At 72.6% G+C, this 43,988-nt stretch carries 41 protein-coding genes, 2 rRNA genes and 1 pseudogene (1 of these 44 running past the window's edge); 34 read left to right on the top strand and 10 right to left on the bottom strand.

Annotated features, from left to right (window positions below; genetic code table 11):
* The 4 genes and pseudogenes from QC283_RS23210 to QC283_RS23195 form a co-directional block, all read left to right on the top strand.
* Positions 1–105, top strand: a 23S ribosomal RNA gene (locus tag QC283_RS23210); the annotation flags it as partial.
* Between the two features lie 107 nt (positions 106–212).
* A 5S ribosomal RNA gene (gene rrf, locus QC283_RS23205) occupies positions 213–329 on the top strand.
* A gap of 157 nt (positions 330–486) precedes the next feature.
* Positions 487–1,341: pseudogene (locus tag QC283_RS23200) on the top strand (tetratricopeptide repeat protein); the annotation flags it as partial.
* Positions 1,342–1,356: 15 nt separating this feature from the next.
* The gene (locus QC283_RS23195; protein WP_279563568.1) at positions 1,357–2,133 is read left to right on the top strand and encodes a tetratricopeptide repeat protein; all 777 of its coding nucleotides are present in this window, start codon (positions 1,357–1,359) and stop codon (positions 2,131–2,133) included.
* 74 nt (positions 2,134–2,207) lie between these two features.
* On the opposite strand, the gene QC283_RS23190 is transcribed toward QC283_RS23195, so the two are convergent.
* Positions 2,208–3,500 carry a DUF1015 domain-containing protein gene (locus tag QC283_RS23190; RefSeq protein WP_279563551.1) on the bottom strand — a complete coding sequence of 431 codons (1,293 nt, stop codon included), beginning with the start codon at positions 3,498–3,500 and terminating at the stop codon, positions 2,208–2,210.
* A 72-nt stretch (positions 3,501–3,572) separates the two neighbouring features.
* Between QC283_RS23190 and QC283_RS23185 the strand changes: the two genes are divergently transcribed.
* From QC283_RS23185 to QC283_RS23170, 4 genes are all read left to right on the top strand, one after another.
* Positions 3,573–4,610: an HAD-IIA family hydrolase gene (locus QC283_RS23185; RefSeq protein WP_279563550.1), complete on the top strand. Its 1,038-nt coding sequence runs from the start codon at positions 3,573–3,575 to the stop codon at positions 4,608–4,610.
* Positions 4,611–4,751: 141 nt separating this feature from the next.
* Complete coding sequence (locus tag QC283_RS23180) at positions 4,752–5,798, top strand: FecCD family ABC transporter permease (protein ID WP_279563549.1); 1,047 nt, start codon at positions 4,752–4,754, stop codon at positions 5,796–5,798.
* Positions 5,799–5,830: 32 nt separating this feature from the next.
* A complete protein-coding gene (locus QC283_RS23175; RefSeq protein ID WP_279563567.1) occupies positions 5,831–6,886 on the top strand; it encodes a FecCD family ABC transporter permease in 1,056 nt (351 codons plus the stop codon).
* Complete coding sequence (locus QC283_RS23170; RefSeq protein WP_279563548.1) at positions 6,883–7,830, top strand: ABC transporter ATP-binding protein; 948 nt, start codon at positions 6,883–6,885, stop codon at positions 7,828–7,830. Before QC283_RS23175 ends, QC283_RS23170 begins: the two co-directional genes overlap by 4 nt.
* On the opposite strand, the gene QC283_RS23165 is transcribed toward QC283_RS23170, so the two are convergent.
* Entirely contained in the window at positions 7,814–8,161 is a 348-nt protein-coding gene (locus QC283_RS23165) for an SCP2 sterol-binding domain-containing protein (RefSeq protein ID WP_279563547.1), read from the bottom strand. The genes QC283_RS23170 and QC283_RS23165 overlap by 17 nt on opposite strands.
* Positions 8,162–8,203: 42 nt before the next feature.
* On the opposite strand from QC283_RS23165, the gene QC283_RS23160 reads away from it, so the two are divergent.
* The 6 genes from QC283_RS23160 (at position 8,204) to QC283_RS23135 (ending at position 14,584) form a co-directional block, all read left to right on the top strand.
* Positions 8,204–8,479, top strand: a complete 276-nt coding sequence (locus QC283_RS23160) for a hypothetical protein (RefSeq protein WP_279563546.1) — start codon at positions 8,204–8,206, stop codon at positions 8,477–8,479.
* A 7-nt stretch (positions 8,480–8,486) separates the two neighbouring features.
* Positions 8,487–9,302: a TlyA family RNA methyltransferase gene (locus QC283_RS23155; protein WP_279563545.1), complete on the top strand. Its 816-nt coding sequence runs from the start codon at positions 8,487–8,489 to the stop codon at positions 9,300–9,302.
* On the top strand, positions 9,299–10,204 hold the full coding sequence (locus tag QC283_RS23150) for an NAD kinase (RefSeq protein WP_279563544.1): 906 nt from the start codon (positions 9,299–9,301) through the stop codon (positions 10,202–10,204). Before QC283_RS23155 ends, QC283_RS23150 begins: the two co-directional genes overlap by 4 nt.
* A 186-nt stretch (positions 10,205–10,390) precedes the next feature.
* Positions 10,391–12,109, top strand: coding sequence for a DNA repair protein RecN (recN, locus tag QC283_RS23145; protein WP_279563566.1), 1,719 nt, complete (start codon positions 10,391–10,393; stop codon positions 12,107–12,109).
* A 381-nt stretch (positions 12,110–12,490) separates the two neighbouring features.
* Entirely contained in the window at positions 12,491–13,252 is a 762-nt protein-coding gene (locus QC283_RS23140; protein WP_279563543.1) for a hypothetical protein, read from the top strand.
* 186 nt (positions 13,253–13,438) lie between these two features.
* On the top strand, positions 13,439–14,584 hold the full coding sequence (locus QC283_RS23135; protein ID WP_279563542.1) for a glycosyltransferase family 4 protein: 1,146 nt from the start codon (positions 13,439–13,441) through the stop codon (positions 14,582–14,584).
* Positions 14,585–14,607: 23 nt separating this feature from the next.
* On the opposite strand, the gene QC283_RS23130 is transcribed toward QC283_RS23135, so the two are convergent.
* Together QC283_RS23130 and QC283_RS23125 are read right to left on the bottom strand one after the other, a co-directional pair.
* A complete protein-coding gene (locus QC283_RS23130) occupies positions 14,608–16,242 on the bottom strand; it encodes a PucR family transcriptional regulator (RefSeq protein ID WP_279563541.1) in 1,635 nt (544 codons plus the stop codon).
* A gap of 232 nt (positions 16,243–16,474) precedes the next feature.
* On the bottom strand, positions 16,475–18,277 hold the full coding sequence (locus tag QC283_RS23125) for a glycoside hydrolase family 15 protein (RefSeq protein WP_279563565.1): 1,803 nt from the start codon (positions 18,275–18,277) through the stop codon (positions 16,475–16,477).
* A 547-nt stretch (positions 18,278–18,824) separates the two neighbouring features.
* On the opposite strand from QC283_RS23125, the gene QC283_RS23120 reads away from it, so the two are divergent.
* The 12 genes from QC283_RS23120 (at position 18,825) to QC283_RS23065 (ending at position 32,659) form a co-directional block, all read left to right on the top strand.
* Positions 18,825–20,498 carry a CTP synthase gene (locus QC283_RS23120; RefSeq protein ID WP_279563564.1) on the top strand — a complete coding sequence of 558 codons (1,674 nt, stop codon included), beginning with the start codon at positions 18,825–18,827 and terminating at the stop codon, positions 20,496–20,498.
* Between the two features lie 86 nt (positions 20,499–20,584).
* Positions 20,585–21,220 carry an NUDIX hydrolase gene (locus tag QC283_RS23115; protein ID WP_279563540.1) on the top strand — a complete coding sequence of 212 codons (636 nt, stop codon included), beginning with the start codon at positions 20,585–20,587 and terminating at the stop codon, positions 21,218–21,220.
* Between the two features lie 163 nt (positions 21,221–21,383).
* Complete coding sequence (locus QC283_RS23110) at positions 21,384–23,411, top strand: tetratricopeptide repeat protein (protein WP_279563539.1); 2,028 nt, start codon at positions 21,384–21,386, stop codon at positions 23,409–23,411.
* A 132-nt stretch (positions 23,412–23,543) separates the two neighbouring features.
* Positions 23,544–24,668: an alanine dehydrogenase gene (ald, locus tag QC283_RS23105; RefSeq protein ID WP_279563538.1), complete on the top strand. Its 1,125-nt coding sequence runs from the start codon at positions 23,544–23,546 to the stop codon at positions 24,666–24,668.
* A gap of 459 nt (positions 24,669–25,127) precedes the next feature.
* Positions 25,128–26,255 (top strand): ParA family protein, encoded by a 1,128-nt coding sequence (locus tag QC283_RS23100; RefSeq protein WP_279563537.1) that lies wholly within the window; start codon positions 25,128–25,130, stop codon positions 26,253–26,255.
* On the top strand, positions 26,240–26,809 hold the full coding sequence (locus QC283_RS23095) for a hypothetical protein (RefSeq protein ID WP_279563536.1): 570 nt from the start codon (positions 26,240–26,242) through the stop codon (positions 26,807–26,809). The genes QC283_RS23100 and QC283_RS23095 overlap by 16 nt, the downstream gene beginning before the upstream one ends.
* Before the next feature lie 96 nt (positions 26,810–26,905).
* Complete coding sequence (locus tag QC283_RS23090; RefSeq protein WP_443032671.1) at positions 26,906–28,273, top strand: segregation/condensation protein A; 1,368 nt, start codon at positions 26,906–26,908, stop codon at positions 28,271–28,273.
* The gene (gene scpB, locus QC283_RS23085; protein ID WP_279563534.1) at positions 28,270–28,923 is read left to right on the top strand and encodes an SMC-Scp complex subunit ScpB; all 654 of its coding nucleotides are present in this window, start codon (positions 28,270–28,272) and stop codon (positions 28,921–28,923) included. The genes QC283_RS23090 and scpB overlap by 4 nt, the downstream gene beginning before the upstream one ends.
* The gene (locus tag QC283_RS23080) at positions 28,923–30,074 is read left to right on the top strand and encodes a pseudouridine synthase (RefSeq protein ID WP_279563533.1); all 1,152 of its coding nucleotides are present in this window, start codon (positions 28,923–28,925) and stop codon (positions 30,072–30,074) included. Before scpB ends, QC283_RS23080 begins: the two co-directional genes overlap by 1 nt.
* Before the next feature lie 80 nt (positions 30,075–30,154).
* Entirely contained in the window at positions 30,155–30,874 is a 720-nt protein-coding gene (locus tag QC283_RS23075) for an NUDIX hydrolase (protein WP_279563563.1), read from the top strand.
* Positions 30,871–31,893, top strand: coding sequence for an ADP-ribosylglycohydrolase family protein (locus QC283_RS23070; protein WP_279563532.1), 1,023 nt, complete (start codon positions 30,871–30,873; stop codon positions 31,891–31,893). Before QC283_RS23075 ends, QC283_RS23070 begins: the two co-directional genes overlap by 4 nt.
* A gap of 4 nt (positions 31,894–31,897) precedes the next feature.
* On the top strand, positions 31,898–32,659 hold the full coding sequence (locus QC283_RS23065; protein WP_279563531.1) for a nucleotidyltransferase domain-containing protein: 762 nt from the start codon (positions 31,898–31,900) through the stop codon (positions 32,657–32,659).
* Here QC283_RS23065 and QC283_RS23060 read toward each other — a convergent pair.
* On the bottom strand, positions 32,576–33,328 hold the full coding sequence (locus tag QC283_RS23060; RefSeq protein WP_279563530.1) for a nucleotidyltransferase domain-containing protein: 753 nt from the start codon (positions 33,326–33,328) through the stop codon (positions 32,576–32,578). The two genes, QC283_RS23065 and QC283_RS23060, sit on opposite strands and share 84 nt — an antisense overlap.
* Before the next feature lie 22 nt (positions 33,329–33,350).
* Positions 33,351–33,749 carry a Rieske (2Fe-2S) protein gene (locus tag QC283_RS23055; protein ID WP_279563529.1) on the bottom strand — a complete coding sequence of 133 codons (399 nt, stop codon included), beginning with the start codon at positions 33,747–33,749 and terminating at the stop codon, positions 33,351–33,353.
* Between the two features lie 135 nt (positions 33,750–33,884).
* On the opposite strand from QC283_RS23055, the gene aroH reads away from it, so the two are divergent.
* The 5 genes from aroH (at position 33,885) to der (ending at position 38,362) form a co-directional block, all read left to right on the top strand.
* Complete coding sequence (gene aroH / locus QC283_RS23050; protein WP_279563528.1) at positions 33,885–34,247, top strand: chorismate mutase; 363 nt, start codon at positions 33,885–33,887, stop codon at positions 34,245–34,247.
* On the top strand, positions 34,244–35,329 hold the full coding sequence (locus tag QC283_RS23045) for a prephenate dehydrogenase (RefSeq protein ID WP_279563527.1): 1,086 nt from the start codon (positions 34,244–34,246) through the stop codon (positions 35,327–35,329). The genes aroH and QC283_RS23045 overlap by 4 nt, the downstream gene beginning before the upstream one ends.
* Before the next feature lie 133 nt (positions 35,330–35,462).
* On the top strand, positions 35,463–36,158 hold the full coding sequence (gene cmk, locus QC283_RS23040; RefSeq protein WP_279563526.1) for a (d)CMP kinase: 696 nt from the start codon (positions 35,463–35,465) through the stop codon (positions 36,156–36,158).
* A gap of 62 nt (positions 36,159–36,220) precedes the next feature.
* A complete protein-coding gene (locus QC283_RS23035; RefSeq protein WP_279563562.1) occupies positions 36,221–36,808 on the top strand; it encodes a lysophospholipid acyltransferase family protein in 588 nt (195 codons plus the stop codon).
* 75 nt (positions 36,809–36,883) lie between these two features.
* Positions 36,884–38,362 carry a ribosome biogenesis GTPase Der gene (der, locus tag QC283_RS23030; protein WP_279563525.1) on the top strand — a complete coding sequence of 493 codons (1,479 nt, stop codon included), beginning with the start codon at positions 36,884–36,886 and terminating at the stop codon, positions 38,360–38,362.
* 15 nt (positions 38,363–38,377) lie between these two features.
* On the opposite strand, the gene QC283_RS23025 is transcribed toward der, so the two are convergent.
* On the bottom strand, positions 38,378–38,668 hold the full coding sequence (locus QC283_RS23025; protein WP_279563524.1) for a hypothetical protein: 291 nt from the start codon (positions 38,666–38,668) through the stop codon (positions 38,378–38,380).
* Positions 38,669–38,742: 74 nt separating this feature from the next.
* Positions 38,743–39,534: a hypothetical protein gene (locus QC283_RS23020; protein ID WP_279563523.1), complete on the bottom strand. Its 792-nt coding sequence runs from the start codon at positions 39,532–39,534 to the stop codon at positions 38,743–38,745.
* A gap of 453 nt (positions 39,535–39,987) precedes the next feature.
* On the opposite strand from QC283_RS23020, the gene QC283_RS23015 reads away from it, so the two are divergent.
* The 3 genes from QC283_RS23015 to QC283_RS23005 all read left to right on the top strand — a co-directional run bounded on the left by QC283_RS23015 (position 39,988) and on the right by QC283_RS23005 (position 42,492).
* Positions 39,988–40,806 carry a hypothetical protein gene (locus QC283_RS23015; RefSeq protein ID WP_279563522.1) on the top strand — a complete coding sequence of 273 codons (819 nt, stop codon included), beginning with the start codon at positions 39,988–39,990 and terminating at the stop codon, positions 40,804–40,806.
* 141 nt (positions 40,807–40,947) lie between these two features.
* Positions 40,948–41,943 (top strand): helix-turn-helix transcriptional regulator, encoded by a 996-nt coding sequence (locus QC283_RS23010; RefSeq protein ID WP_279563521.1) that lies wholly within the window; start codon positions 40,948–40,950, stop codon positions 41,941–41,943.
* A gap of 333 nt (positions 41,944–42,276) precedes the next feature.
* Positions 42,277–42,492 carry an I78 family peptidase inhibitor gene (locus QC283_RS23005; RefSeq protein WP_279563520.1) on the top strand — a complete coding sequence of 72 codons (216 nt, stop codon included), beginning with the start codon at positions 42,277–42,279 and terminating at the stop codon, positions 42,490–42,492.
* 51 nt (positions 42,493–42,543) lie between these two features.
* Here QC283_RS23005 and QC283_RS23000 read toward each other — a convergent pair whose 3' ends face one another.
* Positions 42,544–43,560 (bottom strand): phosphatase PAP2 family protein, encoded by a 1,017-nt coding sequence (locus tag QC283_RS23000; RefSeq protein WP_279563519.1) that lies wholly within the window; start codon positions 43,558–43,560, stop codon positions 42,544–42,546.
* Between the two features lie 237 nt (positions 43,561–43,797).
* Positions 43,798–43,988, bottom strand: the 3' portion of a protein-coding gene (locus QC283_RS22995; protein WP_279563518.1) for a mannosyltransferase family protein. It continues 1,045 nt past the right edge of the window; the window shows 191 of its 1,236 coding nt (coding positions 1,046–1,236); its start codon lies beyond the right edge, outside the window; the stop codon is at positions 43,798–43,800.

Genomic DNA, 43,988 nt, shown 5'->3' with positions numbered 1-43,988 from the left:
TTGAGGGGTTAAGGCTCCCAGTAGACGACTGGGTTGATAGGCCGGATCTGGAAGCACCGCAAGGTGTGGAGGTGACCGGTACTAATAGGCCGAGGGCTTGTCCTCAGTTGCTCGCGTCCACTGTGTTAGTTCTGAGACAACGAACAGTTGTCGGCTTTCGAGCTGGAACAGACAATTAAAGAGTGTGCTTGTTCGCTCGAAACCATTAGGGTTTCGGTGGTCATAGCGTAGGGGAAACGCCCGGTTACATTTCGAACCCGGAAGCTAAGCCTTACAGCGCCGATGGTACTGCAGGGGGGACCCTGTGGGAGAGTAGGACGCCGCCGAACAATCTTTGGAAAGGACCCCTGGTCCCCAGCGTTCAGCTGGGGACCAGGGGTCCTTTCGTTTTTCCAGGACGCACCGGGTACCCGGCTGCGTGAGAATGACTTGCAGTACCGAAGACAGGAGTCACCGATGCCCACCAACTCTCCCGACGACCGACCGGAGCGCGACCAGCGGCGACGGGACAGTGGTGACCGTGGTGACCGGAGCGGTCAGCGCGGTGACCGAGGTGGGTTCCGCCGTGACAGCCGTGACAGCCGCGACAACCGTGGAGATGACCGCGGTGGGCAGCGCGGTGGCTTCCGCCGTGACGACCGGCGGGATGACCGTCGTGACGAGCGCCGCGACGACAACCGTGGTGGTGGCGGGTACGGGCGTCGTGATGACCGTGACCGCGGGCCGCGTCGTGACGACCGTGACCGTGGCGGCGACCGTGGATTCCGTCGCGATGACCGGGGTGGTGACCGTCCCGCCTTCCGTCGCGATGACCGTGGTGACCGTCCGGGTGACCGGGGTGACCGTCCCTCGTTCCGTCGCGACGACCGGGGTGGTGACCGTCCCGCCTTCCGTCGCGATGACCGGGGTGACCGTCCCTCGTTCCGTCGCGACGACCGGGGTGGTGACCGTCCCGCCTTCCGTCGCGATGACCGTGGTGACCGTCCGGGTGACCGGGGTGACCGTCCCTCGTTCCGTCGCGACGACCGGAGTGGCGACCGTCCCCCCTTCCGCCGCGACGACCGCCGCGACGAGCGGAGTGGTGACCGTCCGTCGTTCCGGCGTGACGACCGTGGTGACCGCGGTGGCTTCCGCCGTGACGACAACCGTGGTGAGCGCGGCGGCTTCGGCCGGCGTGACGACAGTCGCGGTGGCGACCGCGGCGGGTTCCGTGGCCGGGACGACCGCGGGGGCCGTGGGCCCCGGCGCGACGACCGGGGCGGGCGGCCCGGTGGTTTCCACGGGCGTGACGACCGGCACGGCGGCGGTGGCCGATTCCGCGAGGAGCGGGACCGGGACCGGGAGCCGATCAAGCGCCTGCCGATCCCCGAGGAGGTCACGGGCGACGAGATCGACAAGGACGTACGGCAGGAGCTGCAGAGCCTGCCCAAGACGCTGGCGGAGGACGTCGCCAGGAACCTGGTGATGGTCGCGCGGCTGCTCGACGAGGACCCGGAGGCGGCGTACGGCTACTCCAAGGTGGCCCTGCGTCTGGCGTCCCGCGTCGCAGCCGTACGGGAGGCGGGCGGGTTCGCCGCGTACGCCAACCAGAAGTACAGCGAGGCGCTGGCCGAGTTCCGGGCCGCACGGCGGATGACCGGCTCTGTCGAGCTGTGGCCGGTGATGGCCGACTGCGAGCGCGGGCTCGGCCGGCCGGAGAAGGCGCTGGACATGGCGGGTGCCCCCGAGGTGCACAAGCTGGACAAGGCCGGTCAGGTCGAGATGCGGCTCGTCGCGGCCGGCGCCCGGCGTGACATGGGGCAGCTGGACGCGGCCATCGTGACGCTGCAGAGCCCCGAGCTGGCCTCCAACTCCGTACAGCCCTGGACCCCCCGTCTGCGGTACGCCTACGCCGACGCCCTGCTGGCCGCCGGCCGGGAACGGGAGGCGCGTGAGTGGTTCGCCAAGGCCGTGGAGTCCGACCGGGACGGCAGCACGGACGCCTCCGACCGGCTCGCCGAGCTGGACGGCGTGGAGTTCATGGACGCCCTTGACGAGCGTGAGGGTGACAGCGACGTGGCGACCTCTTCCGCCGCCGCGGACGACGCCGACGACGCGGACGAGGACGCCGACGGCGAGGGCGAGAAGGACTGACGAGGACTGACGTCCATCGCATGACGACGAAGGGGCGGGACCGGCACACGGTCCCGCCCCTTCGTCGTGCCGTGTCAGAGGTCCAGTGCGCGCAGCACCAGGCCCGAGGCCGGCTTCGGTCCGAAGGACGTCGACTTGCGAGGCATCGTGACGCCCTGCCGGGCCAGCTCGCGGACGACCTCCTCGCGGACCGGGTGCATCAGTACGGCCGTACCGCCGTCGCGTTCCGCCTTCGCGACGGTGGCCGCCGTGTCGTGGATGTAGGAGACGTGGGCGGCGGAGTCGTCCGGGACGTGCCAGACGTGGGTGAGGAGCGTGGCGTGCAGGACCGTGGCGTCCAGAGCGCGCCAGGCCTCGGGCCGGTCGGTGGGGACCGTGCGGGCCAGCAGGCCGGGGTCCGGCCGGTCGACGAGGTGGAACGCGCCGTCACCGGCGAGCAGGAAGGCGTTGCCCGCCTCGGCCGTCCTCGCGAGCGCGTGCATGGACTCCGCCAGGGGTGTCTCGAGACGGCGGACGCGGAAGTGGCCGTCCAGGGCGGCTACGGCGTCGCGTACCGGGAGGTCGTGCAGCAGACGGTGGATGGCGCGGACGCGCAGTGGGTAGCGGACCGTGTCGACCAGGAGGACGAGGCCGTGGTCCCAGGGGCTCGGGGAGGGGTGCTCCGCGCGGAGTGTGCGGTAGGTCGCCCAGCGGTGGTGGCCGTCGGCGATGAGGGCCTGGTGCCGGGCCAGTTCGGACCGGACGCGGTCCAGTTCGGCGGGCTCGGTCACCGACCACAGGCGGTGGTGGAAGCCGTCCTCCGTGGTCGTCGCGAGAAGCGGCGGCTGCTCGGCGGTGCGTTCCACGAGAGAGGTCGTGGCCGTCGTGGCGCCGTCGCCGCGGTAGGTGAGGAGCAGGGGCTCGAGGTTCGCCGAGGTGGCCCGCATGAGCGCCGCGCGGTCGGCGACGACGTGCGGCATGACGTCCTCGTGCGGCAGGACGACCTGCTCCGAGGGGTCCGACACGCGCAGAGCGCCGATGATGCCGCGTTGCAGCATGCCCGCGCCGTCGCGTTGTTCGTAGACGTACAGACCCGGTTCGGGATCGGCGATCAGGACGCCCTCCGTCATCCAGCGCCGCAGAGTGCGGGCGGCCTGGTCGTTGCGCGCCTCGGGCGTGGCGGCCTGGGGAAGGATCAGGCGGACGATGTTGTGCGGGTCGGCCGACTCGAGGTGGAGCAGGCCGTCGGGGCGGACCACGACGTCGTAGGGCGGGGACGTCACGGCGGCCAGGCTGCCGACCCGGTCCGGGTCGTAGCGGAGGCCTCGGAACGGGGTGAGTTCCAGGCCCCGGCGCGCCGTTGCTTCCGGGTGACCTGCAGTGTTCATCCCGGCATCGTACGTGTGTCAGTGGCATGGGGGATGATCGGGGGAAAGCCGTCGAACGAGGAGCGATGCCACATGAGCCGGAGCGTCAGGACGAGGCCCGAGGGCAGTGGGCGGGGCCTGAGCGAGGCGTACGACACGGCGCTGCTCGACCTGGACGGCGTGGTGTACGCCGGGGGGAAGGCGATCGCTCACGCGGTCGACTCGCTCACCACGGCCCACGCGGGCGGCATGCGTCTGGCGTACGTCACGAACAACGCGCTCCGGACCCCCGACGCGGTCGCCGAGCATCTGACCGAGCTGGGCATACCGACGGGTGCCGACGACGTCATCACGTCGGCGCAGGCGGTGGCCCGGCTGATCGCCGAGCAGGTGCCGTCGGGTGCGCGCGTACTGGTGATCGGCGGCGACGGGCTGCGGGTGGCGCTGCGCGAGCGCGGCCTGGAACCGGTGGAGTCGGCGGAGGACGATCCGGCGGCGGTGGTGCAGGGGTTCGGCGGGCCGGAGCTGCCGTGGGGGCGGTTCGCGGAGGCCTGCTACGCGATCTCGCGCGGCGTGCCCTGGTACGCCTCCAACACCGACCTGACGATCCCGGGCGCCCGGGGCATCGCACCGGGCAACGGGGCGGCGGTGGAGGTCGTACGGATCGCGACCGGTGCCGATCCGCAGGTCGCGGGGAAGCCGTTGCCTCCCATGCACCGCGAGACGATCCTGCGGACCGGCGCGCAGCGGCCGTTGGTGGTGGGCGACCGGCTGGACACGGACATCGAGGGCGCGTTCAACGGGGAGGTCGACTCGCTGCTCGTCCTGACCGGGGTGACCGACGGGGCGCGGCTGCTGGCGGCGCAGCCGCGGCACCGGCCGACGTATGTCGACGCCGATCTGCGCGGGTTGCTCACCGGGCAGCCGGAGGTCACGGGTGAGGGAGACGGCAGCGGTGGGTTCCGCTGCGGCGGCTGGAAGGCCACGGCCGGCGAGGAGCGGCTGGAGCTGGAGGGCGACGGCGCGGCGCTCGACGGCTTGCGTGCGTTGTGCGCGGCGGCCTGGACGGCGGGCGGGGAGGCGGGGTGCGAGCTGGACTCCGGGAAGGCGTTGGCACGACTGGGGTTGTGAGCCGTCGTACGGGGAAGGCGCCCGGCGGCGGAGCGAGTGATGCCCCCCCAGGACGTCCCCGGAAGGCCCCCGGGACATCCCTCGGGACTGGGAAGATCCTCGGGATCGTGATCGATTGGCAGGGTAGGCTAACCTAACCGGGTGTTGGTCGACAGTCCCCCCGAACAGCGCGCGGAGACCGCCCCCGCGCCGCCCCCGAAGCGCCGCGTCCTACGTGCCGTCGGGCTGCCCGTCGCCGCGGCGGTCCTGGTGCTCATCGCGTTGACGAGCATCGCGATCGGCGCGAAGGACCTGTCCCTGGCGCAGGTCTGGCACGGCCTGTTCCACGACTCGGGCACGTACGGCGACGTAGTGGTGGGCGAGCGGCTGTCGCGGACCGTGCTCGGTCTGCTCGCCGGTGCCGCGCTCGGCCTCGCGGGAGCCGTGCTGCAGGCGCTCACCCGCAATCCGCTGGCCGATCCCGGCCTGCTCGGCATCAACGCGGGCGCCTCGGCGGCGGTCGTCACGGCCATCAGCTTCTTCGGCGTCACCTCGCTGACCGGGTACGTGTGGTTCGCCTTCGCCGGCGCGGCGGGGGTCGGGGCGCTGGTCTGGTTCCTGGGCGGCAGCCGGGGAGCCACGCCGGTACGGCTGGTGCTGGCTGGCACCGCGATCAGCGCCGCGCTCTTCGGCTACCTCCAGGCCGTGATGATCATGGACGACGCGGCGCTGGGCAGGATGCGTTTCTGGACGGTGGGTTCGCTCTCGTCGGCGACGAACGGCACCATCAAGGAGGTGCTCCCGTTCTTCGTGGCGGGCACCGTCCTGGCCCTCGCGCTCTCCCGGCCGCTCAACGCCATGGAGATGGGCGACGACACCGCCAGAGCGCTCGGTGCCCACCTGAACCGCACCCGGGCGCTGTCCATGCTCGCCGCGACCGTACTGTGCGGGGCCGCGACCGCCGCCTGCGGGCCGATCGTGTTCGTCGGGCTGATGGTGCCGCACATCGTCCGCTCCTTCACCGGACCCGACATGCGCTGGATCCTGCCGTACGCCGCGATCCTGTCGCCCGTGCTGCTGCTGGGCGCGGACATCCTCGGCCGGATCGTCGCACGGCCCTCCGAGCTCCAGGTCGGCATCGTCACCGCCGTCCTGGGCGGGCCGGTCTTCATCTATCTCGTACGACGGCGGAGGACGGCCCAGCTGTGAAGAACGGGAAGACCGGGAAGGCCGGGAAGGCCATGAAGACCACCCGAGCCGTGAAGACCACCCGAGCCGTGCGGAGCCCGGGCGGGCTCTCGTTCCGCCTCGATGTCCGGACCGTGGCCGTCGTCGTCCTGCTGCTGGGCGTCGCGCTCGCCGCGAGCGTGGTGCTGATCGGCACCGGCGACTTCCCGATACCGGCAGGCGACGTGCTGAAGACCCTGGTCGGCGAGGGCAACGCGGGTCAGGAGTTCATCGTCAACGAACTGCGGCTGCCGCGGGTCCTGGTCGGACTGCTGGTCGGCGCCGCCCTCGGGGTGGGCGGGGCGCTGTTCCAGGCCATCTCGCGCAACCCGCTCGGCAGTCCGGACGTGCTCGGCCTCGGGCAGGGTGCGACGGCCGGAGCCCTCACGATGATCGTCCTGTTCTCCGGCAGCTCGGCCCAGGTCACCGTCGGCGCCCTCGTGGGCGGCCTGGTGACCGGACTCGCCATCTACCTGCTCGCCTGGAAGCGGGGCGTGCACGGTTACCGGCTGGTCCTGGTCGGTATCGGCATGTCCGCGATCGTCACGGCGGTCAACGGCTATCTGCTCACCCGGGCCGACATCGTCGACGCCTCCCGCGCCGTGGTCTGGATGACCGGCTCCCTCAACGGCCGCGACTGGGACCACGTCTGGCCTCTGCTCGCGCTGTGCGCCGTGCTCGTTCCGCTGGTGCTCACCAACGGACGGGCACTGCGGATGATGGAGATGGGCGACGACATCTCGTACGCCCTCGGCGTGCGTGTCGAGCGCGTGCGGGCGCTGCTCATGGTGGCCGCCGTGCTGCTCACCGCCGCCGCCACCGCCGCCGCGGGACCGGTCAGCTTCGTCGCGCTCACCGCGCCGCAGCTCGCCCGGCGCCTGACCCGTTCGCCGGGTCCCAACCTGCTGCCGTCCCTCTGCATGGGTGCCGCCCTGCTGGTCAGCGCCGACTGGATCTCGCAGCGGGCCTTCGGCGCCGACCAGCTGCCCGTCGGTGTGGTCACCGGCGTGCTCGGCGGCGTCTACCTGCTGTGGCTGCTGGTCACCGAGCGGAAGGCGGGCCGAGTATGAGCGCCGGAACCGGTGTCCGCAGCGGGCTGAACAACCAAAGGAGCAACGTGAACCGCCTGACCGCCGAGAACGTCACCCTCGCCTACGACCAGCGTGTCATCGCGGAGAAGCTGTCGGTGGAGATACCCGACAACTCCTTCACCGTGATCGTCGGCCCGAACGCGTGCGGCAAGTCCACCCTGCTGCGGGCCCTGTCGCGGATGCTCAAGCCCACCCAGGGCCGGGTGCTGCTGGACGGGTCGGTCATCCAGTCGATGCCCGCCAAGCATGTCGCGCGGACCCTGGGCCTGCTGCCGCAGTCGTCCATCGCGCCCGACGGGATCACTGTCGGCGACCTCGTCGGCCGGGGCCGCTACCCGCACCAGGGGATCCTGCGCCAGTGGTCGACCGAGGACGAGCGGGTCGTCCAGGAGTCGATGGCCCAGACCGGCATCTTGGACCTCGCCGAGCGCTACGTCGACGAACTCTCCGGCGGCCAGCGTCAGCGTGTGTGGATCGCCATGGCGCTCGCCCAGCAGACCCCGCTGCTGCTGCTCGACGAGCCGACGACGTACCTGGACATCCAGCACCAGATCGACGTCCTCGACCTGTGCGCGGAACTCCACGAGGAGCAGGGCCGCACACTCGTGGCCGTCCTGCACGACCTCAACCACGCCGCCCGGTACGCCACCCACCTCATCGCCCTGCGCGACGGCGAGATCATCGCCGAGGGCGCGCCGAAGGACATCGTCACGGCCGGACTCGTCGAGCGGGTCTTCGGGCTGCGCTGCCAGGTCATCGACGACCCGGAGACGGGCACGCCGCTGGTGGTGCCGGCCGCGCGCAAGGCACGGGGCGCGGGTGACGCCCGGCTCGAGAAGACGAGCGGGAAGGCGGGCGAGAAGACGAGCGAGAAGACGAGCGGGAAGGCGGGCGAGAAGGTGGCGGCTACAGAAGCTTCCTGAGGCGGAAAAGGTCACGCAGACCCGCCTCCAGCCTCACCCGGCCCGAACCCCAGGCCTTGGCGAAGTTCAGCTCGCCGTCGACCAGGGCCACCAGGTCGTCGCCGGTCATCGCCAGCCGGATCTCGGCCTTCTCGCGCGGCGGCCCCTCAAGGGTCTCGCGCACGTCGACGCGGCCGTCCGCCATGCGTCCGGTGAAGGTGACGTCCAGGTCGGTGATGTGACAGCTCACCGAGCGGTCCAGCTCGGTGGCCGACCGCACGTCCCCTTCGGCGCCCCGCATGTCGTCCGAGAGCTTTTCGAGTGCGGCGCGGCACTCCTCAGTCGTCGCCATCGGGACCGACCGTACCCCAGCCGCACGCGGTAGCGTCAGGGCATGAGCGACGCAGTACCGGAGCCGCAGGAGGCGGAGGAGGCGCACCCCGCGTACGAGCCCGCCGCGCCCGCCCCCCTGGACGTCCCCCGCGCCCCCACCGGAAACGCCGAGGTGGACGCCCGGCTGGCGCGACTGGCCGACGCCGACCACCTGGCCACGGACGGACATGTCGAGGTGTACGAGGATGTACACCGGGGGCTGCGCGACGCGCTCACCGCGCTCGACGCCCGCCCGGGACCTCCGGGGCCCCCACCACCTCACGAAAACAGGAGCTGAACCGAACGTGGCAGGAGTCGCACGCCGCCGTCTCGACGCGGAGCTGGTCCGCCGCAAGCTGGCGCGCTCGCGTGAGCACGCCAGCCAGCTGATCGCCGCCGGGCGGGTCGCCGTCGGCAAGACCGTCGCGACCAAGCCCGCCACGCAGGTGGAGACCGCCGCCGCGATCGTCGTGACCACCGACGACAGCGACCCCGACTACGTCTCGCGCGGCGGCCACAAGCTGGCCGGCGCCCTGTCGGCGTTCGTCCCGCGGGGGCTCGTCGTCGAGGGGCGCCGGGCGCTGGACGCCGGAGCCTCCACCGGAGGCTTCACCGACGTACTGCTGCGGTCGGGCGCCGCGCACGTCGTGGCCGTCGACGTCGGATACGGACAGCTCGCCTGGTCTCTCCAGCAGGATGAACGCGTCACCGTCAAGGACCGTACGAATGTACGCGAACTGACGCCGGAGGCGATCGGTGGGGAGCCCGTGGACCTTGTCGTGGGGGACCTGTCCTTCATCCCGCTCGGACTGGTACTGCCCGCGCTGGTGCGGTGCGCACGGCCGGACGCCGACCTGGTGATGATGGTGAAGCCGCAGTTCGAGGTGGGGAAGGAGCGGCTGGGCAGCGGGGGAGTGGTACGCAGCGCGCAGCTGCGGGCCGAGGCCGTGCGGACGGTCGCCCAGAAGGCCGGGGAGCTGGGACTCGGAGTGGAGGGGGTCACCGCCAGTCCGCTGCCCGGTCCCTCCGGGAACGTCGAGTATTTTCTGTGGCTGCGGGCCGGGGCCGACGCACTGGACCCGGCCGACGTTGACCGTGCAGTGGCGGAGGGGCCGAGTTGACACAGAACCGAGCGCGTACTGTTTTCCTGCTCGCCCACACCGGGCGTCCCGCGGCCATCCGCAGTGCGGAGCTCGTGGTCAAGGGGCTGCTGCTCGCCGGGATCGGCGTGCGCGTCCTGGAGGACGAGGCGCGTGATCTGCCGCTGCCGGACGAGGTGGAACTGGTCGGCGAGGCCACCACGCAGTGCCTCGACGGGTGCGAGCTGCTCATCGTGCTCGGCGGTGACGGCACGCTGCTGCGCGGCGCGGAGTTCGCCCGCGCCTCCGGGGTCCCGATGCTCGGCGTCAACCTCGGCCGGGTCGGCTTCCTCGCGGAGGCCGAGCGCGACGACCTCGACAAGGTCGTCGACCGGGTGGTGAACCGGGCGTACGAGGTCGAGGAGCGGATGACCGTCGACGTCGTCGTGCACCGAAACGGCGACATCGTGCACACCGACTGGGCGCTGAACGAGGCCGCCGTGCAGAAGGCCGGTGCCGAGAAGCTGCTCGAGGTCGTGCTGGAGATCGACGGCCGGCCGGTGACGGGCTTCGGCTGCGACGGCATCGTGCTGTCGACGCCGACCGGGTCGACGGCGTACGCCTTCTCGGCCGGGGGGCCGGTGGTGTGGCCCGAGGTCGAGGCGCTGCTGATGGTGCCGATCAGCGCGCACGCGCTGTTCGCGAAGCCGCTGGTGACCTCGCCGGACTCGGTGCTCGTGGTGGAGGTGCTGCCGCACATTCCGCCGGGGGTGCTGTGGTGCGACGGGCGGCGGACGGTGGACCTGCCGCCGGGGGCGCGGGTGGAGGTACGGCGGGGGGCGGTCCCGGTGCGGCTGGCCCGGCTGCATCACGCGTCGTTCACCGACCGGCTGGTGGCGAAGTTCGCGTTGCCGGTGTCCGGGTGGCGGGGCGCTCCGCACTAGCGGACTCGATGGGGTGGTTCGTCACCTCGCGGGCCGCGGGTGCGTCGTGGCTGGTCGCGCCCCGCGGCGCAGCCGCCATCAGCGCGGTCCCGCGTCCCTGAGGGCATGCACTTCCCGGGGTGACACAGGCGGCCTGTGTGCGCTTGCCCGCTCGGACCTCGTAAGGTCGGGTGCGTGCTTGAGGAGATGCGGATACGGTCGCTCGGAGTCATCGACGACGCCGTGGTCGAGCTGTCGCCCGGGTTCACCGCTGTCACCGGTGAGACGGGTGCCGGCAAGACCATGGTGGTCACCAGCCTGGGCCTGCTGCTGGGTGGACGCGCGGACGCGGCGCTCGTGCGGATCGGCGCGAGGAGCGCGGTCGTCGAGGGGCGGATCGCCGTGCCCGCGGACGCCGCGGTCGCCGTCCGGGCCGAGGAGGCCGGGGCCGAGCTGGACGACGGGGCGCTGCTGATCAGCCGTACCGTGTCCGCCGAAGGGCGGTCGCGCGCGCACCTCGGCGGGCGGTCGGTGCCCGTGGGGATGCTCGCCGAGCTGGCCGACGAACTGGTGGCCGTGCACGGGCAGACCGACCAGCAGGGACTGCTCAAACTGTCCCGGCAGCGGCAGGCGCTGGACCGGTACGCGGGTGACGCGGTCGCCGGACCGCTCGCCAAGTACGCCGGGGCCTACCGCCGGCTGCGGGCCGTCGCCACGGAGCTGGACGAGATCACCACCCGCGCGCGTGAGCGCGCCCAGGAGGCCGATCTGCTGCGCTACGGCCTCGACGAGGTCTCGGCCGTCGAGCCGCGCCCGGGTGAGGACGCCGAGCTGGCGGAGGAGGCGGAGCGGCTGGGCCACGCCGAGGCGCTCGCGTCGGCGGCCACGGCCGCTCACGCCGCCCTGGCGGGCAATCCGGAGGACCCCGAGGGAGTGGACGCGGCGACGCTCGTCGCGGGCGCTCAGCGGGCCCTGGAGGCCGTACGGTCGCACGACCCGGCGCTGGCCGCGCTCGCCGAGCGGATCGGCGAGGTCGGGATCCTGCTGCGCGACGTGGCCGGGGAGCTGGCGGGGTACGCCGACGACCTGGACGCCGACCCGCTGCGGCTGGCGGCGGTCGAGGAGCGCCGGGCCGCGCTCACCGCGCTGACCCGGAAGTACGGCGAGGACGTCGGCGCCGTGCTGACCTGGGCCGAGCGGAGCGCCGCGCGGGTGACCGAGCTGGACGGCGACGACGAGCGGATCGGTGAGCTGACCGCCGAGCGGGACGCGCTCAGGGCGGAGCTGGGCGGGCTGGCGCAGGCACTGACGGACGCGCGGACGGAGGCGGCGGAGCGGTTCGCCGCCGCGGTGACCGCCGAGCTGGCCTCGCTCGCGATGCCCCACGCGCGCGTGTCGTTCGCGATCCGGCAGGCCGAGGATCCGGAGGGCGTGGAGGTCGGTGGACGCACGGTCGCCTACGGGCCGTCGGGCGCCGACGAGGTCGAGCTGCTGCTCGCCCCGCATCCGGGCACGCCGGCGCGACCGATCGCCAAGGGCGCGTCCGGCGGTGAGCTGTCGCGCGTGATGCTGGCCGTGGAGGTCGTGTTCGCGGGTACGGACCCGGTGCCGACGTACCTCTTCGACGAGGTCGACGCCGGTGTCGGCGGCAAGGCGGCGGTGGAGATCGGGCGGCGCCTGGCGCGGCTCGCGAAGAGCGCGCAGGTCGTGGTCGTCACGCATCTTCCGCAGGTGGCCGCGTTCGCCGACCGGCAGCTGCTGGTGGAGAAGACGAGCGACGGATCGGTGACCCGGTCCGGCGTGAAGGTGCTGGAGGGCGAGGAACGGATCCGGGAGCTGTCCCGGATGCTGGCCGGCCAGGAGGACTCGGAGACGGCCCGGGCCCACGCGGAGGAACTGCTCGAGACGGCCAGGGCGGACGCGTAGAGGCCCGGCCCGGTCACGAACCGGTGCCCGGTGCGGAACCGGCCGGCCCACCGGAACCGCAGCCCGGGTGGGCGCGACGTCCGGTGCCGCCCCAGGTGCTCCGTGCGGGCCAGGTGCTTCGTGCGGGCCGGGCGCTCCGGGCGGGCCAGGTGCTCCGGGCGTGCCTTCGGCGCCGACGAGGACCGGCAGGATCCCATGCCGCCTGCGCGTCCTGGCGGCACGGCACTCCGGCGGCGGGACGCGACCGCGGTGGGTTCAGCGGGTGCTTCGCCGGCGCGGTGCCCGTGCGGGCGTTCGGTGCGGTGCCGTGAAGCCGTCCGGCGCGGCGCCGTGCCGGCGTTCGGGAGAGGCCACTCGCCGGGGGTCCCGTAGGGTGGCCCGATGATCGAGCGCGCCCGCCGGACCGGCACCTCCTTCGCCCTCGCCGCCGCCCTCGCGCGGACCGGCCTGACCGCGCTGCGCGCCACTGCGCCGGGCCGCCGGGAACGCTGGGAGCGCGAGAACCACGCCGGACGGACCGTGGACCTCTACGCCGGACCCGCGTGCGCCGTGGCGGCGGCGGTGGGGACGGCACGGGTACGGCCCGCCGCCGGGTTCGCCGTGCTCGCCGCCGGTGTCTGCGGGGCCTACGACGACGCGGTGGGCGCCGAGGATCCCCGGCGCGGGTTCCGGGCGCACCTGTCGGCGCTGCGGAACGGCGAGGTCACCAGCGGGGCGGTGAAGCTGCTCGGCATCTCCGCGGCCGGGCTCGTCGCCGGCGCGGTGATGAAGGAACGGCCGCTGGACAAGGTGCTCGCGGGCGCCGTCATCGCCGGGGCCGCGCACTTCGTCAACCTCGTGGACGTACGCCCGGGCCGGGCGGGTGCGTCGGTCCTCGCGCTCGGGGCGCCGGGGCTGCTGCGCGGGGGCCCCGGAGCGGAGGCGGCCGCCGCCGCCATGGGGTCCGCGTCGGCCGTACTGCCCGACGACCTCGCCGAGCGCACGATGCTCGGTGACACGGGAGCACACGCGCTGGGCGCGGCCCTGGGCGTCGCGGTGGTGGCCGGGAACGGCCGGGCGGGGCTCGCCGCGCACACGGTGGCCCTCGTGGCCGCGGCGGCGTACGGGGAGAAGGTGAGCGAGGCGGCACGCTCACTCGTGTGAGTGAACTGGCCTTGTCCCGTTGCCCGACGGTCCCCTCTCGCGAGGGCCATCGTTCCCGGAACACCCGTACGGCCTGGCATCCTTGACGGAGCAGCACGCCGGAAACCGCGCGGCGCGCCCTCCCCGCACCATCCTTCTGTACGTTCTTCGTGACCGTCCCCCGCCGAACCAGGAGTCCCCGGCCACGTGACCCCCGTGAGCAGCCACTCGCCGCACGGCCAGTCGCCGCTGCGCACCGTGCAGGTGCTGGGCGGCGGCAACGCCGGCAGTAGCACGCATGTGCGCTCCCTGGCCGCGGGACTCGTCGCACGGGGCGTGAAAGTGACGGTGTGCGCCCCCTCCGATGCGGAACGCACCTACGACTTCACGGGTGCCGGAGCCGGCCACGTGCCCGTGCCGCGCAGCAGCGATCCCGTCTCCGTGGCAGCGCTGCGCGCGGTGTGCACGGACGCCGACCTGGTGCACGCGCATGGGCTGCACGCCTCCTTCCGCGCCGCGCTGGCCCTCGGCGGACGGCGGGTCCGCACTCCGCTCGTCGTCACCTGGCACGACCGGGTCCATGCCGAAGGAGCGCGCGCCCAACTGCTGCGCGTACTGGAGCGACGGGTGATGAAGGCCGCCACCGTGGTGCTCGGCGCCACCTCCGAACTGGTCGACCGGGCGCGGCGAACCGGCGCGCGGGACGCCCGGCTCGGCCCCGTCGCGCTCCCCGCCCGACCGTGCCGGCCGGCCGAGCCCGATGACCCGGACCTGAGGCGTGCCAAGATCCGGGCCGAACTCGGAGCCATCGCACGCCCGTTGCTGATCTCGGTCGGCTCCCTGGAGCGGCACCGGGGGTACGACGTCCTGCTCGACGCCGCGCGCACGTGGCGCCGCCTCGACCCGGCCCCCCTGGTCGTCGTCGCCGGGGAGGGCCCCCTGCGCGGCGAGTTGCAGCGGCGGATCGAGGACGAGGAGCTGCCGGTGGTGCTCATCGGCAGCCGCGACGACATCACCGACCTGCTGGGGGCGGCCGACCTCGCCCTGCTGCCCAGCCGTCGGGAGGCGCGCTCCGTCCTCGCCCAGGAGGCCCTCCACGCGCGTGTGCCGCTCGTCGCGAGCGATGTGGGCGGCATTCCCGAACTCGTCGGCGGCGCCGCCGAACTGGTCCCGCCCAGGGACGCGGAGGCGCTCGCCGACGCCGTCGTCCGGCTGCTCGACGACCCCGGACGACGCGAGGCGCTGCGGGACGAGGGCGTACGGCAGGCGGCCACCTGGCCGACCGAGGACGAGACCGTCGCCCAGGTCCTCAGTGTCTACGACGAGTTGACGCAGCCCACGCCGCTGCTCTGAGCGCGCCGCTCCGGCGTGCTGTCTCACGGCACGTGGCGGCGCGCCCGCAGGGCCAGGCTCAACGCCAGGACGGTCTGCGGATCGTCGAGGTCCGTGCCCAGCAACTCCCCGATCCTCGCCAGCCGGTTGTACAGCGTCTGCCGGTTGAGATGGAGTTCGCGCGCCGTCTCCGCCTTGCGGCCCGCGTGCGCCAGGTACGTCTGGAGGGTGGGCAGCAGAGAAGGCTTGGAGCGGTTGTCGTGGTCGCGCAGGGGGCCGATCGCCCGGTCCACGAAGGCCGCGAGATCCGGATGGTCGCGCAGCCGCCACAGCAGCAGGTCGATGTCGAGTCGCCGGGCGTCGTACCAGGGCCGGTCGGTGAGGCCCTGGGCCGCGGTCGCCGTCTCCGCCGCGTGTCTGAGGCCCGCCGACGCCGCCGCCCAGCCGCCGGCCACCCCGACGACCACGACGGGCGGCTGCGCCCCCGGCTGTCGCATGCCGGCCCGCTCCGCGCCCGCCCGCAGTGCCGCCGCGACCCGGTCCGCGACCGCGGCCCGCTCCGACTCCGAGCGCAGGCCCAGCAGGAGGGGCACCCGCCCCTCCACCGGCCGTACGCCCAGCAGGACGGGCACCCCGACCGACGCGAGCTCCTCGGCGACCGCGCGCGCCAGCACCGCCCAGCCGCCGCCGGCGGGGGACAGGGTGTCGCCGAGGCGCATCACCACGGGGAGAAGCGGGCTGCCGCCCGGCTTGAAGCCCAGGACGCGGGCCTGCGCCGGGGCGTCCTGCGCCGTGATCCGGCCCTCGGCGAGATCGGTGAGGAAGTCGCCGCGCCCGCGCGCCGCCAGTTCCTCCTCCTGACGTGCCTGCATCAGCACCACGGCGAGGATGCCGGCCGCCCGCTCCGCCGCCATCCGGTGCACCGGCGCCAGCGGGGACCGTACGGGCAGCAGGACGAGCCGGGCGCGTACCGACCCGGCGCCCGGGCCGCCGCCGGGCACGTCCACCAGGACCGAGCCCGCCGGAGGCGGGGCGTCCTTGTGCGGGCCGCGCAGCCCTTCCCACACCTGGAGCGGGTCCGCGCCCTCGGGGCCGGATCCGGCGGCGTACAGCAGGCGGCCGTCGGTGGTCTCCAGGAAGACCGGGTTGTCGCCGAAGTCGGCCAGGATGCCGAGCACCTGGGGCACCCCGCCGCCGCCGAGGAGAGCCTCCGTGCAGCGGCGGTGCACCTCCTCGGCCCGCTGGAGCAGCGCGTAGTGGCCGTTGACGATCTCGGTGTGGATCTCCTCGGTGACCGTCACGAACGGCACTTCGCGGTGCAGCTGGACCAGTGGCAGTCCGGCCGCGCGGGCCGTGTCCACGAGGGCCGCGGGAAGTCTCGCGAAACGCGGGCCGAGCTCCATGACGAGGGCCGCGATGCCGCGCTCGGCGAGGGTGCGGACGAACGCGCGCTGCTCGGCGGGGCGGGTGCCGAGGCCGTAGCCCGTGGTGAGGAGGAGTTCGCCGCCCTTGAGGAGGGAGGCGATGTTGGGGACCTCGCCGGCGTGCACCCAGCGCACGGTGCGGTGCAGGCGGTCGGCGCCGGCGAGGATCTCCGGCAGGCCGCTGCGGAGGCCGGGGAGCTCCAGGGCGCGCTGCACGGTGATCCCCGAGGGCGGGGGTGCGCTGGGGATGGTCATGCAGCGGACGGTACCCGCGGGGTGGGGGCGGGTACATCCGCGGTGCGCGGTGCGCGGTGCCTTTGGCGTGCCCGGCGTGGGGGCGGGGCGGGGGTGGGTCGCGCGGCCCGGCGCTCACGGGGTGCCGCCGCGCCCACCCGTGCCGCCCCAGCAGCACGACTGCCCGCAGCGGCGCGCGTGACGGCCCGCAGTCACGCGCACGACTGCCCGCAGCGGCGGCCGGCCGGCCGGCTCAGCCTCCGTACGCTCCGCTCGCCGTCAGGCGCAGGGCCGTGTCGATCAGCGGTACGTGGCTGAAGGCCTGGGGGAAGTTGCCGACCTGGCGTTGGAGGCGGGGGTCCCACTCCTCGGCCAGGAGGCCCAGGTCGTTGCGGAGGGAGAGGAGCTTCTCGAAGAGCCTGCGGGCCTCGTCCACGCGGCCGATCATCGCCAGGTCGTCGGCCATCCAGAACGAGCAGGCGAGGAAGGCGCCCTCGTCGCCGGGCAGGCCGTCGACGCCCTCGCTGCCGCCCTCCGTCGGGTAGCGCAGGATGAAGCCGTCCGAGGTGGACAGCTCGCGCTGGATGGCCTCGATGGTGCCGATGACCCGCTTGTCGTCCGGCGGCAGGAAGCCCATCTGCGGGATCAGCAGCAGCGAGGCGTCCAGCTCCTGGGAGCCGTAGGACTGCGTGAAGGTGTTGCGTTCCTTGTCGTAGCCCTTCTCGCACACGTCCCGGTGGATGTCGTCGCGCAGCTGCTTCCAGCGCTCCAGCGGGCCGTCGGCGTCGCCGGACTCGATCAGCTTGATGGTGCGGTCCACGGCGACCCAGGCCATCACCTTGGAGTGCACGAAGTGGCGGCGCGGGCCGCGCACCTCCCAGATGCCCTCGTCCGGCTCCTGCCAGTGGTCCTCCAGGTAGCGGATCAGCTTGAGCTGGAGCACCGAGGCGTAGTCGTTGCGGGACAGGCCCGTCATGTGGGCCAGGTGCAGGGCCTCGGTGACCTCGCCGTAGACGTCCAGCTGGAGCTGGTGCGCGGCGCCGTTGCCGACCCGGACCGGTGTGGAGCCCTCGTATCCGGGCAGCCAGTCCAGCTCCGCCTCGCCGAGCTCGCGCTCACCGGCGATGCCGTACATGATCTGCAGGTTTTCCGGGTCGCCGGCGACCGCGCGGAGCAGCCACTCGCGCCAGGCGCGGGCCTCCTCGCGGTAGCCGGTGCGCAGCAGCGAGGACAGGGTGATCGCCGCGTCGCGCAGCCAGGTGTAGCGGTAGTCCCAGTTGCGGACGCCGCCGATGTCCTCCGGCAGGGAGGTGGTGGGGGCGGCGACGATGCCGCCGGTGGGGGCGTACGTGAGGGCCTTCAGCGTGATCAGGGAGCGGACCACGGCCTCCCGGTAGGGCCCGTGGTACGTGCAGTGCTCGACCCAGTCGTGCCAGAAGTCCTCCGTCGCCTCCAGGGACTGCTCCGGCTCCGGCAGCGGCGGCGGCTCCTTGTGCGAGGGCTCCCAGGAGATGGTGAACGCGATCCGGTCACCCGGGGTGACCGTGAAGTCCGCGTACGTGGTGAGCGCCTTGCCGTAGGTCTCGGCCTCCGTGTCGAACCACACGGAGTCGGGGCCCGCGACGGCCACCGTACGGCCCTCGTGCTTGTGCACCCACGGGACCACACGGCCGTAGCTGAACCGCATCCGCAGCTCCGAGCGCATCGGCACCCGGCCGGAGACGCCCTCCACGATCCGGATCAGCTGCGGCGCGCCGTCGCGCGGCGGCATGAAATCGGTCACCCGGACCGTGCCGCGCGGGGTGTCCCACTCGGACTCCAGGATCAGTGAGTCGCCGCGGTAGGTCCGCCGGTTGGCGGTGGGCGGTTCGGCTCCGGGGGCGTAGGCGGGGCCCATCCGCCAGAAGCCGTGTTCCCCGGTGCCCAGCAGACCGGCGAAGATGGCATGCGAGTCGAAGCGGGGCAGGCACAGCCAGTCGACTGTGCCGTCCCGGCAGACCAGGGCGGCGGTCTGCATGTCTCCGATGAGTGCGTAGTCTTCGATGCGCCCGGCCACGTGCAACTCCAGTCGAACGGCCACGTCACCCCGCATGGGGGCGGTCGCTGGTGCGGTCAAGGGGTGGTGTCATGCGTCGTTGAGCCATGAAGCAAAGCAGCCGTCCGGCCGTGAAGCCAAACGCTGTGCCGCAAACGACAATTGTTGCTCAGCGAACTAGCGAACTAGCGAACTGACGAGCTCTCGTTGTTCCGGTGCTGACGGGCGAGGGGTGGTGCCATGTCGCCGGGTGGGCTCGGCAGCGAACGTCCGAGCAGGATACGACGCACGTAGATGATCTGTGTGCCGCTCCGGGCAACCCGGGTCCACCGAAAGGGTGACCACCGGGTGACGAAACGGTGAGCCGCGCGTCTGAGTGCCGGAGTGTGCGCGGAGGGTGGCCGGAAGCCGCCGCCCCGAGGCGCTGTTACGCTGGTAGCCCGTGGACCGGTGGGAGAGAAACCCCGGAACCGCAGCGACGGCGCCGCCGACGACAACCCGGGACGACCGGGCCGGACGACGAGCGCAGCGCACCCCAGACCGCGACCACGGGAGCCCCCTCTTGGCCATGCCGCCCGCTGCTTTTCGAAACAGCACAGCTTCGACGACCAAGCACATCTTCGTCACCGGGGGTGTCGCCTCCTCGCTCGGCAAGGGGCTGACCGCCTCCAGCCTCGGCATGCTGCTCAAGGCACGGGGTCTGCGCGTCGTGATGCAGAAGCTCGACCCGTACCTCAATGTCGACCCTGGCACGATGAACCCCTTCCAGCACGGTGAGGTCTTCGTCACCAACGACGGCGCCGAGACCGACCTGGACATCGGCCACTACGAGCGTTTCCTCGACCGCGACCTCGACGGCTCCGCCAACGTCACCACCGGCCAGGTGTACTCCACGGTGATCGCCAAGGAGCGGCGCGGCGAGTACCTGGGCGACACCGTGCAGGTCATCCCGCACATCACCAACGAGATCAAGCACCGCATCCGCCGCATGGCGACGGACGAGGTGGACGTCGTGATCACCGAGGTCGGCGGCACGGTCGGCGACATCGAGTCGCTGCCGTTCCTGGAGACCGTCCGCCAGGTGCGGCACGAGGTCGGCCGCGACAACGTCTTCGTCGTCCACATCTCGCTCCTGCCGTACATCGGCCCCTCCGGCGAGCTGAAGACGAAGCCGACCCAGCACTCGGTCGCGGCGCTGCGCAACATCGGTATCCAGCCGGACGCGATCGTGCTGCGCTGCGACCGCGAGGTGCCGACCGCGATCAAGCGCAAGATCTCCCTGATGTGCGACGTCGACGAGGCCGCCGTGGTGGCCTGTCCCGACGCCCGCTCGATCTACGACATCCCCAAGGTCATCCACACCGAGGGCCTGGACGCCTATGTCGTCCGCAAGATGGACCTGCCCTTCCGCGACGTGGACTGGACGACCTGGGACGACCTGCTCGACCGCGTCCACAACCCCGACCACGAGATCACGATGGCCCTGGTCGGCAAGTACATCGACCTGCCCGACGCCTACCTGTCGGTGACCGAGGCGCTGCGCGCGGGCGGCTTCGCCAACAAGGCCCGCGTGAAGATCAAGTGGGTCACGTCCGACGACTGCAAGACGGCGGCCGGTGCCAAGGCGCAGCTCGGTGACGTCGACGCCATCTGCATCCCGGGCGGCTTCGGCGAGCGCGGCGTGACCGGCAAGGTCGGCGCCATCAAGTACGCCCGCGAGAACAAGATCCCGCTGCTCGGCCTGTGCCTGGGCCTGCAGTGCATCGTGGTCGAGGCCGCGCGCAACCTGGCCGGCGTCTCGGACGCCAACTCCACCGAGTTCGACCCCGCCACCGCCCACCCGGTCGTCTCCACCATGGCCGAGCAGCTGGACATCGTGGCCGGTGAGGGCGACATGGGCGGCACCATGCGGCTCGGCATGTACCCGGCGAAGCTGGCCGAGGGCTCCATCGTGCGCGAGGTCTACGACGGCAAGGAGTACGTCGAGGAGCGGCACCGCCACCGCTACGAGGTGAACAACGCCTACCGCGCGGAGCTGGAGAAGAAGGCCGGCATCCTCTTCTCGGGCACCTCCCCGGACGGCAAGCTCGTCGAGTACGTCGAGTACCCCCGTGACGTCCACCCCTACCTGGTCGCCACGCAGGCCCACCCGGAGCTGCGCTCGCGCCCGACCCGCCCGCACCCGCTCTTCGCCGGGCTGGTCAAGGCCGCGGTCGAGCGGAAGACGGCGAAGTCGAAGTAGCACACCGGTTGTACGGTGGCCGGGGCGCGCGCATTCGACGGCGCGAGCCCCGGCTTTTCGCGTACGTCTGGAAGGGCAGGTCAGGCATGACGGGCAGCACGATCAAGGATGTCCCCGAGGAGTGGGAGGTCCGGGGTACCGAGACGCCCTTCCGGGGCAAGAAGACCTCCGTCCGCACGGACGACGTGGTCATGCCCGACGGTTCCGTGGCGACCCGCGACTACCAGGTCCACCCCGGCTCCGTGGCCGTCCTCGCCCTGGACGGCGACGGCCGGGCCCTGGTCCTGAGGCAGTACCGGCACCCCGTGCGGGAGAAGCTGTGGGAGATCCCGGCCGGTCTGCTCGACGTCCCCGGCGAGAACCCGCTGCACGCCGCGCAGCGCGAGCTGTACGAGGAGGCGCACGTCAAGGCCGAGGACTGGCGGGTGCTGACCGACGTCTACACCACCCCGGGCGGCTGTGACGAGGCCGTACGGATCTTCCTCGCCAGGGACCTGTCCGAGGTCGAGGGCGAGCGCTTCGAGGTCGAGGACGAAGAGGCCGACATGGAGCTGGCCCGGGTGCCCGTCGCGGACCTGGTCCGGGGCGTGCTCGCGGGCGAGCTGCACAACAACTGCCTGGTCGTGGGCGTGCTGTCACTGGTCGCGGCGGAGCAGGGCGACGGGCTCGACACCCTCCGCCCCGCTCAGGCGCCGTGGCCGGCGCGCCCGTTCGAGGCCTGACCCACTCCGGATCCCGGCACGGTGTGACCATAGGTTGATCCGATCGGGGGATGTACCCGCCGCGCTCCGCCGGGAACGTAGCAGAGCGTGAACTAGGCTCTGGAAACGCCCGAACCGGGGTTCCGGCGGGCGCCGGCGTGCGGTGGGATCGGGAGTGTGGCCCGTGACGGATCAGGCGGTGGACACGGACGGCGTACGGCTGTCGGGGGACCCTGCTGAGGAGAATCGGTTCCTGGGCCGCACCCGGGAGTTGAAGGAGCTGCGCGCCGACATCGAGCGCGCGGGTCTGGACACCCTTTCCGGCCGCAAGGCCCCCCGCGCGCGCGTGCTGCTCATCGCGGGCCGGCCCGGCTCCGGCCGCACCGCGCTCGCCGAGGAGCTGGTCGCGCAGGTCGCGGAGGGTTACCCCGACGGTGTGCTGCGCGCCCGGCTGAGCGAACCGGACGGCACGCGCGTGCCCGTCGGGCGGCTCGCCCGGGAACTGCTCACCGAGCTGAACGCCCAGGCCCCGCCCGGCGCCGGCGAGGACGACCTCACCGAGGCCCTGCGCACCGCCCTCGCCGACCGCAAGGTCCTGCTCCTGCTCGACGACGCCGCCGACGCCGAGCAGGTCGACGCCCTGCTGCCGGACACCCCGGACTGCCTGGCCGTCACCGTCGCCGGGGGCCCGCTGACCGGCATCGCCGACGTCCGCCCCTGCACGCTGGGGGGCCTGGACACCAAGTCGGCCGTGGAGCTGCTGTCCCGGCACACCGGCTCGGTCCGCATCACCGTCGACCCCCGGGCCGCCGAGCAGCTGGTCGAGGTCTGCCAGGCCCAGCCCGCCGCGCTGGCCCTGGCCGGCGGCTGGCTCGCCGCCCGCCCCCAGGCGGCCGTCGCCGACCTCGCCAAGCACGTGCACACGGAGGGTGACGAGGGCACCCCGCTCAGCCGCGTCTTCCGCCTCACCTACGCCTCGCTGCCCAGCACCGCCGCCCGGATGCTGCGGCTGCTCTCCCTCGCCCCCGCCGGAATGGTCGACCCGCACACCGCATCCGCGCTGGCCGGCTGCTCCGTGAACGGCGCCCGCACCACCCTGGACGACTTCGTCGCCCTCGGCATACTGCGGGCGGTCGACTCCCCGCTGCCCGAGTACCAGGTGCCCGGATGCCTGCACGGCCGGCTGGCGGCCCTCGCCGAGAGCCACGACCGGCCCGCCGAGCTCCAGCTCGCCCGCGCCCGCATGCTGGAGCGGACGGTACGGCTGCTCCAGTCCTGCCGGGCGGTCACCGAGACCGACAGTCCGCAGGCCCGCGAGAAGCTCCTCGAGATGCCGCGCGCCCTGCGCTTTCCGACCCCGAGGGCCGCCGCCGACTGGCTGCGGGTCCGCCGGCCGGCGCTGCTGGCGGCGGCCCGGCTCGCGGTCGCCGACGGGGAGCTGGACACCCTCGCCCGGAGACTGCTGTCCCAGCTGGTGCGGGCCATGGTCGCGCACTTCGGCACCCAGGCGGCGGCGCCCGACCTGTACGGCGTCCACCGCCTCGTCCTGGACGTGGCCGAGCGCCGCGAGCTGCCCCGGGAGAAGGCGGCGGCGCTGCTGAACCTGGCCGACCTGGACGCCCGCACCGGCCGTACCGCCGAGGCCCTGGTGCGCTACCGCGCCGCGCTGGACGCCGGACGCGAGGCGAACGACCCGTACGCGACCGGCCGCGCGATGGAATCCGTGGGCGGCGCCCACCTGGAGCTCGGCGACTACGACCGGGCCGCCGACTGGTTCGGCCGGGCCCTGGCCCAGCGGCTCGCCCGCAACGAGCGTGCCGACGCCGCCCGGGTCTACGGCCGCATCGCCACCGCCCACACCTACGCGGGCCGCTACGGCGAGGCGCTGCGGTGCTGGCGCGCCGCGGTCGCCGGGTACCGCAGGGCGGGCGACGTGGCCGCGCACGCGCGGGCGCTGAGTGAACTGGCCCGCGTCCAGGAGTACGCCGGACGGCCCGAGGAGTCGCTGCGCACCTGCCAGGAGGCCGTCGACTGGGCCCGCCGGGCCGACGACGTCCGGCTCCAGGCCGCGCTGCACCTGCGGCTGGCCGACACGCTCGACCGCCTCGGCGATCACACGGCGGCCGGCCTGCACCGGAGCACGGCGGAGCACATGCTGAAGGAAGATCCCGCCGAAGCCTGCGAAATCCGCAGCGCGTCGTCCGAAGATTGATGCTTTGAAAGGCTGGACAGAGAGAACACCTTCATTAGACTGGCTCTGCCGCACGTTCTTGCGGTCTCTCCCGTTGTGCCCACGCGTGCGCGGGTATGTGTACGTACAGCCCCATCCTCTGAGCCAAGGACCGTGATCGACGTGAAGGTCGGTATCCCCCGCGAGGTCAAGAACAACGAGTTCCGGGTGGCCATCACCCCCGCCGGCGTGCACGAGCTGGTGCGCCACGGTCACCAGGTCGTCATCGAGCGTGAGGCCGGCGTCGGCTCCTCGATCCCGGACGCCGAGTACGTCGCCGCCGGCGCGCGGATACTCGACACCGCCGACGAGGTCTGGGCCACCGCCGACCTGGTGCTGAAGGTCAAGGAGCCGGTCGCGGAGGAGTACCACCGCCTCCGCAAGGACCAGACGCTCTTCACCTACCTGCACCTGGCCGCCTCCAAGGAGTGCACGGACGCGCTCGTCGAGTCCGGCACCACCGCGATCGCCTACGAGACGGTCGAGCTGCCCAGCCGCGCGCTGCCGCTGCTGGCCCCGATGTCCGAGGTCGCGGGCCGGCTGGCCCCCCAGGTCGGCGCCTACCACCTGATGGCCGCCAACGGCGGCCGCGGTGTGCTGCCGGGCGGCGTCCCCGGCGTGCTGGCCGGCAAGGCCGTCGTCATCGGCGGCGGTGTCTCCGGCTGGAACGCGGCGCAGATCGCCATCGGCATGGGCTTCCACGTGACCCTGCTCGACAAGGACATCAACAAGCTCAAGGAAGCCGACAAGGTCTTCGGCACGAAGATCCAGACCGTCGTCTCCAACGCCTTCGAGCTGGAGAAGGCCTGCCTGGAGGCCGACCTGGTGATCGGCGCCGTGCTGATCCCGGGGGCCAAGGCCCCGAAGCTGGTCACCAACGAGCTGGTGTCCCGGATGAAGCCCGGGAGTGTGCTTGTCGACATCGCGATCGACCAGGGCGGCTGCTTCGAGGACTCCCACCCGACCACCCACGCCGAGCCGACCTTCCCGGTCCACAACTCGGTCTTCTACTGCGTCGCCAACATGCCCGGCGCGGTGCCGAACACCTCCACCTACGCGCTGACCAACGCCACGCTGCCCTACATCGTGGAGCTGGCGGACCGCGGCTGGGCCGAGGCGCTGCGCCGCGACCCCGCACTGGCCAAGGGTCTCAACACCCATGACGGCAAGGTCGTTTACAAGGAGGTCGCCCAGGCGCACGGCCTGGAGCACGTGGAGTTGGCCTCCCTGCTCGCCTGAGGCTCCGCACGAGCCGCCGGCGGCCGTCGGCCGTTGCCGCCGGCCGTCGTCGACGGCCGGTAAGTCGGCTAAGTCATCAACCGGAAAAGGCGATACGTCAACAGTCGCCGTCAACCCCGCACACCCGGCCGGACCTTGCCCGACAAGGTCCGGCCGGGTGTGTGTATGGTCACTTTGCGATTCTCGGCCAACTCGCCTCGAACGTAACGCTTCAACCGATTCGCGCACCGGTGAAACCTGCTGTGCGACGGTCCTACGCCCTTGACAGAGGGATGTTTCATCGCCGACACATCAGGCCGGGTCCGGCGGATTGTGTTGCTGCGGACGGCCGACACGCCATAGAGTCGCCGAACGTCGGCATGGTGCCACGCTGACCTGTCTAGAAGTTTCCTGGTCACCAAGGAGGTAAGACGACTTGTGAATGAGTCGACATTTACTCCCGGGGGTGGTCAACCAGGAATGCCTGCGCGGGTCCACAGCCCGGGGCGTCTCGAGGCTGTCGGCTCCGTCGCTGTACGCACCTTCGCAGCCCACCAGAGTCCGCAGGCAACTCAGACAGCACACATGAGTATGGATGGCCAACACGTGAACGCCATGGCCGGCAACGGAAGTGGCGCGTCCCGCAACCACTTCGCCGACTACGACGAACTGCCCGAGGGGCACTTCTACGACCCGGACGCGGAGTACGAGCCCGATCCCGAGTACGCCGCCACGCTCGCGCCCGACGCGGCCCGTCAGCGCCGTGAGCGCGTCGGTCCGACCGGGCGTCCGCTGCCCTACTTCCCGATCCCGGGCCCGCTGACCGAGCACGGCCCCGCGAAGATCATCGCGATGTGCAACCAGAAGGGCGGCGTCGGCAAGACCACGTCGACCATCAACCTGGGTGCCGCGCTCGCCGAGTACGGGCGCCGGGTGCTGCTCGTCGACTTCGACCCGCAGGGCGCGCTCTCGGTCGGTCTCGGCGTCAACCCGATGGAGCTCGACCTCACCGTCTACAACCTGCTCATGGAGCGGGGCATGGCGGCCGACGAGGTACTGCTGAAGACCGCGGTCCCCAACATGGACCTGCTGCCCAGCAACATCGACCTGTCGGCGGCCGAGGTCCAGCTGGTGAGCGAGGTCGCGCGCGAGTCCACGCTGCAGCGCGCGCTCAAGCCGCTGATGGACGACTACGACTACATCGTGATCGACTGCCAGCCCTCGCTCGGCCTGCTCACGGTCAACGCCCTGACGGCCGCGCACAAGGTGATCGTGCCGCTGGAGTGCGAGTTCTTCGCGCTGCGCGGTGTGGCGCTGCTGACCGAGACGATCGAGAAGGTCCAGGAGCGGCTCAACCCCGACCTGGAGCTCGACGGCATCCTCGCCACGATGTACGACTCGCGCACGGTGCACAGCCGTGAGGTGCTCGCGCGTGTCGTCGAGGCCTTCGACGACCACGTCTACCACACGGTCATCGGGCGCACGGTCCGCTTCCCGGAGACCACGGTCGCCGGTGAACCGATCACCACCTACGCCTCCAACTCCGTCGGTGCCGCCGCCTACCGCCAGCTCGCCAGGGAGGTGCTCGCCCGGTGTCACGCCGAGTGAGTCTGCCGGGGGCCGACGAACTCTTCCGTACGACAGGGGGAACGGCGCTCCAGTCGTCCTCCCCGCGGCGACCGGCGGGCGGCGAAGCCCGGGTGCCGGCGCCGGCGGGGGAGAGCGACCAGGCCGCCGCCGAGGACGCGCCGCAGTCGGTGCCCGCGCAGGGCGGCGACGGCGAGGGCACGGAGCACGCCGCGGCGGACGCGGAACCGGGCTCGGCGGGCGAGTCGCGCAGCCGGGGCGCGGAGCGCTCCGCGCGGGGCTCCGGTCCGGGTGCGGGCGCGCAGGAAGGTTCTGCCACCGCGCAGCCGCGCAAGCGGGGACGTTCCCCCTCGCGCCGCCCCAGCGGCCGTGAGCGCCACGACGAGAAGATCACCGTGTACGTCTCCGCCGAGGAGCTCATGGACCTGGAGCACGCCCGCCTGGTGCTCCGTGGCGAGCACGGACTGGCCGTCGACCGCGGCCGCATCGTCCGCGAGGCGGTCGCCGTGGTCCTCGCCGACCTGGAGACCCGCGGGGACGCCAGCATCCTCGTACGACGGCTGCGCGGACGGTAGCGGTAGCCTGCGGGGGCCATGACCTCGAACGACACCCCCCGCCCCGGCGCCCGCGCCGGCCGTCGGCGTGCGCTGGGAAGAGGACCGGGAGAGCGGGTGGCTCCGCCGGTTCCGCGGCGCCCCGAGGCGCCCCGCGCCCCCGACGCGGTGCCGTCCGCCGACGAGCCCCCCGGGCCCGCGGTCGCGCGGGCGGCATCCGGGCAGCCGCCCGACACCACGGTCTCGGCGCCCTCGTCATGGGACGACGCGACCTCTGCGGCGGCCTCGCCCACGGCACCCGAGCCGGAGGCTGAGGACTCCCGCCCGAAGGCCGGTCCGCGGGACGAGCCGGAGACGGCCCCGGCGTCCCCTCGGCCGGAGCCCGTGCCGCAGCCGCCCGCCGTGGCGCCGGCGCCCGCCGTCGTCCCGGGAAGCGGGCCGCAGGCGTCCGTCGTCGCTCCGGAGGCTCCCGGGGCGGCACACGGGCCCGCGGGCCGCGAGAGCGTGGCGTGGGGTGCTCCGGAGCCCGCCGTGGCAGCGGTCGACGGTGAGACGGCGAGCGCCTCCTCCGGGTCCGGGGCGTCGACGGGGCCGCCGGGAGGTGGGGCCGAGCGCCCGCCGAAGGTCGCGGAGGCGTCACCCGTTCACCCCGAGGGTGTGCCCGACGACGGCGGCGACGGTGTCTTCAAGGTGCGGCTCGCCAACTTCGAGGGGCCCTTCGACCTGCTCCTCCAGTTGATCTCCAAGCACAAGATGGACGTCACCGAGGTCGCCCTGTCCAAGGTGACCGACGAGTTCATGGCACACATCCGGGCGCGGGGACCGGACTGGGACCTCGACGAGACGACCGAGTTCCTGGTGGTCGCGGCCACCCTGCTCGACCTCAAGGCGGCCCGGCTGCTGCCCGCCGCCGAGGTGGAGGACGAGGCGGACCTGGCACTGCTGGAGGCCCGCGACCTGCTCTTCGCGCGGCTGCTCCAGTACCGCGCGTACAAACAGATCGCGGAGATCTTCAACGAACGGCTCGAGGCCGAGGCCCGGCGCCACCCCCGTACCGTCGGCCTGGAACCCCACCACGCCGAGTTGCTGCCCGAGGTCGTCATCAGCATCGGGCCGGAGGGCTTCGCCAAGCTGGCCGTCAAGGCGATGCAGCCCAGGCCCAAGCCGCAGGTGTACGTCGAGCACATCCACGCGCCCCTGGTCAGCGTGCAGGAGCAGGCCGGGATCGTCGTCGCCCGGCTCAAGGAACTGGGAGAGGCCAGCTTCCGCCTCCTGGTCGAGGACACCGACGACACCCTGACCGTCGTCGCCCGCTTCCTCGCCCTGCTGGAGCTGTACCGGGAGAAGGCCGTCGAGCTGGACCAGGAGACCGCGCTCGGCGACCTGCTGGTGCGCTGGACGGGCGGGGATGGGGACACCGAGCCGGTGGTGACCGACGAGTTCGACCGGCCGCCGGAGAAGACCGAGGAGGAGCGGAAGGCGTGAGTGAGGAGACCGCGGAGGCCGCGGGCGGGCCGGAGTCCGTCGCCGACCTCGAACTGGGGCCCGCCCTCGAAGCCGTCCTCATGGTCGTCGACGAGCCCGCGACCGAGGAGCACCTCGCCCGGATACTCCAGCGGCCCCGGCGGCAGATCGCCGACGCGTTGCGCGAGCTGGCCGACGAGTACACCGTCCAGGGCCGCGGCTTCGAGCTGCGCCTGATCGCGGGCGGCTGGCGCTTCTACAGCCGCCCCGCGTACGCGGCGGCCGTCGAGGGCTTCGTCCTGGACGGCCAGCACGCCCGCCTCACGCAGGCCGCGCTGGAGACCCTCGCGGTGGTCGCCTACCGCCAGCCGGTCAGCCGCGGCCGCGTCTCCGCGGTGCGCGGCGTGAACTGCGACGGCGTGATGCGCACCCTCCTGCAACGGGGTCTGGTGGAGGAGGCGGGCACGGAACCCGAAACAGGTGCGATCCTGTACGTGACGACGAACTACTTCCTGGAGCGGATGGGCCTGCGAGGCCTGGACGAGCTCCCGGAGCTCGCGCCCTTCCTCCCGGAGGCGGCGGCGATCGAGGCCGAGACACTGGAAGGGGTCCCGTCGTTCGATCCGGACGCCCCGGATTCCGAGGACGCAGACGACAATACGGAACTTTGATGCGAAGCAGCAGCGGCAGGAACAGCAGCGGAAACAACGGCGGGAGCCGTGGTGGCAACAGCGGCGGCCGCGGCGGGAGCAGCGGTGGCCGCGGTAACCCCCGCGGCCAGAGCAGCGGTGGCCGCGGTAACCCCCGCGGCGCCGGTGGCAACCGTGACGACAGGCAGGGCGCCGGCCGTCCGAAGAACCCGCGCCCCGAGGAGCGGCGCTACGACGTGGGTCCCGGCGCCACGCACGAGGGCCCGAAGTCGGGTCGCGGCCCGGCGGCCCGCGGCGGCGCCAAGGGCGGGCCGAAGAAGCCCCTCCAGCGGGGACGCTCGGTCCCGGCCACGTCCCGCGAGTACGAGGCGCGGGCCGAGGAGCGCAACCGCGAGCGGTATGCGGGCAAGAAGGACGTCAAGCCGCCCAAGACCTTCCCGGGCGCCGAGCAGGAGGGTGAGCGGCTGCAGAAGGTCCTCGCGCGCGCGGGCTACGGCTCCCGGCGTTCCTGCGAGGAGCTGATCGAGCAGGCGCGCGTCGAGATCAACGGCGAGATCGTGCTGGAGCAGGGCCGCCGCGTCGACCCGGAGAAGGACGAGGTCAAGGTCGACGGCCTGACCGTCGCCACGCAGTCGTACCAGTTCTTCTCGCTCAACAAGCCCGCCGGCGTCGTCTCCACCATGGAGGACCCGGACGGCCGGCAGTGCCTCGGTGACTACGTCACCAACCGTGAGACCAGGCTCTTCCACGTCGGCCGGCTCGACACCGAGACCGAGGGCGTCATCCTGCTCACCAACCACGGTGAGCTGGCCCATCGCCTGACCCACCCCCGGTACGGCGTGAAGAAGACCTACCTCGCGCACATCGTGGGCCCGATCCCGCGCGACCTCGGCAAGCGCCTCAAGGACGGCATCCAGCTGGAGGACGGGTACGCGCGCGCGGACCACTTCCGCGTCGTCGAGCAGACCGGCAAGAACTACCTGGTCGAGGTCACCCTCCACGAGGGCCGCAAGCACATCGTCCGCCGGATGCTGGCGGAGGCGGGCTTCCCCGTCGACAAGCTGGTGCGGACCGCCTTCGGCCCGATCACCCTGGGCGACCAGAAGTCGGGCTGGCTGCGCCGGCTGTCCAACACGGAGGTCGGAATGCTGATGCAGGAGGTCGAGCTCTAAGCCGCCGATCCCCTCCGAGGGTTGTGACGGGCCACCCACCCCCTTTATAGTCTGAGTGACTATTAAGGGGGTGGGTGACTGTGCACGGCTACGACAAGTACGCCTTCGAACCCTTCGCCGTCACCGTCGATCTCGCCGTCCTCACGCTCCGCGCGGGCGCGCTGCACGTGCTGCTCGTCGAGCGGGGGCAGGAGCCGTACGCCGGCCGCCGGGCACTGCCCGGCGGCTTTCTGCTGCCGGACGAGTCGGCGGAGACGGCGGCCCGCCGGGAGCTGGCCGAGGAGACCGGCCTGTCCGACGTGAGCGGACTGCACCTGGAACAGCTGCGGACCTACAGCGAACCCGGCCGCGACCCCCGGATGCGGGTCGTGTCGGTCGCGTTCGCCGCCCTGCTGCCCGACGCTCCCGAACCGCGCGGCGGCGGCGACGCGGCCGAGGCCCGCTGGACCCCGTACGACAAGGCCCAGGGCCTCGCCTTCGACCACGACCGGATCCTGGCCGACGCCCGGGAACGCGTCGGCGCCAAGCTGGAGTACAGCTGCCTGGCCACCGCCTTCTGCCCGGCCGAGTTCACGCTCGGCGAGCTGCGGCAGGTCTACGAGACCGTGTGGGGCACCGCCCTCGACCGGCCCAACTTCCGCCGCAAGGTCCTCGCCACCCCGGGCTTCGTCGAACAGGTCCCCGGCGAGGCCCGCCTCACCGGCGGCCGCGGCAAACCGGCCGCGCTGTACCGCGCGGGCCCGGCCACCACCCTGCACCCGCCCCTGCTCCGCACCCCTCGGGAAGGACGCCCCGCATGACCACGACCACCGTCACCAAGCGCGCCGCCACCGGAGCGCTCACCGGCCTCGCCCTCGGGGACGCACTGGGCTTCCCGACCGAGTTCAACGACGTCCCGGCGATCCTCGCCAAGTGCGGCCCCTGGCGGGAGATGGAACTGCCCCGGCCCGCGATCGTCACCGACGACACCCAGATGACGCTGGCGCTCGGGAAGGCGCTGCGGACGGCCATGGATCGCGGAGTGCTGACGCCCGAGGGAATGGCCGAGCCCGTGCGGCGGGAGTTCATCGCCTGGAACCGGTCGCCGGAGAACAACCGGGCCCCGGGCAACACCTGCCTCAGGGCCTGCGACCTCCTGGAGCGGCCGGACCGCCCCTGGCAGGACGCCAGCCAGATCCACTCCAAGGGCTGCGGCGCCAACATGCGCGTCGCGCCGGTCGGACTCGTCCCCGGCCTGAGCGACGAACAGCGGGCGGGAGCCGCCCAGTTGCAGTCCGCGCTCACGCACGGGCACCCCACCGCGCTGGCCGCCTCCGACCTCACCGCGCACGCCGTCCGGCTGCTCCGCGAGGGCGCCGAGCCGACCGGGCTCGTCGGGCTGCTGCGGTCGTACGCCTACGACAACCGCACCCGCTACCACGAGCGCTGGCTCGGTGACCTGTGGACCCGCGCCCAGGACCCCACGCCCGAGCACTTCATCGCCCGCGGCTGGGACGAGTGCCTGGCGATACTCGACCGCCTCCAGCACGCGGTGCGCACCGTCTCGCCGGAGACCGACCCCTGTCTGGTGGTCGGCGAGGGCTGGATCGCCGAGGAGGCGATGGCCGCCGGGCTGCTCTGCTTCCTGCTCTTCGTCGACGAACCGCTGACCGCCCTGCGCCGCGGTGCCTGCACCTCCGGCGACTCCGACTCCATCGCCTGCCTCGCGGGCGCCTTCGCGGGCGCGTACCTGGGCGCCGACGCCTGGCCGGCCGAGTGGGCCGACCGCATCGAGTACCGGGGCGACCTGCTGGCCCTCGGGGCGCTCTGGGACGCTTGAGCGCGTGATCGACGCCCTGGACATCGACCTGGCCCCGGTGGTGGCCGAACAGCCCTTCCCGGTGCTGTTCGCCACCGTCTCCGGCGCCCACCTCTACGGCTTCCCCTCCCGCGACTCGGACGTCGACCTGCGCGGCGTGCACCTGCTGCCGGCCGCCGACCTGGTCGGGCTGCGCGAGCCGGAGGAGACCAGGTCGCGGATGTGGGACCGGGACGGCGTCGAGATGGACCTGGTCACGCACGACCTGCGCAAGTTCGTACGGTTGATGCTGCGGCGCAACGGCTACGTGCTGGAGCAGCTGCTGTCACCGCTGGTCGTGCACACCACCGACGCGCACCGAGAGCTCGCCGCCCTCGCGCCGGGCGTCCTCACCAGCCACCACGCCCACCACTACCGGGGGTTCGCGAACACCCAGTGGCGGCTGTTCGAGAAGACCGGCGAGCTGAAGCCGCTGCTGTACACCTTCCGGGCGCTGCTCACGGGCATCCATCTGATGCGCGGCGGCGAGGTGCGGCCCCACCTGCCCACGCTCCTCGGCGAGGTCGACGCCGCCCCGGACTACCTGCCCGAGCTGATCGCCGCCAAGGCGGAGCGCGAGCACGGGGACGCCGGCGTCGACCACGCGCGCGTGCGCGCCGACGTGGAGCGGCTGCACCGCGTACTGGACGAGGCGCAGGCGGCGTCAGCCCTGCCCGACGCCGCCACCTCGCACGACGCCCTGCACGACTTCGTCGTACGGATCCGTCTGGACCGCCCGGAGGGCTGAGACGCGGCGGGTGCGGACGAGGAAGTCCTCGACGCGGCGCCGGTCCGGTTCCCCGGGCAGCGGACCGCGCCGGGCGGCCTCCTCGCCCTCCTCGGCCAGGCGGGCCATCCGGGACTCGACCTCCGGCCAGGGCACCTCGCCGCGCTTCACGGCGAGCAGCGACTCGCGCCGGTCGCCGACGTCGATGGTGAGGGTGCCCGTGCGCAGCAGGTCGCGGGCGCTCGTCAGCAGCCGCAGCAGGTGCATCGCGTGCTTCCAGCGGGGTGCGCCGTGGGTGCGCACGTCGGCGTCGAGCTTGCGGCGCTGGCCCTGCGCGTAGCGGGTGAACGTCTCGTGGACCCGGCGGGAGAGGAACGCCTCGCGCAGGGCGAGCAGTTCGCGGCCGGTGTCGTCGGCGTACTCCACGAGCGGGGAGTGCAGGCACTCCAGGATGTTCGGGTTGGCGCGCAGGGCCAGCTCGCAGAAGCGCTCCAGCTCCCAGCTGAACTGCTCCTCGGCGGGGCCCTCCACGTGCGTCGGCGGCTTCTCGAAGCGCCAGAACAGGGGAGTCGGGGCGAGGAACACGCCCCGGCGGTCGGTGTCGCTGTCCTCCGTCGCCAGACCGAAGGCGCGCGAACCCATGACACAGGCGTAGATCGTGTGGTCGCGTACCAGGGTCCCGGGTTCCATGCCGGGAGCGTACGCGGACGCCTCACGCCAGGCGGACCGAGTTTCCGTCCACCGCGATCCGCTCCTCGGGCAGCGGCCTGGTGGCCGGGCCCTGCTCCACCGCACCGTCGGTGATGCTGAACCTGCTGCCGTGGCAGGCGCAGTCGATGGAGCCGTCCCGTACGTCCGACACGAGGCAGTTCTGGTGCGTGCAGATTGCCGAGAACGCCTTGAACTCGCCTTGCTCCGGCTGGGTCACCACGATCTTCTCGTCCGCGAAGACCTTGCCGCCGCCGACCGGGATGTCACTCGTCGGCGCCAGTTCCTGACCGGGGGACGCGGCCGAGGCGTCGCCGTCGTCGCCTCCGCCGCCGCAGCCCACGCAGAGCGCGGCGCCGCCCGTGCAGAGGAGGACCGTACGGCGGGTCGGGGTATGGGTCATGTCGCAGCTCCGGGGGAGGGGAGGTTCCGGCCGGGGCCAGCGTCTCAGGAGACGGGCGCCCCGGACCGGCACGCGGCGGGCTGACTACGCTGGACGGACCAAGAACCGATACGCACGTCAGCAAGGAGCATCGCCGTGGCGGTACGAGCGGTCCGGGGCGCCGTCCAACTGGAGCGGGACGAAGCCGGGCACATGGACGAGCGGGTCGCGGCGCTGCTGACCGCCGTCCTGGAGCGCAACGACCTGACCGGCGACGACCTCATCAGCATCTGGTTCACGGCCACGCCCGACCTGCACAGCGACTTCCCGGCCGCCGCGGCGCGGGGGCTCGGCATCACCGACGTCCCGCTGATCTGCGCCCAGGAGCTGGACATCGCGGGCGCCATGCCCCGCGTCGTCCGGATCCTCGCCCACATCGAGTCCGACCGGCCCCGCGCCGAGATCGCCCACGTCTACCTCGGCGCCGCCGCGGCCCTGCGCAAGGACATCGCCCAGTGAGAACCGCACTCGTCATCGGCACCGGCCTCATCGGCACCTCCGCCGCCCTCGCGCTGACCCAGCGGGGCGTCACCGTCCACCTCGCCGACCACGATCCCGAGCAGGCCCGTACGGCCGCCGCGCTGGGCGCCGGCACCGAGCGGGCCCCGGACGGTCCGGTCGACCTCGCGATCGTCGCCGCCCCGCCGGCCCTGGTGGCCGACGTGCTCGCCGACGCCATGGCGCGCGGTGCCGCCCGCGGGTACATCGACGTGGCCAGCGTCAAGGGCGGTCCCCGGCGTGAGCTGGAGGCACGGGGGCTCGACCTGGCCGCGTACATCGGCACCCACCCCATGTCCGGCCGGGAGAAGTCCGGACCGCTGGCCGCCACCGGCGACCTGTTCGAGGGCCGCCCGTGGGTGCTGACCCCGACCCGGGACACCGACACCGAGGTGCTGAACCTCGCCCTGGAACTGGTCTCGCACTGCCGCGCGGTGCCGGTGGTGATGGACGCGGACGCCCACGACCGCGCCGTGGCCCTCGTCTCCCACATGCCCCACCTGGTCTCCAGCATGGTCGCCGCCCGCCTGGAGCACGCCGAGGAGGCCGCCGTACGGCTGTGCGGGCAGGGCATCCGCGACGTGACCCGGATCGCCGCCTCCGACCCCCGGATGTGGATCGACATCCTCTCCGCCAACCCGGGGCCGGTCGCCGACCTGCTCACCGACGTCGCCGCCGACCTGGAGGAGACGGTCGCGGCCCTGCGCGCCCTGCAGTCCTCCGACGGGGACAAGCGCCGCGAGGGCGGCACCGGCATCGCGGAGGTGCTGCGGCGCGGCAACGCCGGACAGGTGCGGGTCCCCGGCAAGCACGGCAGCGCGCCCCGCGTCTACGAGACCGTGGCCGTCCTCATCGACGACCAGCCCGGCCAGCTGGCCCGCATCTTCGCGGACGCGGGACGGGCCGGGGTCAACATCGAGGACGTACGGATCGAGCACGCGACCGGTCAGCAGGCCGGTCTGGTGCAGCTGATGGTCGAGCCGAAGGCCGCTTCCGTGCTGACGGCGGCCCTGAAGGAGCGGGGCTGGGCGATCCGGCAGTGACCCCGGGAGCCCGGTGGTGATGCCGAGGCCCCGGGCGACTGTCGGAGGGGTCTCGCGGAGCCAGTAACCTTGTGCGGGACGCGTTCGCGTCCCGCACACCACTCACCGCACCGCACCAGGAAGGTGTCCCCTCGTGGAAAACGGCGCCGCCCCGACCGCCCCGGCCGTGATTGTCGCCATCGACGGCCCCTCCGGCACGGGCAAGTCGAGCACGTCGAAGGCCGTCGCCGAGCAGCTCGGCCTCAGCTACCTGGACACCGGCGCCCAGTACCGGGCGATCACGTGGTGGATGGTCAACAACGGCATCGACACCGACGACCCGCACGCGATCGCCGCCGCGGCCGGCAAGCCCGAGATCCTCTCCGGCACCGACCCGGCGGGGCCGACCATCACGGTCGACGGCGTGGACGTGGCCGGCCCGATCCGCACCCAGGAGGTCACCTCCAAGGTCAGCGCGGTCAGCGCCGTGCCGGAGATCCGCACCCGGATCACCGAGCTGCAGCGCACCATCGCCGCCGCCGCGCGGCTCGGCATCGTCGTCGAGGGGCGTGACATCGGGACGACCGTGCTGCCGGACGCCGACCTGAAGATCTTCCTCACCGCCTCGGCCGAGGCGCGCGCCGCCCGGCGCAGCGGTGAGCTCAAGGGCGCCGACGTCAACGTCACGCGCGAGGCCCTGATCAAGCGGGACGCCGCCGACTCCAGCCGCAAGACCTCCCCGCTGGCCAAGGCGGACGACGCGGTCGAGGTGGACACCACCGACCTCACCCTCCAGCAGGTCATCGAGTGTGTCGTCACCCTCGTCGAGGAGAAGCGGGCGGGGAAGTGACCGCACCCTCCGTGCCCTCCGAGAGAGGGGCCGAGATCGGACGGCGCATCGGCGTCGGACTGATGTACGGGCTGTTCCGGCCGCGGGTGCTGGGCGCCTGGCGGGTGCCCGTGACCGGACCGGTGATCTACGCCGTCAACCACTCGCACAACGTCGACGGCCCGATGGTCATGGGCGTGGCGCCCCGGCCGACGCACTTCCTGATCAAGAAGGAGGCGTTCATCGGTCCGCTGGACCCCTTCCTGCTCGGCATCGGCCAGCTGAAGGTGGACCGCTCGAGCGCCGACCGCACCGCCATCACCCAGGCGCTCGGCGTCCTGGAGAACGGCGGCGTGCTGGGCATCTTCCCCGAGGGCACCCGGGGCGAGGGCGACTTCGCCGCGCTGCGCGCGGGGCTCGCGTACTTCGCGGTCCGCGGCGGCGCCCCGATCGTCCCGGTCGCGGTGCTGGGAAGTTCCGACCGGCCCGGACGGTTGATAAAGGCACTGCCCCCGCTGCGTTCGCGCGTCGATGTCGTCTTCGGCGACCCCTTCGACGCGGGCGACGGCAGCGGACGGCGGACCCGCAAGGCGCTGGACGAGGCGACCGAACGCATCCAGAAGCAGCTCACCGCGCACCTGGAAAACGCCAGGCGCCTCACCGGGCGCTAGGCGACACTGAGTAGTGGCCCGCCCGGCGAAATCAGGGTGCGCCACGATCACCACGATGAACGAGGTACGGACTTCATGAACGACCACATCCACTCCGAGGGCTCGGGCGAGGAGCACGACCACGGGGCGCTCGGCGACGCCGAGTACGCGCAGTTCATGGAGCTGGCCACCGAAGAGGGCTTCGACATCGAGGAGGTCGAGGGCGCCATCGAGGAGGCCGGGCACGGCCCGCTGCCCGTCCTCGCCGTCGTCGGCCGTCCCAACGTCGGCAAGTCGACCCTGGTGAACCGGATCATCGGCCGCCGCGAGGCCGTCGTCGAGGACAAGCCCGGCGTCACCCGCGACCGCGTCACCTACGAGGCCGAGTGGGCCGGCCGCCGCTTCAAGGTCGTCGACACCGGCGGCTGGGAGCAGGACGTCCTCGGCATCGACGCCTCCGTGGCCGCGCAGGCCGAGTACGCCATCGAGGCCGCCGACGCGGTCGTCTTCGTCGTGGACGCCAAGGTCGGCGCCACCGACACCGACGAGGCGGTCGTACGGCTGCTGCGCAAGGCCGGCAAGCCCGTCGTGCTGTGCGCCAACAAGGTGGACGGCCAGAGCGGCGAGGCCGACGCCGCCTACCTGTGGTCGCTGGGGCTGGGGGAGCCCTCCCCGGTCTCCGCGCTGCACGGCCGCGGCACCGGCGACATGCTGGACCGGGTCCTGGAGGCCCTGCCCGAGGCCCCGGCCCAGACCTTCGGCACCGGCGTCGGCGGCCCGCGCCGCATCGCCCTGATCGGCCGGCCGAACGTCGGCAAGTCCTCGCTGCTGAACAAGGTGGCGGGCGAGGAGCGCGTCGTCGTCAACGAGATGGCCGGCACCACCCGCGACCCGGTCGACGAGCTGATCGAGCTGGGCGGCGTGACCTGGAAGTTCGTCGACACGGCGGGCATCCGCAAGCGGGTCCACCTCCAGCAGGGCGCCGACTACTACGCCTCACTGCGCACCGCCGCCGCCGTCGAGAAGGCGGAGGTCGCCGTCATCCTCATCGACGCCTCCGAGTCGATCTCGGTCCAGGACCAGCGGATCGTCACCATGGCCGTCGAGGCGGGCCGCGCGGTCGTCGTCGCCTACAACAAGTGGGACACCCTCGACGAGGAGCGCCGCTACTACCTGGAGCGGGAGATCGAGACCGAGCTCGGCCAGGTGGCGTGGGCGCCGCGGGTCAACGTCTCGGCGCAGACCGGCCGGCACATGGAGAAGCTGGTCCCGGCGATCGAGACCGCGCTGGCCGGCTGGGAGACCCGCGTCCCGACGGGCCGGCTGAACGCCTTCCTGGGTGAGCTGGTCGCCGCCCACCCGCACCCGGTGCGGGGCGGCAAGCAGCCCCGCATCCTGTTCGGTACGCAGGCGGGTACCAAGCCCCCGCGGTTCGTGTTCTTCGCCTCCGGCTTCATCGAGGCGGGCTACCGGCGCTTCATCGAGCGCCGGCTGCGCGAGGAGTTCCGCTTCGACGGGACGCCGATCCACATCTCGGTGCGGGTGCGCGAGAAGCGCGGCGCGAAGAAGAAGTAGTCACTCACGTCGCTGTCAGGCGCCTCTGCGCGGGGCCGGTGGCAGAGCTGCCGGAACGTGGTGTGTGCCGACACGCTGCCACACCGTCTGCTGGCCGACGCGGGCGCTGTGGGCCCCCGCGCTGTAGGCGCTGTAGGCGCCTCTGCTGCGCGGGATGCTCCGGAAGGCCGTGAATCCCAGCTCCTCCTCGCCGCTGCGATCGCCCGGCAGCGATCGGAAGGACCTGACGTACTCGGCGTAGAGCGCGTCGTAGATCGGCGTGGCCGAGGGGCCGCCCTGGCGGTGGAAGGCGTCGTATGCGTACACGTATGTCCAAACGACACCGCGCTGGAAGAGATGCGGCCCAGGCAGTGGCCGTCCGGCAGCCGCTCGGACGGTGATCAGGTTCCGGCCAGCGGCAGTGCCGCGGCGACCAGCTGCCCGTTCGCCGCGGCCTTGTCCAGCGCGTCCCGCAGCAGGTCCTCGCGTGGCTGCCGTCCGATCGAACCGACGGGCGCCGCGAACATCAGCACCTGCTGGTGCTTGTTGGCCGCCGTGCGCCAGCCCTCGGTGACCTGGAGGGGCTGGTGCGCCTGCCACCAGGCCACCGGCCGGCCGCCGCTCGTCCCCGGCTGGAGCACCGCGTGCAGCTGGCCCATCGCGAGCAGCACCGACCAGCCGTGCAGCACGGCCGGCGCGGTGGTCAGCTCGGTGACCGGCATGAAGCCCTGTTCGATGAGCAGCGGGAGGAAGTCGTCGCCGGCGCCGACCGTGCCGGGCCGGGCGACGGGGGCGGTCGGCTCCACCACGAGGGCCGGGTGGAGCTCTCCGGCGATCAGGATCAGTCCGCTGGTGACGCCGAGCACGGCCTGCTCGGGTGCGAGCTTCTCGGGCGCGGCCTGCTCGCGCCCGGCGTTGTCCGAGTTGATGGACTTCACGGCTCCCTGGAGCTGTTCCTCGGTGACCTTGACGACCTGCGAGGGCAGACACCCGGCGTGGGCGAAGGCGAGCACCGCGGTCTCGTCCCCGATGAACAGAACGGTGCTGGTGCGCTCCTGAGCGCAGTCGCCCGGGGTGCGACAGGACGTGCAGTCGTAGCTGCCCGGGGCGGACTCCCCGGCGAGCAGGCGGTCGGCTTCTTCGTCGCCGATCTCGGCGCGTACGTCGTCGCTGACGTCGAGCATGCGCGGCACGGGTGGCTCCCTCGGGATGCGGTGCGTGACCGGACCGGGTGGCTCCCGGGCCGTGGTCCGGGCGGGTCCCCGGCTCATGCAGAAGACAACGGGCGATCCGTGGCGGGAGTCACGCCCCATGGCCCACCGAATCGAACCATCCGGCGCGCCCGGGCATCCGTCGGTCCGCACCGCTCGAAGGCCGTCAACTGGGGTGCGGCGCAAGGCCATTGAGGCATCCGAGTGGGTCGCGGATCGCCATGCCTCCTGGTCGACAAATCAGGAAATCAGGGAATGAAGTGGATGTCCGGAAATGGCTGATACCCGAGGTAACGGCTGGATTTCTCCACCTCCACCCGGCGCGTCGGCCCCGCCGTCCGGTCGTGACCACATCGCAACCGGACACGGACAACCAGATGGCGGGGTTCCGGGTCTGACCGGACGACGAGAAAGCCCAGGGAGGATTCGCACCGCATGACGCCGCCGGCCCCACCGGCCGCCCCGCTGCGCGCCGACTGCATCGGCGACTCCGCGGGGGGTCTGACCTTCGACGTCGCCGCGCCCGACAACACCGGGGCGGCCCTCCTCATACTGCGCCGCCGTGACACCGATGCCGCCGACGACACGGTCAGCCTGCCGCTCGCACCGGCCGCCGAGGGCCGGCTGCGCGCCGCGCTGCCCAGCAGTGTGGCCCTGCCCGAGGGCCGCTGGGACGCCTACGCGCGCGTGTCCGACGGCGAGCCGCGGCGCCTGGTGCCCGGCGTCACCGACCTGCGCTCCCTCGCCGACCGCACCCCCGGCGGGCTGCTCGGCCACGTCGCCGTCCGCATCCCGTACGCCACCCGGCAGGGCAACCTCACCGTCCGCAGCTGGCTGCGCGCACCGCACGCGGAGGCCGGGGAGCTTCGTCTCGTGGAGGGCGGGCTGACCGTACGCGGACGGGTGTACGGCACGCAGCTCGCTCCCGGCGCCCACGCGGAGCTGCGGCCCCGGTCCGGCGCCCCGGAGGACGGCGTACGCCTGCTGGACGTCGCGGCGGACCGGGCGGAGTTCGGCTTCACCGTGCCCTACGACGCCCTGACGCCGGGCGAGTGGGACCTGTGGCTGCGGCCCACCGGTGAGCACGGGCCGGCCGTGCGGCTGGCGCGGCTGCTGGACGACGTGGCCGACAAGCATCCCCTCCTCGCCCATCCACGCACGCGGGTGCGCACGCCGCACGGTCCCGTGGAGGCCGGTCCGTACTACACCCGTGACAACGACCTGTCGCTCTCGGTCACGCCGCTGGAGCTCTGACGACCGCGGGACTCTGACGGCCGCGGGACTCTGACGACCGCGGGACCGGCGGCGACCGCGGGACCGGCGGCGACCGCCGGACAGGGAGCGACCCCTGACCGCGGACACTCCCTGTCCGCGACCGCTGGCAGACTCGGCGCCATGCTCGAGACCTCGGCACGACTGCTGCGCCTGCTCTCCCTCCTCCAGGCCCACCGGGAGTGGTCCGGCCCGGACCTCGCCGACCGCCTCGGCGTCTCCCCGCGCACCGTGCGCCGGGACGTGGACCGGCTGCGCGAACTGGGCTACCCGGTCAACGCCAGCCCCGGCACCGGCGGCGGATACCAGCTGGGCGCGGGAGCCGAGCTGCCGCCGCTGCTGCTCGACGACGACGAGGCGGTCGCCGTCGCCGTGGGGCTGCGCACGGCCGCCGGGCAGGGCATCGAGGGCATCGGCGAGACCTCCGTACGCGCCCTCGCCAAGCTGGAGCAGGTGCTGCCGAGCCGGCTGCGGCGCCGCGTGGGCGCCCTCAACGCCTTCACCGTGCCGATGCTGCGCGGGCCCCAGCCCTCGGCCGTGGACCCGGGTGTCCTGACCGAGCTGGCCAACCTGTGCCGCGACGGGGAGCGGCTGCGCTTCGCGTACCGGGGCCACGACGGGACCGACAGCCGCCGCACCGTCGAGCCGTACCGGCTGGTGTGCTCCGAGCGCCGCTGGTACCTGGTCGCCTTCGACCTCGACCGCGCGGACTGGCGCACGTTCCGGGTGGACCGCGTCACGCCGAAGCCGCCGCACGGCCCCCGCTTCGTCCCGCGCCGACCGCCCGCCGAGGACCTGGCCGCCTACGTCTCCGAGGGCGTCTCCACGCGCGCGTACGCCACACACGCGGTCGTCCGGCTGCTGTCGCCCCTCCAGGAGGCCGCCGAGCGGATCTCGCCCACCGCCGGGGTGTTGGAGGCGGAGGGCCCGGACAGCTGCCTCCTGCGCACCGGCGCCGGGAGTCTGGACGTCATGGTGGTGCACGTGATGATGCTGGGCTTCGACTTCGAGGTGCTGGAGCCGGACGGGCTGACGGAGGCGATCCGGACGGCGCGGGACCGGCTCACCCGCGCCCTGTCCCGGACCGAGCGACCCGGAACGCCCGGGGCGAACCTGTGAGCGGGGAGTGTGTTTCCTGTGCGGATGTCCGGTCTCCCGCAAGTCGCCCGTACGTCCGTTCGGGGATCTCCGGAGATGTTCGGACGCGGAATGCGGGGAGCGTCCGAAGCGCTTCGAAGCCTTTTCCGTCCGCTTATTCGAAGGAGTGACGCGACACGCGGAAATTCACCACTGGGGCCCGCGTAAGGCGTACGAATCCGTCCGTCCGTGTGACGGAGTTCGACCGAAACACGGACCGTGATCCTGTGACAGAAGTGTGACCGTGGGTGCCTCGGTCGCCCGTGTTACCGGCCTGGACTTCCCCGGTCGTGGAGCAGGGCATAGCGTGGCGGCATGGCACCGATTCCGACACCCCCGGCCGAACCCCAGGACAGTCCGGACACCTACGTCGGCCTCGCGTCCGACGCGGCCGAACGGCTCGCGCGGGAGCGGGGATGGTCGACGGTGCGGTCACTGGCGCCGGGGACGGTCATCACCATGGAGTACCGCGTGGGCCGCCTCAACTTCGAGGTGAAGGACGGCCGCGTGGCCCGGGCCTGGAAGGGCTGACCCGCGGGGGAGAGGCTGTGCGTACCGGCCCCCGCGTCGTGGGGTGAACGGTCAGCCGCCCGACAGCGGGCGTGCGGCCGGGGCCGCGCCTCGCGGGTGACGGTCGGCGTGCGGTGGCCGGCGGCTGCCGGCCGGGGTCACCGGCGTACGGTCCGAGCGGGCCGTGTGCGGGCCCGGAGCCAGGTACGCCGGGGCTCGGGTGCGCGGCGCGGCGACCGGCTCGCGGGCCGGGGTCTCCTCCCGGTCGGAGTCGGGCGGAGTGAGGACCACGGGCGTGCTGACCGGCTGCTTCGCCGTCGTCGTGCGTCCGCGGCGGGCGAACCAGCGGTCGCGCAGGCCGAGGATCCAGGCCTCGGCCCGGGTGATCAGCGGCTCGAACCACGGCAGCGCCAGCAGGATCAGCAGCCCCGCCGTCCAGCCGAGGACCACGTCGCTGAGCCAGTGCGTACCGATGTAGACGGTGGACAGGCCCACGCCGAGCGAGGTGACCGCCGACAGCGCCGACAGCCAGCGTCGCGCCCTGGGCGTCGAGGCCAGATAGGCCAGGATGCCCCAGGTCACGACGGCGTTCGCGGTGTGACCGCTCGGAAATATATCGCCGCCGAGCCACATCTCGTTCGCGCCGATCGTGGTCGCGTAGTGCGGCCCCAGTCGGCCCATGCCGTACTTGGCGGCACCGACCGTGACGTTCAGCAGGAGCAGGGAGACACCGAGCGCGAGCAGGGGCCGCAGCGTGTGCTGCCGCCAGGAACGCCAGCCGAGCCAGGCCGCGACCATCACCGCGGTGGGGCCGCGCTGGCCGAGCACCACGTAGTAGTCGACGAACGCGTGGAGCTCCGGCCACTGCTGGTAGGGCCGGAAGAACATGACCTGCCAGTCGAGCCGGACCAGCCACGAGGTGATCAGCACGGCCCACACGATCGCCACGTAGAACGCGAGGGTTCCCGAGAACAGCGCAATCCTGTGCCGGCTCATCTCCGGCACATCTAGGTGGGCCGGTCGTTCCGGCTCCCGGTCCAGTCTCGCGAACACCCGGTCCAGACGGGTGAGGTTCCGTTCGGTACGCACACAATCGACGTTACAGCGAGTGAGGAGTGATCCCGGACGAATCAACGGCTTTGTGATGACGATGTGATGTGGGATTCCTCTCAGGCGGTGGTTTCTTTCCGAGGAATCCGTAATTCGGTCCCGCTGTGGACTTCAATTCCTTTGATCGGTCCGGTCGGCGGTTTATCGTGCTTATGAATTCCGTTCACCGAATGCTGGTACGGAATTCTCCCGGTGGCCATCGGGCACCCGGAGCGGTCAGGGCGGGCCGGAGCCGTTCAGCCAGAACGCCCCGTACACCGCCGACGCCACCGCGACACCGCCGACGATCAGGGCCGACCTGGAGGTTCGCGTCCGGGCCAGGGCCAGGGCGAGGGGCAGTAGCAGCGGGAAGGCGGGCATCAGCAGCCGGGGCTTCGAACCGAAGTAGCTCGACGCGCACAGGGCGA

The sequence above is a fragment of the Streptomyces sp. DH41 genome, assembly GCF_029813785.1.
GTDB lineage: Bacteria > Actinomycetota > Actinomycetes > Streptomycetales > Streptomycetaceae > Streptomyces.
This window is presented reverse-complemented; position numbering and strand designations above follow the sequence as displayed.

What these genes read in the sequence shown, in the direction of transcription:
- QC283_RS23005 (WP_279563520.1), top strand. Translation starts at nt 42,277, where the DNA reads ATGGCACCGATTCCGACACCCCCGGCCGAACCCCAGGACAGTCCGGAC.
- QC283_RS23060 (WP_279563530.1), bottom strand. Translation starts at nt 33,328, where the DNA reads ATGGAACCCGGGACCCTGGTACGCGACCACACGATCTACGCCTGTGTC.
- QC283_RS23015 (WP_279563522.1), top strand. Translation starts at nt 39,988, where the DNA reads ATGACGCCGCCGGCCCCACCGGCCGCCCCGCTGCGCGCCGACTGCATC.
- QC283_RS23140 (WP_279563543.1), top strand. Translation starts at nt 12,491, where the DNA reads ATGATCGAGCGCGCCCGCCGGACCGGCACCTCCTTCGCCCTCGCCGCC.
- QC283_RS23120 (WP_279563564.1), top strand. Translation starts at nt 18,825, where the DNA reads ATGCCGCCCGCTGCTTTTCGAAACAGCACAGCTTCGACGACCAAGCAC.
- QC283_RS23175 (WP_279563567.1), top strand. Translation starts at nt 5,831, where the DNA reads ATGAAGACCACCCGAGCCGTGAAGACCACCCGAGCCGTGCGGAGCCCG.
- QC283_RS23115 (WP_279563540.1), top strand. Translation starts at nt 20,585, where the DNA reads ATGACGGGCAGCACGATCAAGGATGTCCCCGAGGAGTGGGAGGTCCGG.
- der (WP_279563525.1), top strand. Translation starts at nt 36,884, where the DNA reads ATGAACGACCACATCCACTCCGAGGGCTCGGGCGAGGAGCACGACCAC.
- QC283_RS23100 (WP_279563537.1), top strand. Translation starts at nt 25,128, where the DNA reads ATGCCTGCGCGGGTCCACAGCCCGGGGCGTCTCGAGGCTGTCGGCTCC.
- QC283_RS23070 (WP_279563532.1), top strand. Translation starts at nt 30,871, where the DNA reads ATGACCACGACCACCGTCACCAAGCGCGCCGCCACCGGAGCGCTCACC.
- QC283_RS23160 (WP_279563546.1), top strand. Translation starts at nt 8,204, where the DNA reads ATGAGCGACGCAGTACCGGAGCCGCAGGAGGCGGAGGAGGCGCACCCC.
- QC283_RS23185 (WP_279563550.1), top strand. Translation starts at nt 3,573, where the DNA reads ATGAGCCGGAGCGTCAGGACGAGGCCCGAGGGCAGTGGGCGGGGCCTG.
- QC283_RS23080 (WP_279563533.1), top strand. Translation starts at nt 28,923, where the DNA reads ATGCGAAGCAGCAGCGGCAGGAACAGCAGCGGAAACAACGGCGGGAGC.
- QC283_RS23190 (WP_279563551.1), bottom strand. Translation starts at nt 3,500, where the DNA reads ATGAACACTGCAGGTCACCCGGAAGCAACGGCGCGCCGGGGCCTGGAA.
- QC283_RS23170 (WP_279563548.1), top strand. Translation starts at nt 6,883, where the DNA reads ATGAGCGCCGGAACCGGTGTCCGCAGCGGGCTGAACAACCAAAGGAGC.
- recN (WP_279563566.1), top strand. Translation starts at nt 10,391, where the DNA reads ATGCGGATACGGTCGCTCGGAGTCATCGACGACGCCGTGGTCGAGCTG.
- QC283_RS23035 (WP_279563562.1), top strand. Translation starts at nt 36,221, where the DNA reads ATGTACGGGCTGTTCCGGCCGCGGGTGCTGGGCGCCTGGCGGGTGCCC.
- QC283_RS23010 (WP_279563521.1), top strand. Translation starts at nt 40,948, where the DNA reads ATGCTCGAGACCTCGGCACGACTGCTGCGCCTGCTCTCCCTCCTCCAG.
- QC283_RS23165 (WP_279563547.1), bottom strand. Translation starts at nt 8,161, where the DNA reads ATGGCGACGACTGAGGAGTGCCGCGCCGCACTCGAAAAGCTCTCGGAC.
- QC283_RS23055 (WP_279563529.1), bottom strand. Translation starts at nt 33,749, where the DNA reads ATGACCCATACCCCGACCCGCCGTACGGTCCTCCTCTGCACGGGCGGC.
- QC283_RS23130 (WP_279563541.1), bottom strand. Translation starts at nt 16,242, where the DNA reads ATGACCATCCCCAGCGCACCCCCGCCCTCGGGGATCACCGTGCAGCGC.